General features: G+C 37.5%; 70 protein-coding genes (2 of these 70 only partly in view). 38 read left to right on the top strand and 32 right to left on the bottom strand.

Going from position 1 to position 54,165, the window contains the following annotated elements:
• On the bottom strand, positions 1–100 hold the 5' portion of the coding sequence (locus ACMAZA_RS04600) for a hypothetical protein (RefSeq protein WP_435187408.1). The gene continues 152 nt to the left of window position 1, outside the view; 100 of the gene's 252 nt are visible here — the first part of the coding sequence; its start codon is at positions 98–100; its stop codon lies off the left edge, out of view.
• A 316-nt stretch (positions 101–416) separates the two neighbouring features.
• Here ACMAZA_RS04600 and ACMAZA_RS04595 point away from each other — a divergent pair, with 316 nt between their 5' ends.
• The 5 genes from ACMAZA_RS04595 to ACMAZA_RS04575 all read left to right on the top strand — a co-directional run bounded on the left by ACMAZA_RS04595 (position 417) and on the right by ACMAZA_RS04575 (position 5,985).
• Positions 417–1,085: a response regulator gene (locus ACMAZA_RS04595; RefSeq protein ID WP_435187406.1), complete on the top strand. Its 669-nt coding sequence runs from the start codon at positions 417–419 to the stop codon at positions 1,083–1,085.
• The gene (locus ACMAZA_RS04590; RefSeq protein WP_435187404.1) at positions 1,082–2,536 is read left to right on the top strand and encodes an ATP-binding protein; all 1,455 of its coding nucleotides are present in this window, start codon (positions 1,082–1,084) and stop codon (positions 2,534–2,536) included. Before ACMAZA_RS04595 ends, ACMAZA_RS04590 begins: the two co-directional genes overlap by 4 nt.
• A gap of 130 nt (positions 2,537–2,666) precedes the next feature.
• On the top strand, positions 2,667–3,428 hold the full coding sequence (locus tag ACMAZA_RS04585) for an electron transfer flavoprotein subunit beta/FixA family protein (RefSeq protein ID WP_435187402.1): 762 nt from the start codon (positions 2,667–2,669) through the stop codon (positions 3,426–3,428).
• A complete protein-coding gene (locus ACMAZA_RS04580) occupies positions 3,428–4,354 on the top strand; it encodes an electron transfer flavoprotein subunit alpha/FixB family protein (RefSeq protein ID WP_435187400.1) in 927 nt (308 codons plus the stop codon). Before ACMAZA_RS04585 ends, ACMAZA_RS04580 begins: the two co-directional genes overlap by 1 nt.
• An 11-nt stretch (positions 4,355–4,365) precedes the next feature.
• Positions 4,366–5,985: an electron transfer flavoprotein-ubiquinone oxidoreductase gene (locus ACMAZA_RS04575; RefSeq protein ID WP_435187398.1), complete on the top strand. Its 1,620-nt coding sequence runs from the start codon at positions 4,366–4,368 to the stop codon at positions 5,983–5,985.
• Positions 5,986–5,987: 2 nt separating this feature from the next.
• Here the strand turns inward: ACMAZA_RS04575 and pta are convergent, their stop codons facing one another.
• From pta to ACMAZA_RS04550, 5 genes are all read right to left on the bottom strand, one after another.
• Positions 5,988–6,950, bottom strand: a complete 963-nt coding sequence (gene pta / locus ACMAZA_RS04570; RefSeq protein ID WP_435187396.1) for a phosphate acetyltransferase — start codon at positions 6,948–6,950, stop codon at positions 5,988–5,990.
• Between the two features lie 79 nt (positions 6,951–7,029).
• A complete protein-coding gene (sauS, locus tag ACMAZA_RS04565; protein WP_435187394.1) occupies positions 7,030–9,933 on the bottom strand; it encodes an acylating sulfoacetaldehyde dehydrogenase in 2,904 nt (967 codons plus the stop codon).
• 76 nt (positions 9,934–10,009) lie between these two features.
• Positions 10,010–10,969, bottom strand: a complete 960-nt coding sequence (locus ACMAZA_RS04560; RefSeq protein ID WP_435187392.1) for a tripartite tricarboxylate transporter substrate binding protein — start codon at positions 10,967–10,969, stop codon at positions 10,010–10,012.
• A 15-nt stretch (positions 10,970–10,984) separates the two neighbouring features.
• On the bottom strand, positions 10,985–11,416 hold the full coding sequence (locus ACMAZA_RS04555; RefSeq protein WP_435187390.1) for a tripartite tricarboxylate transporter TctB family protein: 432 nt from the start codon (positions 11,414–11,416) through the stop codon (positions 10,985–10,987).
• A 4-nt stretch (positions 11,417–11,420) separates the two neighbouring features.
• Positions 11,421–12,902, bottom strand: coding sequence for a tripartite tricarboxylate transporter permease (locus tag ACMAZA_RS04550; protein WP_435187388.1), 1,482 nt, complete (start codon positions 12,900–12,902; stop codon positions 11,421–11,423).
• Between the two features lie 219 nt (positions 12,903–13,121).
• Between ACMAZA_RS04550 and ACMAZA_RS04545 the strand changes: the two genes are divergently transcribed.
• The 3 genes from ACMAZA_RS04545 to ACMAZA_RS04535 are packed head-to-tail and all read left to right on the top strand — an operon-like array spanning position 13,122 to position 15,873.
• The gene (locus tag ACMAZA_RS04545) at positions 13,122–13,844 is read left to right on the top strand and encodes a GntR family transcriptional regulator (RefSeq protein WP_435187386.1); all 723 of its coding nucleotides are present in this window, start codon (positions 13,122–13,124) and stop codon (positions 13,842–13,844) included.
• Between the two features lie 49 nt (positions 13,845–13,893).
• On the top strand, positions 13,894–14,619 hold the full coding sequence (locus ACMAZA_RS04540; RefSeq protein WP_435187385.1) for a class II aldolase/adducin family protein: 726 nt from the start codon (positions 13,894–13,896) through the stop codon (positions 14,617–14,619).
• 18 nt (positions 14,620–14,637) lie between these two features.
• Complete coding sequence (locus tag ACMAZA_RS04535) at positions 14,638–15,873, top strand: aminotransferase class V-fold PLP-dependent enzyme (protein ID WP_435187383.1); 1,236 nt, start codon at positions 14,638–14,640, stop codon at positions 15,871–15,873.
• A 63-nt stretch (positions 15,874–15,936) separates the two neighbouring features.
• Here the strand turns inward: ACMAZA_RS04535 and ACMAZA_RS04530 are convergent, their stop codons facing one another.
• Complete coding sequence (locus tag ACMAZA_RS04530; protein WP_435187381.1) at positions 15,937–16,086, bottom strand: hypothetical protein; 150 nt, start codon at positions 16,084–16,086, stop codon at positions 15,937–15,939.
• 169 nt (positions 16,087–16,255) lie between these two features.
• Here ACMAZA_RS04530 and ACMAZA_RS04525 point away from each other — a divergent pair, with 169 nt between their 5' ends.
• Complete coding sequence (locus tag ACMAZA_RS04525) at positions 16,256–17,134, top strand: LysR family transcriptional regulator (protein ID WP_435187380.1); 879 nt, start codon at positions 16,256–16,258, stop codon at positions 17,132–17,134.
• 19 nt (positions 17,135–17,153) lie between these two features.
• Here the strand turns inward: ACMAZA_RS04525 and ACMAZA_RS04520 are convergent, their stop codons facing one another.
• The 3 genes from ACMAZA_RS04520 to ACMAZA_RS04510 are packed head-to-tail and all read right to left on the bottom strand — an operon-like array spanning position 17,154 to position 18,987.
• The gene (locus ACMAZA_RS04520; protein ID WP_435187378.1) at positions 17,154–17,945 is read right to left on the bottom strand and encodes a 3-methyl-2-oxobutanoate hydroxymethyltransferase; all 792 of its coding nucleotides are present in this window, start codon (positions 17,943–17,945) and stop codon (positions 17,154–17,156) included.
• Positions 17,946–17,947: 2 nt separating this feature from the next.
• Positions 17,948–18,781 carry a phytanoyl-CoA dioxygenase family protein gene (locus tag ACMAZA_RS04515; RefSeq protein ID WP_435187373.1) on the bottom strand — a complete coding sequence of 278 codons (834 nt, stop codon included), beginning with the start codon at positions 18,779–18,781 and terminating at the stop codon, positions 17,948–17,950.
• A gap of 14 nt (positions 18,782–18,795) precedes the next feature.
• A complete protein-coding gene (locus ACMAZA_RS04510; protein ID WP_435187371.1) occupies positions 18,796–18,987 on the bottom strand; it encodes a hypothetical protein in 192 nt (63 codons plus the stop codon).
• A gap of 113 nt (positions 18,988–19,100) precedes the next feature.
• Here ACMAZA_RS04510 and ACMAZA_RS04505 point away from each other — a divergent pair, with 113 nt between their 5' ends.
• The gene (locus ACMAZA_RS04505) at positions 19,101–19,511 is read left to right on the top strand and encodes a hypothetical protein (RefSeq protein ID WP_435190437.1); all 411 of its coding nucleotides are present in this window, start codon (positions 19,101–19,103) and stop codon (positions 19,509–19,511) included.
• On the opposite strand, the gene ACMAZA_RS04500 is transcribed toward ACMAZA_RS04505, so the two are convergent.
• Both ACMAZA_RS04500 and ACMAZA_RS04495 read right to left on the bottom strand, forming a co-directional pair.
• Entirely contained in the window at positions 19,512–20,432 is a 921-nt protein-coding gene (locus ACMAZA_RS04500) for a pseudouridine-5'-phosphate glycosidase (RefSeq protein WP_435190436.1), read from the bottom strand. It lies immediately after the preceding gene.
• A complete protein-coding gene (locus ACMAZA_RS04495) occupies positions 20,429–21,370 on the bottom strand; it encodes a carbohydrate kinase family protein (RefSeq protein WP_435190434.1) in 942 nt (313 codons plus the stop codon). The genes ACMAZA_RS04500 and ACMAZA_RS04495 overlap by 4 nt, the downstream gene beginning before the upstream one ends.
• 119 nt (positions 21,371–21,489) lie before the next feature.
• Between ACMAZA_RS04495 and ACMAZA_RS04490 the strand changes: the two genes are divergently transcribed.
• Positions 21,490–22,980 carry a cryptochrome/photolyase family protein gene (locus tag ACMAZA_RS04490; protein ID WP_435190432.1) on the top strand — a complete coding sequence of 497 codons (1,491 nt, stop codon included), beginning with the start codon at positions 21,490–21,492 and terminating at the stop codon, positions 22,978–22,980.
• Between the two features lie 51 nt (positions 22,981–23,031).
• On the opposite strand, the gene ACMAZA_RS04485 is transcribed toward ACMAZA_RS04490, so the two are convergent.
• Positions 23,032–24,672 (bottom strand): bifunctional metallophosphatase/5'-nucleotidase, encoded by a 1,641-nt coding sequence (locus ACMAZA_RS04485; protein ID WP_435190431.1) that lies wholly within the window; start codon positions 24,670–24,672, stop codon positions 23,032–23,034.
• 180 nt (positions 24,673–24,852) lie between these two features.
• Positions 24,853–27,897 (bottom strand): efflux RND transporter permease subunit, encoded by a 3,045-nt coding sequence (locus ACMAZA_RS04480; RefSeq protein WP_435190429.1) that lies wholly within the window; start codon positions 27,895–27,897, stop codon positions 24,853–24,855.
• 519 nt (positions 27,898–28,416) lie between these two features.
• On the opposite strand from ACMAZA_RS04480, the gene ACMAZA_RS04475 reads away from it, so the two are divergent.
• Entirely contained in the window at positions 28,417–29,346 is a 930-nt protein-coding gene (locus tag ACMAZA_RS04475; RefSeq protein WP_435190428.1) for a nucleoside phosphorylase, read from the top strand.
• Positions 29,333–29,749 carry a hypothetical protein gene (locus ACMAZA_RS04470; protein WP_435190426.1) on the top strand — a complete coding sequence of 139 codons (417 nt, stop codon included), beginning with the start codon at positions 29,333–29,335 and terminating at the stop codon, positions 29,747–29,749. The genes ACMAZA_RS04475 and ACMAZA_RS04470 overlap by 14 nt, the downstream gene beginning before the upstream one ends.
• A gap of 188 nt (positions 29,750–29,937) precedes the next feature.
• Here ACMAZA_RS04470 and ACMAZA_RS04465 read toward each other — a convergent pair whose 3' ends face one another.
• Together ACMAZA_RS04465 and ACMAZA_RS04460 are read right to left on the bottom strand one after the other, a co-directional pair.
• Positions 29,938–30,114 (bottom strand): hypothetical protein, encoded by a 177-nt coding sequence (locus ACMAZA_RS04465; protein ID WP_435190424.1) that lies wholly within the window; start codon positions 30,112–30,114, stop codon positions 29,938–29,940.
• A gap of 21 nt (positions 30,115–30,135) precedes the next feature.
• A complete protein-coding gene (locus ACMAZA_RS04460) occupies positions 30,136–30,324 on the bottom strand; it encodes a hypothetical protein (protein ID WP_435190422.1) in 189 nt (62 codons plus the stop codon).
• 149 nt (positions 30,325–30,473) lie between these two features.
• Between ACMAZA_RS04460 and ACMAZA_RS04455 the strand changes: the two genes are divergently transcribed.
• From ACMAZA_RS04455 to ACMAZA_RS04440, 4 genes are read left to right on the top strand one after another with little or no spacing between them, the layout of a single operon-like run.
• Positions 30,474–30,689: a TIGR02450 family Trp-rich protein gene (locus ACMAZA_RS04455; RefSeq protein ID WP_435190420.1), complete on the top strand. Its 216-nt coding sequence runs from the start codon at positions 30,474–30,476 to the stop codon at positions 30,687–30,689.
• Positions 30,690–30,736: 47 nt separating this feature from the next.
• Complete coding sequence (locus ACMAZA_RS04450) at positions 30,737–31,123, top strand: toxin-antitoxin system YwqK family antitoxin (protein ID WP_435190419.1); 387 nt, start codon at positions 30,737–30,739, stop codon at positions 31,121–31,123.
• Complete coding sequence (locus tag ACMAZA_RS04445) at positions 31,116–31,283, top strand: hypothetical protein (RefSeq protein ID WP_435190417.1); 168 nt, start codon at positions 31,116–31,118, stop codon at positions 31,281–31,283. The genes ACMAZA_RS04450 and ACMAZA_RS04445 overlap by 8 nt, the downstream gene beginning before the upstream one ends.
• A 6-nt stretch (positions 31,284–31,289) precedes the next feature.
• Complete coding sequence (locus ACMAZA_RS04440) at positions 31,290–31,730, top strand: gamma-glutamylcyclotransferase family protein (protein ID WP_435190415.1); 441 nt, start codon at positions 31,290–31,292, stop codon at positions 31,728–31,730.
• Here ACMAZA_RS04440 and ACMAZA_RS04435 read toward each other — a convergent pair.
• On the bottom strand, positions 31,727–32,344 hold the full coding sequence (locus ACMAZA_RS04435) for an aspartyl/asparaginyl beta-hydroxylase domain-containing protein (protein ID WP_435190413.1): 618 nt from the start codon (positions 32,342–32,344) through the stop codon (positions 31,727–31,729). The genes ACMAZA_RS04440 and ACMAZA_RS04435 overlap by 4 nt on opposite strands.
• Positions 32,345–32,426: 82 nt before the next feature.
• Here ACMAZA_RS04435 and ACMAZA_RS04430 point away from each other — a divergent pair, with 82 nt between their 5' ends.
• Positions 32,427–32,621 carry a hypothetical protein gene (locus ACMAZA_RS04430; protein WP_435190411.1) on the top strand — a complete coding sequence of 65 codons (195 nt, stop codon included), beginning with the start codon at positions 32,427–32,429 and terminating at the stop codon, positions 32,619–32,621.
• Between the two features lie 163 nt (positions 32,622–32,784).
• A complete protein-coding gene (gene djlA, locus ACMAZA_RS04425) occupies positions 32,785–33,561 on the top strand; it encodes a co-chaperone DjlA (protein WP_435190409.1) in 777 nt (258 codons plus the stop codon).
• A 13-nt stretch (positions 33,562–33,574) separates the two neighbouring features.
• On the opposite strand, the gene ACMAZA_RS04420 is transcribed toward djlA, so the two are convergent.
• From ACMAZA_RS04420 to ACMAZA_RS04405, 4 genes are all read right to left on the bottom strand, one after another.
• Positions 33,575–33,856, bottom strand: coding sequence for a hypothetical protein (locus ACMAZA_RS04420; RefSeq protein ID WP_435190407.1), 282 nt, complete (start codon positions 33,854–33,856; stop codon positions 33,575–33,577).
• A gap of 88 nt (positions 33,857–33,944) precedes the next feature.
• A complete protein-coding gene (locus ACMAZA_RS04415; protein ID WP_435190405.1) occupies positions 33,945–34,274 on the bottom strand; it encodes a hypothetical protein in 330 nt (109 codons plus the stop codon).
• An 18-nt stretch (positions 34,275–34,292) separates the two neighbouring features.
• A complete protein-coding gene (locus ACMAZA_RS04410) occupies positions 34,293–34,526 on the bottom strand; it encodes a helix-turn-helix transcriptional regulator (protein ID WP_435190404.1) in 234 nt (77 codons plus the stop codon).
• A gap of 26 nt (positions 34,527–34,552) precedes the next feature.
• Positions 34,553–35,557, bottom strand: coding sequence for a YeiH family protein (locus ACMAZA_RS04405; protein WP_435190402.1), 1,005 nt, complete (start codon positions 35,555–35,557; stop codon positions 34,553–34,555).
• Positions 35,558–35,634: 77 nt separating this feature from the next.
• On the opposite strand from ACMAZA_RS04405, the gene ACMAZA_RS04400 reads away from it, so the two are divergent.
• From ACMAZA_RS04400 to ACMAZA_RS04390, 3 genes are read left to right on the top strand one after another with little or no spacing between them, the layout of a single operon-like run.
• On the top strand, positions 35,635–35,892 hold the full coding sequence (locus ACMAZA_RS04400) for a hypothetical protein (RefSeq protein WP_435190400.1): 258 nt from the start codon (positions 35,635–35,637) through the stop codon (positions 35,890–35,892).
• On the top strand, positions 35,892–36,263 hold the full coding sequence (locus tag ACMAZA_RS04395) for an S-adenosylmethionine decarboxylase family protein (RefSeq protein WP_435190398.1): 372 nt from the start codon (positions 35,892–35,894) through the stop codon (positions 36,261–36,263). The genes ACMAZA_RS04400 and ACMAZA_RS04395 overlap by 1 nt, the downstream gene beginning before the upstream one ends.
• 27 nt (positions 36,264–36,290) lie before the next feature.
• Positions 36,291–37,358, top strand: coding sequence for an NADH:flavin oxidoreductase (locus ACMAZA_RS04390; RefSeq protein ID WP_435190396.1), 1,068 nt, complete (start codon positions 36,291–36,293; stop codon positions 37,356–37,358).
• A gap of 25 nt (positions 37,359–37,383) precedes the next feature.
• Here ACMAZA_RS04390 and ACMAZA_RS04385 read toward each other — a convergent pair whose 3' ends face one another.
• Complete coding sequence (locus tag ACMAZA_RS04385) at positions 37,384–37,644, bottom strand: hypothetical protein (protein WP_435190394.1); 261 nt, start codon at positions 37,642–37,644, stop codon at positions 37,384–37,386.
• A 110-nt stretch (positions 37,645–37,754) separates the two neighbouring features.
• Positions 37,755–38,306, bottom strand: coding sequence for a hypothetical protein (locus ACMAZA_RS04380; RefSeq protein WP_435190392.1), 552 nt, complete (start codon positions 38,304–38,306; stop codon positions 37,755–37,757).
• A gap of 154 nt (positions 38,307–38,460) precedes the next feature.
• On the opposite strand from ACMAZA_RS04380, the gene ACMAZA_RS04375 reads away from it, so the two are divergent.
• The gene (locus ACMAZA_RS04375; protein WP_435190390.1) at positions 38,461–38,706 is read left to right on the top strand and encodes a hypothetical protein; all 246 of its coding nucleotides are present in this window, start codon (positions 38,461–38,463) and stop codon (positions 38,704–38,706) included.
• Between the two features lie 55 nt (positions 38,707–38,761).
• On the opposite strand, the gene ACMAZA_RS04370 is transcribed toward ACMAZA_RS04375, so the two are convergent.
• On the bottom strand, positions 38,762–40,555 hold the full coding sequence (locus ACMAZA_RS04370; protein WP_435190388.1) for an ABCB family ABC transporter ATP-binding protein/permease: 1,794 nt from the start codon (positions 40,553–40,555) through the stop codon (positions 38,762–38,764).
• Between the two features lie 217 nt (positions 40,556–40,772).
• Between ACMAZA_RS04370 and ACMAZA_RS04365 the strand changes: the two genes are divergently transcribed.
• Both ACMAZA_RS04365 and ACMAZA_RS04360 read left to right on the top strand, forming a co-directional pair.
• The gene (locus ACMAZA_RS04365) at positions 40,773–41,402 is read left to right on the top strand and encodes a class I SAM-dependent DNA methyltransferase (RefSeq protein ID WP_435190386.1); all 630 of its coding nucleotides are present in this window, start codon (positions 40,773–40,775) and stop codon (positions 41,400–41,402) included.
• A 26-nt stretch (positions 41,403–41,428) separates the two neighbouring features.
• Positions 41,429–42,286: a phytanoyl-CoA dioxygenase family protein gene (locus tag ACMAZA_RS04360; protein ID WP_435190385.1), complete on the top strand. Its 858-nt coding sequence runs from the start codon at positions 41,429–41,431 to the stop codon at positions 42,284–42,286.
• A gap of 25 nt (positions 42,287–42,311) precedes the next feature.
• Here ACMAZA_RS04360 and ACMAZA_RS04355 read toward each other — a convergent pair whose 3' ends face one another.
• Both ACMAZA_RS04355 and ACMAZA_RS04350 read right to left on the bottom strand, forming a co-directional pair.
• Positions 42,312–43,136 (bottom strand): hypothetical protein, encoded by an 825-nt coding sequence (locus tag ACMAZA_RS04355; protein ID WP_435190383.1) that lies wholly within the window; start codon positions 43,134–43,136, stop codon positions 42,312–42,314.
• Entirely contained in the window at positions 43,133–43,366 is a 234-nt protein-coding gene (locus ACMAZA_RS04350) for a hypothetical protein (protein WP_435190382.1), read from the bottom strand. The genes ACMAZA_RS04355 and ACMAZA_RS04350 overlap by 4 nt, the downstream gene beginning before the upstream one ends.
• Before the next feature lie 310 nt (positions 43,367–43,676).
• Here ACMAZA_RS04350 and ACMAZA_RS04345 point away from each other — a divergent pair, with 310 nt between their 5' ends.
• Genes ACMAZA_RS04345 through ACMAZA_RS04320 form a run of 6 tightly spaced genes read left to right on the top strand, consistent with a single transcriptional unit; the run spans position 43,677 to position 46,382 of the window.
• The gene (locus ACMAZA_RS04345; RefSeq protein WP_435190380.1) at positions 43,677–44,357 is read left to right on the top strand and encodes a hypothetical protein; all 681 of its coding nucleotides are present in this window, start codon (positions 43,677–43,679) and stop codon (positions 44,355–44,357) included.
• Between the two features lie 28 nt (positions 44,358–44,385).
• Entirely contained in the window at positions 44,386–44,757 is a 372-nt protein-coding gene (locus ACMAZA_RS04340) for a hypothetical protein (RefSeq protein ID WP_435190379.1), read from the top strand.
• The gene (locus tag ACMAZA_RS04335; protein ID WP_435190377.1) at positions 44,754–45,266 is read left to right on the top strand and encodes a hypothetical protein; all 513 of its coding nucleotides are present in this window, start codon (positions 44,754–44,756) and stop codon (positions 45,264–45,266) included. The genes ACMAZA_RS04340 and ACMAZA_RS04335 overlap by 4 nt, the downstream gene beginning before the upstream one ends.
• Before the next feature lie 38 nt (positions 45,267–45,304).
• Positions 45,305–45,589, top strand: a complete 285-nt coding sequence (locus ACMAZA_RS04330) for a hypothetical protein (protein WP_435190376.1) — start codon at positions 45,305–45,307, stop codon at positions 45,587–45,589.
• Positions 45,586–45,969 carry a surface-adhesin E family protein gene (locus ACMAZA_RS04325; RefSeq protein WP_435190374.1) on the top strand — a complete coding sequence of 128 codons (384 nt, stop codon included), beginning with the start codon at positions 45,586–45,588 and terminating at the stop codon, positions 45,967–45,969. Before ACMAZA_RS04330 ends, ACMAZA_RS04325 begins: the two co-directional genes overlap by 4 nt.
• Before the next feature lie 8 nt (positions 45,970–45,977).
• Positions 45,978–46,382: a hypothetical protein gene (locus ACMAZA_RS04320; protein ID WP_435190372.1), complete on the top strand. Its 405-nt coding sequence runs from the start codon at positions 45,978–45,980 to the stop codon at positions 46,380–46,382.
• A 13-nt stretch (positions 46,383–46,395) separates the two neighbouring features.
• Here ACMAZA_RS04320 and ACMAZA_RS04315 read toward each other — a convergent pair whose 3' ends face one another.
• The 5 genes from ACMAZA_RS04315 to ACMAZA_RS04295 all read right to left on the bottom strand — a co-directional run bounded on the left by ACMAZA_RS04315 (position 46,396) and on the right by ACMAZA_RS04295 (position 49,239).
• Complete coding sequence (locus tag ACMAZA_RS04315) at positions 46,396–46,980, bottom strand: hypothetical protein (protein ID WP_435190370.1); 585 nt, start codon at positions 46,978–46,980, stop codon at positions 46,396–46,398.
• Complete coding sequence (locus tag ACMAZA_RS04310; protein ID WP_435190368.1) at positions 46,980–47,270, bottom strand: hypothetical protein; 291 nt, start codon at positions 47,268–47,270, stop codon at positions 46,980–46,982. The genes ACMAZA_RS04315 and ACMAZA_RS04310 overlap by 1 nt, the downstream gene beginning before the upstream one ends.
• 34 nt (positions 47,271–47,304) lie before the next feature.
• Positions 47,305–47,583: a hypothetical protein gene (locus ACMAZA_RS04305; RefSeq protein WP_435190366.1), complete on the bottom strand. Its 279-nt coding sequence runs from the start codon at positions 47,581–47,583 to the stop codon at positions 47,305–47,307.
• Positions 47,584–47,724: 141 nt separating this feature from the next.
• Entirely contained in the window at positions 47,725–48,597 is an 873-nt protein-coding gene (locus tag ACMAZA_RS04300) for a hypothetical protein (protein ID WP_435190364.1), read from the bottom strand.
• A 147-nt stretch (positions 48,598–48,744) separates the two neighbouring features.
• Positions 48,745–49,239: a hypothetical protein gene (locus ACMAZA_RS04295; protein WP_435190362.1), complete on the bottom strand. Its 495-nt coding sequence runs from the start codon at positions 49,237–49,239 to the stop codon at positions 48,745–48,747.
• A 294-nt stretch (positions 49,240–49,533) separates the two neighbouring features.
• Here ACMAZA_RS04295 and ACMAZA_RS04290 point away from each other — a divergent pair, with 294 nt between their 5' ends.
• From ACMAZA_RS04290 to ACMAZA_RS04260, 7 genes are all read left to right on the top strand, one after another.
• Positions 49,534–49,791 (top strand): hypothetical protein, encoded by a 258-nt coding sequence (locus ACMAZA_RS04290; RefSeq protein ID WP_435190361.1) that lies wholly within the window; start codon positions 49,534–49,536, stop codon positions 49,789–49,791.
• A 38-nt stretch (positions 49,792–49,829) separates the two neighbouring features.
• Positions 49,830–49,997, top strand: a complete 168-nt coding sequence (locus ACMAZA_RS04285) for a hypothetical protein (RefSeq protein ID WP_435190359.1) — start codon at positions 49,830–49,832, stop codon at positions 49,995–49,997.
• Positions 49,998–50,192, top strand: coding sequence for a hypothetical protein (locus tag ACMAZA_RS04280; protein WP_435190358.1), 195 nt, complete (start codon positions 49,998–50,000; stop codon positions 50,190–50,192).
• Positions 50,192–50,476 carry a hypothetical protein gene (locus tag ACMAZA_RS04275; protein WP_435190357.1) on the top strand — a complete coding sequence of 95 codons (285 nt, stop codon included), beginning with the start codon at positions 50,192–50,194 and terminating at the stop codon, positions 50,474–50,476. The genes ACMAZA_RS04280 and ACMAZA_RS04275 overlap by 1 nt, the downstream gene beginning before the upstream one ends.
• Positions 50,476–50,982, top strand: a complete 507-nt coding sequence (locus ACMAZA_RS04270; protein WP_435190355.1) for a hypothetical protein — start codon at positions 50,476–50,478, stop codon at positions 50,980–50,982. The genes ACMAZA_RS04275 and ACMAZA_RS04270 overlap by 1 nt, the downstream gene beginning before the upstream one ends.
• Before the next feature lie 252 nt (positions 50,983–51,234).
• Entirely contained in the window at positions 51,235–51,420 is a 186-nt protein-coding gene (locus ACMAZA_RS04265) for a hypothetical protein (RefSeq protein ID WP_435190353.1), read from the top strand.
• A gap of 8 nt (positions 51,421–51,428) precedes the next feature.
• Entirely contained in the window at positions 51,429–51,947 is a 519-nt protein-coding gene (locus ACMAZA_RS04260; RefSeq protein WP_435190351.1) for a hypothetical protein, read from the top strand.
• A gap of 59 nt (positions 51,948–52,006) precedes the next feature.
• On the opposite strand, the gene ACMAZA_RS04255 is transcribed toward ACMAZA_RS04260, so the two are convergent.
• Positions 52,007–54,165, bottom strand: partial view of a hypothetical protein gene (locus tag ACMAZA_RS04255; RefSeq protein WP_435190349.1) — the 3' portion only. It continues 952 nt past the right edge of the window; the window shows 2,159 of its 3,111 coding nt (coding positions 953–3,111); the start codon falls outside the window, past its right edge; its stop codon occupies positions 52,007–52,009.

The following is a 54,165-nucleotide window of genomic DNA, read 5'->3' as shown; positions in this document are numbered from 1 at the left end:
TTTTTTTCATTTTTGTTGTTAAGTTGCCTTGGTTGGCCGGTAGGAGTAACCTGCCAACCAAAGCTAGTACCTCAAGAGCCAAACGGAGAGAGAATGGCATAGGTATTCGAGGTTCTTAAAAATCACACTTAAATAAACTAAATATTGTTTTAGGTATTAGAGACTCACAAAATGGTTATGTATAATCTAAGCTAATGCATAGAGAATGATAACGCTCTGTTTAATTAGTAACTTAAAGGGGTAGTAGTTACCAAATAAGTCTCTAATAAACTAAAACAATATGCACATAATAGGCTGCTAAATGAGTAGTCAAATGTTTTCTATATGGAGTTTTGATGAAGACTTAATGAAGATTCTTTCTTTTAGAATGTTTTGATTTACAATGCTCTTTTTTATAACACTTTTAAACGTTTATTATGCAAACAATTCTGATAGTAGAAGATGATAAAACTATAGCAGAGAGTATTTGCTTTATCCTCGAAAAAGATTCCTTTAATTGTCAGTGGTATGACAATGGTAAGGATGCACTTGAATTTCACAAAGACAATGAAGTCGATCTCATTCTTCTAGACGTAGGACTTCCAGATATGAGTGGCTTTGATTTGCTCAGAAAAGTTAGAGAAAAATCCAATATACCTGTCATCATTATCTCTGCAAGAGACGATGAATCAGACCAGGTTCTTGGGCTTGAAGGGCTAGGAGCAAATGCTTACGTAACAAAACCTCTAAGCCCGAGGCTCGTGGTCGCTCATGTTCGTGCTCAGCTCAGAATGGTCAAGCCTGAAGTTAAAAGTGGTGACTCTAAGTTCAGCATCAATCATGCTATGCAGCGAGTTGTCTTTTTAAACCAAGACTTAATTCTCACCCCTGCAGAGTACAAAATACTATCGCATCTTGTCAAGAACCCAAATAGAGTTCATTCGAGAGAGTATCTAATGAGTATTATTTGGGATAGGCCTCATGGCTCAGATATTAAGACCATAAATACTCACATCAAATCCATACGTAAACGCCTTCACGAGTTAGACGAAAACAATGAATACATTGAAACTCATAGAGGTATAGGATACAGCCTTATTGAATGAAGCGCTTTAGGCTCAATATTGGTACAAAACTATTTCTTCTCTACTTTATTGTAACTTCTAGCCTCCTATGGGTTTTTGCCCAGAGAACCACCTTTGAGTCTGCAAAATCGGTAGTGATTGAGGTCTCTAGTCTTATGAGTCGAGTTGCCTCGCAGAACAACAAAGATGGCGAGATTGATTTAGAAACTTTTGAAACTCTGATTGTGAACTATCTTCGTTCTCAGCGAAACACAATTGATAAAAATAACCCTCAAAAATTAGAAAATCTTGCGATTTATGTGACTAACAAGGACGGCCTTTTAGTCCTCGACTCAAGAGGGCTGACCCTGGGTACAGATATGAGAGATATTAATGAGGTAGAGTCTGCACTCAGTGGCGTTTCAGATACAACCAATATCATTATTGAGGAGACTCGAGGTAGCCGAAAAGCTAGAGGCGCCGTGATAGAGTATTTCATTAAATCTAGATATTTAAATGCCTCCAATCCAATTTATGGTGACAAAGGTGAAATTTTAGGCGCTGTTGTCGTTGTTGCACCCCTAATCGACCTAATGGGCGAGAACTATCTTTTGAGGTTTATTTTCTATATATTCGTTATTGCCTTGCTTTTTGGTTTTTTAGGTAGCTATCGAATATCAAGAAATATTAATAGAGTTCAAAAATATACATCAAACCTTTTTAGTGGCGAAGATGTTCTAATGCCTGACCTTAATAATCAGTTCAATAAGCTTGCCAGATCTATAAGAGATGCTCGAGCTGATGTTGAGCTTAAGGACGATGTAGAGCAATACATTGACACCCTTGCACACGAGCTAAGAACCCCAATAACAGGTATACAACTTACCGCTGAAAACCTCTTAAGCCCAATGTCGGATGAACAAAGAAAGCGCTTTGTTGAAAACATTCTAGAATCAAATAAGCATATGGATTTATTAGTAAATAGGCTCTTAGACCTGTCAAGGATTGAGCGTCGAGAGGCACTCAAAAACGTTGAAACATTAAATATCAGGGAAGTTGTTAATACTGTTTTAAAAGCGCCAAGTCGCAAAAAAACTATCGATGATAAAGAGCTAAAGATCGATATTCAAATTAATTCAAGTGCGTCACTCAAGGCCGAAAAAATTCTTCTTGAGCAAGCAATTGGAAACATTGTAAATAATGCTCTGGACTTTAGCCCCTCTTCTGGAACGATTACCATTAAAGCATCTCAAACAAACGCTGCTATTTCAATCATTTTTTTAGATGATGGGCCAGGAATTCCACCTCAAGTCATCAACAAACTATTTACAAGGTTCTTCTCAGTTTCAAGACCAGATACTGGAGTTAGAGGTAATGGCCTAGGACTCAGATTTGTTCGCAAGATAATGAAGCTTCATGGCGGCGAAGTAAGTCTCCAAAACCGCTTTATACAGCAAGGCGCAGAGGCCAAACTAAGATTTCCTTTAAAATGAAAATACTCAATAATAATCAAACCATTAGGCTATGAATAATTTGCACTTAAAAATAGTGTTTTCAACTTATAGACAAAAGTTTTTAATATGGTATTATTCGCGGGTTTTGTAATGAATTTTATAATCTAATATGAAAATAATCATCCCAGTTAAAAGAGTTCTTGACCCTTACACTCAAGCCAGAGTTAACAACCAAACTCAACAAGTCGACTTAACCAATGCCAAAATGGCGATGAATCCGTTTTGTGAAATTGCTGTCGAAGAGGCCCTAACATTAAAAGAAAGCGGCTCAGCATCAGAGACAATTGCAGTGAGCATTGGAACTGACAAGACAGTGGATACTCTAAGAACCGCACTAGCGATGGGTGTTGACCGCGCTATATTTGTGAAGACTGACTCGGAACTAGACTTGCAGCCGCTTCATGTTGCTAAGATTTTGGCAAATATTATTAAACGAGAAGAAGCACAACTCGTCATCATGGGCAAGCAAGCTGTTGACAATGATAACAATCAAACTGGGCAAATGTTATCTGGATTGATTGACTATTCTCTAGGCACTTTCATTTCAAAGTTTGATTTGAGCGCTGATGCTAGCAGCGTTGAAGTGTGTCGCGAAATAGATTCAGGTATTGAAACAAGAAAACTAAATCTACCTGCCATTGTGACTGTTGATCTTCGACTAAACGAGCCTAGGTATGCTTCACTACCCAACATCATGAAAGCCAGATCCAAACCTCTAGAAACAATTGAGCTATCAAGTCTTGAAATAGATACAGCTCCTCGAATTAAAGTGGTTAGCGTTGAGGAGTCTGGTACTAAGGACAGAGCTTCAAAGCAGATTAGTTCTGCTGAAGAGCTATTTAATGAATTAAATCAAATGGGAGTTCTTTAATGTCAGCACTCATATTAATTGAGCTTAATGGCTCAGAAGTTAGCGCAAATAGTAGAGCAGCTATCACGGCCGCCTCTCAACTGTCGGACACAATTGATGCAATAGTTCTTACGAATGACGCTTCGAATTCTTCGTCTGTTTCATCACTCGCTGGAATCAATACAGTAAAGATGATTGTGGATGATTCGCTTGAGAATGCTAACGTTGAAGTGGCTAGCAAACTTATCGCGGATGTCATGAGTGGCTATAGCTTCTTGATTTCAGGTTCTTCAACATACAGTAAAAATATTTTGCCTCGTGTAGGCGCCCTTTTGGATGTTCAACCAATTTCAGACGTCTGTGAAATTAAATCGAATAATACATTTGTTCGTCCTCTTTATGCTGGAAACGTTATGGCAACGGTTGAGTCATCTGACGAAACAATTGTAATGACTGTCAGAGCAACTGCTTTTGAGCATTCTGGAGATGGTGGTTCAGCATCTGTTGAAACAATTTCTGCCTCAATGCCAGGATCTAATTCAGAGTTTATTTCTTTACAAGAGTCTGAGTCTGAGCGACCTGAGTTAACCACAGCAGAGCGAATAGTATCTGGTGGAAGAGGCCTTGGCTCTAAAGAAAACTTTGCCCTGATTGAACAGCTAGCTGACAAACTAGATGCAGCAGTTGGTGCTTCCAGAGCTGCAGTAGATGCTGGTTTTATCTCGAATGATTATCAGGTTGGTCAAACAGGTAAAGTTGTTGCTCCAAAACTCTATCTGGCAGTTGGTATTTCCGGGGCTATACAGCACCTTGCAGGCATGAAAGACTCCCAAGTTATCGTGGTGATTAATAATGACCCTGATGCTCCAATGTCTAGAATGGCAGATTTAGTTTGGCAAGTGGATTTATTTGATGCTCTCAATGAGCTGAACGCTTATCAGGTATAAAATAATAGTTAATGGAAAGAGAATCTATTGAATATGATGTAGTGATAGTTGGAGGTGGACCCTCTGGTCTTGCTTCTGCTTGCAAACTCAAACAACTCAACCCCAACCTTTCAGTTTGTCTTCTTGAAAAAGGATCTGAAATTGGTTCTCATATTCTTTCAGGTGCAGTCTTTGAGCCTAAAACACTTTTTGATCTCTTTCCTGATGACGCTAAAGATTGCCCCACACTTAAAACTCCGGTTGCAAAAGATGATCTCTTTTGGTTAACAGGAGAAAATAAAAGCATCAAAGTGCCTTCATGGCTCATGCCTAAAAGCCTTCACAACAAAGGAAACTATATTATTTCTTTAGGCGAGCTTTGCCAATGGATTTCAGAGAAAGCAATGGAGTTAGGCGTTGATATCTTTCCAGGATTTCCTGCACAAAGCTACTTAAAAGATGAAAGTGGCAGAGTTATTGGAATATCCACAGGCGACATGGGAATTGATAAAGAAGGTAATCAAAAAGGAACTTACACGCCTGGAATGGACATTCTTGCTAAGCAGACCATTTTTGCTGAAGGTGCAAGAGGTCATCTTGGAAAACAATTAATCAGAGAGTTTAATCTTGATGAAGGCAAAACGCCACAACACTTTGCTATTGGCTTTAAAGAAGTCTGGGAAGTAGATAATGATAATCACAGCCCAGGAGATGTCGTTCATACAATGGGTTGGCCATTAAATGAAGGGACGACTGGTGGTGGCTTTCTATATCATTTTGATAATAAGAGAGTGGCAGTAGGCTTGATTATTGATTTAAACTATACAAATCCAAGTCACAGCCCATTCCAAGAATTTCAACAATTTAAGAAGCATCCAAAGATTAAACAGTTTTTAGATTCAGGTAAGCGGGTTTCATATGGAGCTAGAGCTATCACTAAGGGTGGAATCAATTCTCTTGTTAAGATGGACTTTAATGGAGGGATGATTATTGGGTGTGACGCTGGAACACTCAATCCTAGCAAAATAAAGGGTAGTCATTGCGCTCTTCAGTCAGGAATTCTTGCTGCAGAATATATCCATAAGATTCTCAACGAAGAAATCTGTGATTTTGATGATTTGTTCAAAGGCAGCTCTCTTTATCAGGAGCTCTATAAATCTAGAAACTTTAGTGCCGCAATGCATAAGTTTGGTTTTTATGTGGGTGCTGCATACAATTTTATCGAGTCTAATATCTTTAGAAACGCATTGCCTTTTACGATTAAAGATGAGCAAAGAGATTGTGATTCTTTGAACCTAAACAATCCTCTTTATGCGAAAGAGTACCCTGCTCCTGACAACGTTCTTAGTTTTGATATAACTTCATCTTTGTTCCTATCCGGAACAAATCACGAAGAAGATCAACCTGTTCACCTTAAGCTGACTGACCCGTCGATTCCTCTCACTCGAAACAAAGAGCTCTTTGATGAACCAGCTCAGAGGTATTGCCCTGCAGGCGTTTATGAGATCATTGATAAGGAAGGTGAAGACTATTTTCAAATTAATGCTCAAAACTGTCTTCACTGTAAGACTTGTGACATCAAAGACCCCTCTCAAAACATCAACTGGACGCCACCCGAAGGTGGAGGTGGACCAAACTATATTGGAATGTAAGCCTACTTAACCTGGTTCGCTGTTACAACAACTGTATTCACAATTTCATCAACGCTGCAACCTCTAGATAAATCATTCACGGGCTTGGATAGCCCTTGAAGAATAGGGCCAATTGCTTTGGCTCCAGAGAATCGCTGAACGAGTTTGTAACCAATGTTGCCTGCATCTAGATTGGGAAAGACAAAGACATTGGCAGGTGTTGGAAAAGAGGAATCAGAGTCTTTAATCTTTAGCACCTCTGAATCAAGCGCTGCATCCAACTGCACATTTCCAATGATTTGGGCACTTGGAAGCCTAGATCTTACAATTTCAGTGGCCTGCCTAACTTTGTCTACCTCACTATGCTTAGCGCTCTGATTAGTAGAAAAAGAGAGCATTGCGAGCTTCGGATCTTCATCCAGAAAAGATTGGGCCGTCTCATATGCGTTACAAGCAATCTCAGCAAGTTCATCAGAGCTTGGCGAAATATTCATGGCGCAATCTGTAAAAATTAAGTTTTCGCCGTATCTTTTGTGGTCTTTATCAAAAACCATTAAAAACAAACTTGAAACAAGACTGCTACTCTCAGAGACTCCAATGATTCTGAGAGCGCTACTCAAAACTTCCTGGCTCGGAGTGATCGCACCGGTGACAACGCCATCAACCTCAGATCTATGCAATGCAACCATAGCACAAACACTGGGGCTTGAAAGCATTTCTAATGCGGATTCAAGAGTGACGCCTTTATGCTTTCTAAGCTCAAACAATGTTTGAGCATATTCGAGCCTCAAATCTTCGTTTTTTAGGTTGATTGAACTTACACCTAAAGAAGATGCTGTCTCTTCATCAAAAAGTACGATTTGAGCTAAATTTTTTTCCGAAATCAGATGGGCAGCTTCTAAGACTCTTGGATCAGAGCATTCTGGTAATAAAATTCGAGAATTTTTAATTTTAGCCTTGCGAGCTAAATCATCAAGTAGTGCCATCAACGTACCTCATTTCGATAAGCATAGTTTACCCGAAAATGTAAATTCTTTGATCTCTTGAGTGAACTAGATTGTTAGCCTAAGCGCTTCTGTATTGACTTGCAATCTTAAGTCTTTGAATTTTTCCAGAGGGACCTTTTGGTAAAGGCTCATCAACAAAAATAATTTGTCTGGGCGTCTTGTATTCTCCGAGATCTGCTTTACATAAATCTAAAAGCTCTGCTTCATTGGCAACAAGATCGTCCTTCAAGTAAACACAGGCCGATATTTCTTCGCCATAGTTGTCATCTTCAATACCGAATGTGCATGCTTCTAGGACTGCATTATGTTTATAAAGCGTGTCATCAATCTCTCTAGGAGAAATATTTTCGCCACCTTTAATTATGAGTTCTTTTTTTCTACCGGTAATAAAAAAGAAACCTTCATCATCTTCGACACCGAGATCTCCAGTTAAAAAATAGCCATCTTCGCTAAAAGCACCAGTTGTAGCTTCCTCATTTTTGAAATACTCTAAGAGCACATTATCACCCTTAATGACCAACTCTCCTGTTGTGCCAGCGGATAGATAATTCCCCTGATCATCAATGATTCTGACTTCGTTTCCATAAGCCTTCCCTGCAGATCCATGCTTGCCTCCACTAGGTGGGTTGGAAAGAATTTGAGCAGCTGTTTCAGTAAGACCCATTGTCTCAATAATCTTTATGTTAAAGGTTTTTTCAAATTTTTTGTGAACCTCTGGAGACAAAGGTGCTGATGCTGATCGCCCAAAGCGGAGATTCTTCAAATTCAAAGTCTTAACATCAAAGTCGTCATTTAAAAGATAGTTAATAATGGTCGGAACTACGCTGAACCACGTGCACTGATATTTTTCAATAATTTGCCAGAAATTACTGACACTAAACTTTCCAACTGTGACCACGCAGCTGTTGCTTACAAGAGCGCTTGCAATCGATACCATCTCAGCGTTAATGTGGTACAAAGGAAGAACACAAAAAGAGATATCAGTTGAAACAACCTCATGCGCAAGTGCAGTATTTCTTCCTCCTGAAAGCACATTTTTGTGAGATAAAAGAGCGCCCTTAGGGACCCCTGTTGTTCCTGAAGTATAAATCAAAACTGCTGGTGAATTAGGCTGAGTAGGAGTCAAATGGACACTTGTTTGCTTTGCAAAAGTAAGGCTCTCAATCCCGCTATACTGAACAACTCTTGCATTTGATGATTCTAAAATAGTTTTGAATTTTGAAATATAGAAATTTGATGAAAAGATAAGCTTACATTCAGAGTGATCAATTGTGTAATTAATCTGCTTTGAGCCAGCTAAAACATTTAATGGAACAATGACAACACCATGATACATGGCACCTATAAACAATAAAGTTGAGGCGTAACCGTTATCAAGCATAAAACCAACCTTGTCGTTTGCTTTGATGTTGTTTTCTTCAAAATAAGCACCTAGATTCGAAATATCTTTTTGTAATTGGCTATACGTAACATATAGATCGAGGTCTGCATCAATCAAATAGTTTTTGTTCGGTGTTTCATTTGCAAATTGATCGACCAATTCGGTGATTGTTGAGTGCTCAAGAGAATATTTTTTCCAGTAACTAGAAAAAATATCCTTTTCTGAGGGCTCATTATTTTTTATAGTTTTAACTATCTTGGTAGTATTCAGGTAGTGCTTATAATTTAAGTTTTCATCGGTAACATTGTTGCCCCAGGTTCCACAACCCATCGACAACGAGAATGGCAGTCCATTATCGAAGTTGCCTCCGGTTGCAAAGCAATGCGCTTGATTGACGATGATTCTGCAGACTGGGAGCTCTTGGCCCAGTTTAAAGATGTTATCTTCATTTTGACTGTGGATACTGCAGGAGTGTCCTCTGCCTTGATTATTCAGAATGTCCTTTGCGATGTTGACAGCATGATCAAAGTCTTTGGCTTTGTAAACAGTCAAAACTGGTGATAATTTTTCCATTGAGAATGGGTAGCTTGAGCCAATATATTGCTCCTCAACCATTAAAAATTTTGAATCAAGATGATTGCTACTAAGGCCACTTAGCTTAGCAATTTCAGCAGCTCTTTTTGCAATAACATCACGATTAATCACCCCTCTATCATTCCACATGGTGCCTTGAAGTTTTAGTTTCTCATCACCATTCAAAAGTGAGCCTCCCTCTTCAATGAGACGACTAATCATAGAGTCATAGACCTTTTCATGGACAACGATGCTATTCTCAGAAGAGCAGCTTGTTGCATTGTCAAATGTTTTAGAAGTCATAATTTTATGAGAAGCGTCATCCAGATTCGCGCTCTCATCTATGATTGATGGAACATTGCCAACCCCTACCCCGAGAGTTGGCGTTCCACTTTGAAGTGCTCGCTGTATATTGTTTTGTGATCCAGTAGCTACAATAAGATCAACTAAATTAGATAATTCGTTGGTGTCCTCTTTGCTAATCGGTTCAAGCAAAGATTGGACAATATTTTTTGGCGCTCCAATACGCACTAAGGCAATTTGTATTAATTCTACAACTCTTGAACAGACCTTGGCGCCTTTAGGGGATGGAGCTAGAATGATTGCGTTTCTACACTTTAGTGCATTAATCACTTTATTTAGTGGTGTTGCAATAGGGTTTGTTGACGGAACAATAGCCCCTATAACGCCAACTGGCCTAGCAATTTCAATAATCCCAGTTTGAACATTCTCGTCTATAATTCCGACCGTTTTGACATCCTTTAAATCTCTTAAAAGTCCAATAGTTTTGCGTCTATTTTTGCGCTTTTTATCCTCAACATTTCCAAGACCTGTTTGGCTTACCGCCATCTCAGAGAGCTCTTGGTTGTTTTCAGGCTGAATAACCTCCCAGGCAACTGCTAAAATTAATTCGTCAACCTGTTCTTGAGAGTAATGATTAATTATTTCTTGGGCGTCTCTCGCATCTGAAACGAGCTGCTCGATTAGTGTTTTATGTTGGATAGTCATGTTGAATCAATTTTTGAAAAAAAACTAGGGAGTTGAAAAACACTCCCTAGCTATATTTATTTTAAATATATAGACTTTACTGAAGACCAGCTAAAAGCTCAGTTAAATAAACCTGTCTTTCATTCCACATGCTTACAACTTCTCGTCTAGTCATTATCCTTGCAGGTGAATTAGTTGATTTCATCTTACCAACTGTCTTCTTTTCACCAAACATATCAGGCACCTTGCTAGCAAGGTAATCAATAACATCCTGAGGAGTTCCTGCTGGAACCATCAGTCCACGGAAGTTAACACTAGAGTCATCAACATCGACACCACTTTCCATTAATGTAGGAACATCAGGAAGGTACTCGTGTCTTGTAAGGTCAGCAACCGCTAGAATCTTTAGATCAGCTGCACTTCTTGCAGAGTCAGAAAGATTATTAAACCCGGCAACTGTCTCACCAGCTTTAACCATTCTAAGTGCGTCTACACCGCCTGAAGCAGGTATGTATGTTAAATTAGCACCTGATGCTTTTGCGAACTGCAAGAAAGCGATGTGATGACCCACAAACTTTCCAGCACCACTGATTGTTACAGCTCCTGGATTTGCTTCTGCATGAGCTAGCAATTCTCCAACTGTATTAAAGGGACTATCTTTTCCTACGATTAATACAGCAGGATCTGCACCCCAGTTACCTACGGGCTCAAGATTGTCAATATTATATTTTGTATCAAACACAATAGACTGAGCAATAAAGTGAGGCACGTTATAAGCGCCTAACATATATCCATCTTGTGAGGCTTCGCTAGCAAACCAGTTCCAACCCTTTCTTCCGCCAGCGCCTGGCTTATTAAGGATGTATATAGGTTGGCCAATAAGTCCTTCCTTTCCAGATGCGAGAGTTGCAATCCTAGCTTGGAAGTCAGTTGCTCCTCCTGGTCCATAAGCTACCATGACGCCAATTGGCTTATCAGGGTAGTCAGCCTGAGCTGGCATAAGCATCAAAGATGCAATTGCCAATAAGGCTACTTTTGTAATATTTACTATTTTCATTTCTTCTCCTTTTTATTAAAACAAACCTTCTGGTGTGCGAACCTTTAAAAGCAGAGTGAACAACGCATAAAGTGTGAGAGAGAACACAATGGTGACACCCAGTTTTATGAGTAGCACACGCCAAAAGTCTTTTGGTTCTGTAGGCTTGCTGTAATACATCACAAGAGTAAAGAACACGATCATAGAGGCCAAATAAAAGCCTAATATTTTAAGTGACAGGATAAATGCGGTTGCGATAGCAACACCTGGCATTAAGTCCTTGAAATTAGTTGATTTGTCTGCATCGCCCTTTTCAAACCAAAGCATTAGGGATAGCACAGCAATTGTTCCTGAGATAAGCCTTGGGAATAAGTAATCTTCACTATTTCCTAAGACAAAAGATGCATAAACTAAGAATGCACTGAAAAGAGTGATTAGAACTGTAGAAATTTTAAAAGGTCTATTCATAATTCTATTTAGATTTTCGACTAGAGTAGATGCCATAAGCAATTGAGGCAAAACATAATGTTATTAGAATAAGGTTAATTGTTCCTGAGGTAAAGTGTTGAAAGGAGCTACCCTTTGCGTTTCCTATCATATTACCTAGAAGGAATTTTTCTTCGGTCATTGTGCCCAAAATTAAGCCAAGTACAACAGGAACAGGACTGAAACCAGCCTTACCTCCAAAGTACATAATAGTTCCCAAAACAAACATAATGAGAACATCAGAATAGTCATTCTGTATGCTGTAGGTGCCAAATACCGCTAATAGTAAGATACCAACTGCCATATAGTTGTCTGGAACTTTCATGATCCACTTACTATGGCGACTTAAAAAAAGTCCAATAATTAACATCAAGATCTGTGCAATGATTAAAGAATCAATAAACGTCCAAACAACCTCTGTATTTTTTGTAAAGATGTCATGCCCTGGAAAGATTCCATGAATCAGCAAGCCACCAAGCAGGACCGCTGCAGTTGGACTTCCAGGAATACTTAAGGTTAAAAGTGGAATTAATGAAGGCCCTACCATGGAGTTATTAGCGCTCTCTGCAGCAATAATCGCCTCAGGCTCACCCTTTCCATAGTTCGATCTATTTGAGCTTACTTTTTTAGATTGGTCATAAGCAACAATACCTGCAATTTGACCTCCTGCACCAGGGATTATTCCAATTACAGATCCTATAATAGAGCCTATTGAAAGGGCTTTAATTTTTCCAGAAACTAGCCTAAAAGATTGTGCTAACGTTGAGTCACCAGTAGCAGAGAATACTTCATTTTTACGGCCATAAAAATTCTCTAAAAGATTCCAAACTTGGGGCATCGCAAATAAGCCAATAAGACCAACAACGATATGAACTCCACCTTCTAGGTGATCAGTAAAAACAAATCGCTCCATAGCGCTTGTAGGGTGCTCCCCAATAGTTGCAAGCATGAGCCCAAACAAACCAGATATCAACCCTTTAATTACTGACTTTGAATCCAAAGTAGCAATAATAGTGATTCCTAGAATAGCAACCCAGAATAACTCAGTTGACATAAACTTAAGAGACAATGCTGCGAGAGGAGGTGTAAAAAATATTAGAATGAACACACCGAAAATACCGCCAACAAAAGAACTCATAAAACAATAATGGAGAGCATCTTTGGCTTTACCACTCTGGGCCATTTTGTGACCATCCATTGCCGTAGCTATATTAGCAGGGGCTCCCGGAACGTTAACCAGTATGGCACTTATTGCACCACCAGCTACTGTTGCCGTATACATAGCGCCAAGTAGAATTAAACCACTTTCAGGCTTCATATGAAAAGTAAATGGGATTAGAAGAGCAACTGACATTGTAGGACTAAGCCCTGGGAGAGCGCCAAGAATGATGCCTGCAAATGTACCGCCAACTAAAAGTGCGATATGATAAACAGTAAAAACATTATCAAAATAATTTAAGAATTCCATTGTGTCCCCTCAATAACACATATTAATTCATATATATGACTATAAAAACTCATATACATGAGTAAAGCATGCTACACTTACGATATTTAATTGTCAATAAAAAAATTTAACTACACAGAAAAAAATAAATTCAAAGTGTAGAAATAACTGATTAAATCAATATAAATAGAGCCAAAATAATATTTAAAATATTCAACAAAAAATCACTACTTAATCATAATGACACAAAAACTTTATCAAAAAGTAATCGACTTTATTAACAATCAAATTAATAGTGGTGAGCTCATAATTGGTGACTTGATTCCTTCTGAATCTCAACTCTCAAATAAGCTAAATGTCAGTATAGGAACGGTAAGAAAAGCGATTGACAAACTAGAATATCAAAAAGTGCTTTACAGACATCATGGAAAAGGAACCTATGTCTCAGACCATGGATTTGACAATAGTATCTTTAATTTCTTTAGCTATGGAAAGCAAGACGGTTCATCAATACGTATCTTCAAAACAACTCCAGTCCGAGTTAAACAAAAAGCCTCCGCAGAAATAGCCTTTCAGCTTGGAATCAATCAGGGAGATGACGTGATTTATCTTGAGAGGCTTGGCTATATCGATAAAAAAAGTCCTATTATTGTTGAAAAGTCATGGTGGGTTGCTGAGGTTGTTGAAGGCTTGCAAGATCACTCAATTCACATTCCTGATCTCTTATATGCGGTTATTCTTAAGCAATTCGACACACAAATTACCTCATCACAGGAAGTTTTAACAGCGGGCATCTCTGATGACGAGATTGCTGAAATACTTCACATTAATAAAGGCGATCCAGTCGTTATTTTAAATCGACACTCCTATGCTAAGGACAAGGGCTTAGTAGAGTTTAGAATCACAACAGGCAGAGCTGATATGTTTAGCTACACAACAACCATCGGAAACCCTGACGCCTAATCTGCATTTGTTTTGCCTTCATTAATTTAAGAGGTTAAACTTAGCAAATATGAATCATGACTTAACTCAAGAACGAGAAGATCTTGCTGCTGCTTTTCGATGGGCCGCAAGGCTAAATATGCACGAAGCTGTAGCCAACCACTTTAGTTTAGCGGTTGATGAGAGCGGATCAAAATTTCTCTTAAATCCCTTAGGCATGCATTTCTCAGAAATATCAGCAAGTGACTTGATAATGATTGATGCCAACAACAAAGATACGATGAATCAGCCTAATGCTCCTGATCCTACGGCTTGGGCTATTCATAGTGCGCTTCATCGAAATAATCCTCAAGCGCGTTGTATTTTGCATGCTCACCCGAAGTATGCAACCATACTATCCTCGCTAGATGACAAAGAAATGAAGCCTATCGATCAAAACACAATGCGATTTTATGAAAGGGTCTCGATTGATAGAGACTTCAGTGGCATGGGTTTAGGCAAAGAGGCTGAGCGATTGAGCACGCTTCTTGGTGACAACCCTGTCCTTTTGATGGGTAATCATGGCGTTTTGACTGCTGCTAAAACAGTTGCTAGTGCTTTTGATGAATTATATTACTTTGAAAAATCTTGTCAAACACTTATTGGAGCTTATCAAACGGGTCAAAAGCTTCATATAGTTAGCCACAAAGTCGCCAAAAAAACTGCACAGCAGTGGCAAGATTATGATGCATCAGGACTGCATTTTGATGCTCTCAAGAGAATATTAGATAAAGAAGAGCCCGATTACAAAAATTAATTGATTTAAGGAGAAATCATGCCAAAACTTGACATTGATTATGTAAGAACACAATTCCCAGCTTTTAATGATCCATTAAGTGCCAAATGGTCCTTTTTTGAAAATGCTGGTGGAAGCTATGTCCCATCTACTGTAATCGAGCGCTTAAATCATTTTATGACCTCTACTAAAGTTCAGCCATACGCAGAGTTTGATACCTCGGCTATAGCTGGAGAAAATATGGATAAAGCAACTAATTATTTTGCTGAAATGATTAATGCTGGAAACGATGAAATCATTATTGGTAGCTCTACAACGATGAACATGTATGTCTTATCCAATGCTATAAGAAGCCTCTTGAAGCCTGGTGATGAGGTTATTGTTACGAACCAGGATCATGAGGCTAACATTGGCGCCTGGAGACGATTAGCCGAGCACGGCATGGTGGTCAAAGAATGGCAAACCAATAGCGATACTGCCGAGCTTGATGTGGATGACCTTAAAGAACTCCTATCTGAGAAAACAAGGATTGTTGCCGTTACTCATTGCTCTAACATCGTTGGCTCTATTAACGATCTAAAATCAATCGCTGAACTGGTCCATCAATACGATGCATTCATCGTTGGAGATGGTGTCTCTTATGCTCCCCATGGATTCCCAGATGTAAAGAGCCTAGACGTTGATTTTTATGCTTTTAGTCTTTATAAGACGTATGGGCCTCATTTAGGTCTTTTGTATGGAAAAAAAGAGATTCTTAATCAACTACCTAATCAAAATCATGAGTTTTTAGAGGGTGATGTGCCCTACACTCTTAATCCAGGTGGTCCAAATCATGAAGAGCTCTCATGTTTAGTTGGAGTTTATGAATACTTTATGAACCTCTTTGAGCACCACTTCCCTGGTGAAAACCCTCCTATTAGAGAGAAAATTCATAAGGTAAATGAATTAATTGCAGAACATGAAAAGGAGATTGCAAATCCACTTCTTGATTACTTGAGTAATAGAAGTGACATAAGACTCATCGGCAAGAAAACAATCACTGGCAAAGATAGAGCGCCAACAATTGCCTTTACCATGAAAAACAAGTCATCCAAAGATTTAAGTAGTGAGCTTGTAAAGCATGGGATTGCAACAAGGAATGATAATTTCTATGCCTGGAGATGTTTAATGGCTCTGAGTATAGACGTGGATGATGGTGTTGTAAGAACCAGCATGGTTCACTACAATAATCATGAAGATGTAAGCAAACTCATTAGTGCTTTAAAACAAATATAATTTATTCTTGTTGGTGTTAATGGTATGCAGCTCCGTGGTTAGGAGCTGCAATTTTTAACTATTCTAGCTTTCACTTTGCTCAAACACAGCCTCTTTATCAGCCTCAGTTTTTGATGCATATTCCTCTTCAGTTAACATATGCCAACCGATACAATCGCCAGTGGGTGACCTTCCGCATCCACAGGTTCCATTTTCTTTTTTTACATTAGCCATTATTCTTCCTTTAGTTTATTAAAAAAACGCCAGATTTTGACTTATAGTTCTGGCTGACTAAATATTGCTACGCCTCTGCAGATAAATAGCGATGAGTCATTGAAAACAAAATTATAATGATTTACAATATGCAATAAATATCGACTTTATTAATATACTATTGCATAATATGAAACAATATACTTTTACTGATTTAGAGACATTTAAGGCTGTGGTTGAAGCAGGAAGTTTTAATTTAGCTGCAGATAGACTAAGCACAAGTGCTGCAACAGTGAGTCGTCGTATTAATACCTTAGAATCTGCATTAGGAGTAAGACTACTTAACCGCACTACAAGGAATATAAACTTAACTGAGGCTGGCGAACAGTATCTTGATGATGTTAAAAATATCTTAACAAGTGTCGAATGCTCAGAAGATAGAATCAGAGAGGGCAAGGTCGAACCAAAAGGCGAACTCAGGATTGCAGCACCAATGAGTTTTGGATTAAATCATCTATCTCCAATTCTTCCAGAATTTATGAACAGTTATCCTGATATTAGTATTAACTTAAAGTTAGAGGATAGCCTAACCGACCTTCAGGCAGAAGGAATAGACATAGCTCTTCGAATTGGCAAAAATATCAAAGACTCATCATTAATTGCTACCGCATTATGCCCTATTCCCATAGTAATCTGTGCATCACCTGAATATTTGAAAACAAACGGTGAACCAAAAAATATTGATGAATTACAAGAGCATAGTTTTGTAGGTTACAGTTTGGCAACCAATAATCTTCAAATACCCTTAGATTTGAATGTTGACCCAAAAATTCGTTTCACAGCTAATAATGGTGATGTGATGAGAAATGCTGTGATAAATGGAATAGGTATCGCCGCTTTGCCTTTATTCTTTGTCAAGCAAGATATCAATGATGGAAAATTAATTAGCATTGTCAAGGACAATAAAATTGAACCCAACACGTTGTATGTTGTGAGGCTTTCACGACGATTTACACCATCAAAAGTGAGAGTAATGGTGGATTATCTAAAGCAGGCGTTTAAGAAGTAATCACTCAAAAGATCTTTTATTATTCAATACTTTTGATGAATTCCATAAATACACCATCATTGAGACTAACTGAGAATTCCTTGTTGGCAAATACATTGTTTTCAACGTCCTCGATATACTCTTTGTAGGCTTTTACTCTCTCATGATGTAATCTTTCATATTCGCTGGATAAGTCTCTATACTTCTTGGCATGCCTAGGAATAAAATCTTTATTTTCACCCAAAATATCTGCAGAAAATAAATATTGAGCGTCACAGTCAGCTCCAGAACCCAATGAGATAGTAAATAAAGAGGTTCTATCAGTAATCTCTTTTGCAAGACTATCCGGAACAACCTCTAGTTCAATTGCAAAAGCGCCTGCAGATTCATAGCTCTTAGCTAGTTTCCAGACAGCTTTTGCCTCCTCTAAAGATTTACCAACAGCCCTGTAACCACCAGTCAAAGTAATTTTTGGAGGTATAAGCCCAGCATGTGCAATAACAGGAACCCCTTCTCTCGCTAAAACTTCAATAACTTGAGGGCTCATAGGGCAATAAATAGACTGGGCACCGTGATTCATTGCTTGCATAGCACTTCTTAAAGCTTCATCTGCATTAGCATGCTCTCCCCACTGCAATCCAAACTGAAAATGAATTCCTTTGAGCGAGCTTGGATAGTGCGACTTGGATTCAGAATACCCGGTACCAATCATTTCTATGCCAGCCTCTTTAGCTGCAATTGCTTGATCTAACGTATCCACTTGAACAAACTTAACAGTTCTTTTTCCCTTGAGATTTTTTAAATCGAAAACAGTCAACCCTAAGTCATTCATCATCAAGTCCTTTGGTACAATGTTGGAAACATTTTTCCGGATAAATCGTCACCATTTCGATAACCATTTGACTCCATTATGGCTCTTTCAGCTTGGGCCCAATCCCCTCGATACTCAATTCTAGAGCCTTCTTTAGCCATTCTAAGTGTATACCTATGAATGTCATTCTTTGGCATTGATTGGCTTAGGCTTCCATGAAGTGTGCGAATGTCAAAAAAGACACAATCACCAATTTCTAGGTCCCAATGCAAAAACTCATAGTTATCCTTGTTTTCAAGAATATTAGGAGTAATGTCATAACTTTTACCGTTGACTATTCCAGCCACTCCATCATCAGGGTGGCCCTCTTGGAATCGAGTTCGAATATAAAGCTTATCCCAAAGATGTGACCCCTTAATCCATGCTATCGCTTCTTCTTTGGGGACAGGCTCAAGCGGGAGCCATAAAACACACATCGACCCCTCAAAGTCAAAGTATGAAATATCGTGATGGAATGGAGCTCCTGATTTAGATTCTGCCTCCCTTAGAAACCAGTTATCCATAACAAGATTGACTTGTTCAGCATTCATCAACTCTGAAGCCAGCTGGGATGTTGGCGAATTGAAGACAAAATCCTTAAACTCATTAAAAAGATCCCAGGTCCAAAAATCTTCATAGTAACCTGGCGCATTATCATCTTTGGTGTGCCTCACAAAACGTGGGCTAGGGTTTTTAATATCTTTAAAGATTCCTTTTTTGAGCTTTTCAATCCACTCTGAATCAAACTTACCTTTGATTAGGACAGCACCATCTCTTTTATACTGATCAATCTGATCAGAGTTAAGCAGCTTACTCATGGGATTCTTCTAGACTAGATAGCGCAGCTCATATCGTTCCCACAGCACATTGGTGATTTGATTTTACCGTGCCCATTAGGACATTTTGAAATTTGAACTGAATTCCCATCATCAAGCTTAAGTGAGTCATCAACCAAAGGTTCATCACACTTAGCACAGGTTGCATTTACAGACATTCCACAATTATCACATTCATATGTAGCCATCTCAATCTCCGGATTAATTAAATGAATACATATTATCAGAATCGAATAAATAAATATTACAAGAATTATTTTTTTATGATTGATAATTTAAAACGTATATCATTGGAGAGCATATGAAATATAAATTATTAGCCCTTATTTTTACTCTTTGTTTAGCCTCAACATCCTATTCTGGAGGCGATGACAGAGATCAGCAACTTCCTCTTAACTCTCTCAATACAGAACAAAACATTGATGAAGATGCAACCCCTCGCTTTTTACAAGAGAATGATGAAATTGTTCAAGATGAAGAGATACAGCAAGGGCAAAAAGAAATAGAGGCACTCATTCAAAAAAAGCTTGCTGAGCAAAAGAATTCAGAGCCTTCCACTGATGAACAAACAGATGAGGTCATTTCATCGAATAGCAATGCACAAACATTCATTGACCGCTACATTAAATCGGATCAAGGCATCCTAATTATGCTTTTTCTCTTTGTTGTTTCACTGATTTTAGTTTTTAATTTCTTTGTTCGAGAAAAATAACTAGTCCTGGTTTGAGTAATGGAGCGCAATCTTTGACGCTAAATTCGCGTTATTTTGAATTAGTTTAATGTTTGCATCCAAACTCTTGCCCTCAGTTAATTCGTTGACTTTAGACAACAAATAAGGAGTAATTTCCTTACCAGAAATGTTTTCATTGTTCGCCTCAATAATGGCCTCATTAATGGCCTCATTCATAATGCTGCTCTCAAGCTCAAAGGCTACAGGTATCGGATTTGTAACTAATACGCCGCCATCAATAGACAAGCTCCATTTGGTTTTTAGTATCTCCGCAATTTCAAGCGCTGAGTCGATCTTATAGTCGACATCAAAGCCAGATTCTGATGAGTAAAAAGCTGGAAGCTCTGATGTCTTGTAGCCAATCACTGGGACACCTTTTGTTTCAAGATACTCCAGTGTAAGCCCTATATCCAAGATTGCCTTAGCTCCTGCACAGACAACACAGACATTTGTGTTAGCAAGCTCTTCTAAATCGGCCGAAATATCTAGAGTATTTTCAGCGCCTCTATGAACCCCTCCAATGCCTCCAGTAGCAAATACGGCTATTTTGGCAAGACTTGCAATAATCATCGTTGACGCAACTGTCGTAGAACCTGAAAGCTTCTGAGCTACGGTTATAGGAAGATCTCTCCTAGAGACTTTTTTAACCTCCTCATTAGTCGCTAAAAACTCAATCTCTTCATTAGTTAGTCCAACCTTTAATCGCCCATTAATAATGGCAATAGTAGCTGGTACAGCTTTATTAGATCGGACAGTATCCTCAACCATCAGAGCAGTCTCAACGTTTTTAGGGTAAGGCATTCCATGTGAGATAATGGTCGACTCAAGTGCGACAACTGGCTCCTTATTTTTTATTGCTTTCTCGACATCAGGATGAATGTCTAAGTAGTCAGTATATTTCATGCTGTCTCTTCCTTTAATAATAATTTAACTCGCTCTTCTGACAAGTCATCACTAATAGTATTGGCGCTTCTGAGTGCAATCACTGCTGCTGCAGAGGCAAACTCAGCAGTCTCTTTAATGCCATTGAGCTTAAGAAATCCATATACAACACCAGCAGTAAAAGCATCTCCAGCGCCATTAGCGCTAATCATATTAACCCCTTTATGAAGGTATTGTCCAAAATTTTCACCGTCATAATAAAAGACCCCATCTTCCCCTAGGGTAATAAAAATCTGCTTGCAACCCATATCAAAAATTATTTTTGCTGCCTTGAGCATACTCTCGTTATCGGTAATCTTAACCCCAGAGATAAGTTCAGTCTCTAATCTATTTGGCTTGACGGTGTGGAATCTGCCAATTAGTTTGAGTATTTTAGATGTTTTAGCAAACGAGACAGGATCCAAAAACAAAGGGATATTACTGTATTTATCAGTCAAATATTCTATGACTGGTATGGGAATATTAGTATCAACCACGATTGCACTACTTTGCTCAATAGTTAGATTCCATTTATCAATGTCCTGGATCGTCATTTCTTCAATAATCCTCATGTCTGATATCGATACCAGCATATCGTTATTGTCATCTAGAACTGATAAATACTGACTTGTAGGCAGATGGCTATGCTTTTTGATGAATGAAGTATCAACACCAGATAAACTAGATTTATTGACGACAAAATCTCCTAGCGCGTCATTACCAACATACGACAATATCTTTGAATGTATGTTGAGTTTAGAAATATTCTCAGCAATATTCCTTCCAACTCCACCAGCTGACATGACTATCTCTCCAGGATTTGAATCATTAAAAACGAGCGGATTGACAGAAGAGCCTTGAAGGTCAATGTTTAAACCGCCAATCACTGAAACGAAGGGTTGTGCTGATCTGTATTGCATGGAGCAGAGGAATAAGAAATTAATAATATTATCTCACTTTTTTAAAGCATAAATTATCACAAAAAAGTTTTAAAAATTACCCTATAGATGATTAGTGAATTAACTAAAATTGTCTCTCAATGAATAATGTATATGTAGTCCTTGGTAACCAGCTTTTTGAGCCCAACCTATTGATAAATTTAGGCTGTGAACATGTTTTCATGTCAGAAGATTTTCAGCTCTGCCGATATGAAAAGCACCACAAGCTCAAACTCTACTTATTCCTAGCTGCAATGCGTGAATACAAAGATGAACTCGAAGACTCGGGTATTTCTGTTCACTACTCAAAACTTAACGACAGAGATGAAAGTGAGTCATACCTGAGTCACCTTGAAAGCTTCCTCATAAATAACAACATTAATCAGGTTAATCTCTTTGAAATTGAAGATAAGCCATTTGAGAAAGAGATATTAGAGGGCATTGCTAACCTCGACATCAAGACAAATGTCCATGCATCGCCAAACTTTTTATTCTCAAGAGATGAGTTTCACTCCATTACGAAAGATAATAAAGTCTTTAGAATGGCTAATTTCTATCAAAAAGGAAGAAAGAAGTTTGATATCTTGATTGATGATAATCAAAAGCCGATTGGTGGCAAGTGGTCGTTTGATCAAGACAATAGAAAAAAAATACCTTCCAAAACGCCTATCCCAGAGATGCCAAAGTTCAAGACGTCTCAACACCATGAAAGCATCTGCAGTCTTATTAATGAGCACTTTAGTGAACACCCTGGGCTTCTTATGAATCCCTGGTTTCCAGTAACAAGAAAGGATGCAGAGGATCAATTCAGTGACTTCATTAAAAACAGGATGGGTAATTTTGGTATTTATGAGGATGCAATGCTTGAGGGTAAAAACTTCCTATTTCATAGCTGCATTAGCTCCTCATTGAATATTGGACTCTTATCCCCCAAAAAAGTCATTCAAACATTATTAAATTGTGCTGATGAGTATCAAATTCCAATGAACTCTCTTGAGGGTTTTATCAGGCAGGTTTTGGGTTGGAGGGAATTTATTAGAGGCATCTATCAAGTCAAGGGTGACTACCAAATGAATCATAACTATTGGAATCATACTGGCAAGTTAACAGAAAGCTGGTATAACGCATCTACAGGAATACTGCCACTTGATGATTCAATTAAGACTGCGATTCAGGATGGCTACAACCACCACATCCCTAGACTCATGGTTATCAGCAACCTGATGAATCTTTGCGAAATTGATCCCAAAGAGATATATCGCTGGTTTATGGAGATGAACATCGACTCGTCAGAATGGGTCATGGTGCCTAACGTATTTGGCATGGCGACCTATTCAGACGGTGGTCTCATGTCAACAAAGCCATACACCTGTGGATCTAATTACTTCCTAAAAATGAGTAACTATAAGAAAGGTGAGTGGTGTGATATTGTGGATGGCCTCTATTGGCGTTTCATTGAAAAGAATAGGAGTTTTTATCAATCCAATCCTAGACTATCTCTTCAAGCTACATTTTTAGATAGACTCAAACCAGAGCGAAAAGAAATGATTTTTAGTAAAGCTGAAAACTTTATCAGAGAACATACTTCATAAAAAAAGGGCTAACGTTAGTTAGCCCTTAATCTTATCTTTTTAAAAATTTAACTATTTCTGCTTGATTCGGCCATCAGTGTATCCACTGTAGCCAGGGTTTGCACCAATATAGTCAGCAACAACCTCGGCTAAGTCTGGACCAAAGTCATAGATATCAGAGGCTGATCTAAAGACTTTATAGCCGTCACCACCACCCCGAATAAAGTTATTTGAAACCATACCGTAGGTCTTATTTAAATCAAGTGGCATCCAGCTTCCATCTTCATCGATCTCAATGGAAGTTACCCTTCCGCCGTTAGCGGGCTTAGAAGCATCAAAGGTAAATCTCATTCCAGAAACTTGCGGAAATCTGCCAGCAACATCTTCAACTTCACTTACGCCATTCTCAATGGCAGTCAACAGCTGCTTACCTGTAACTTTGAATGTTGAGAGCGTGTTTTGAAATGGAAGAATAGTCATTACCTCACCGAGGGTCACATCACCTGCATCAAGGGATGCCCTAATACCTCCAGAGTTTGCCAAAGCAATTGTATAACCCTTGTCGATGACCGCATCTCTCATAGCATCAGCAATCATATTTCCCATATCGCATTCTTGAACACGACATACCGCTCTATCACCATTGAGCGACACAGAAACATTCCCAACCTGAGTTTCTTTGAGCTTATTAATAGGCTTTTCTAAAATATCTAGGCGTGTAACGATTTGAGGGTCTTCTTCAACAGAAGAATCAATCAAGATTGGCTCACCCTCTGCAGAAATGACATTACCCGCATCATCAAACACTAGATTAAGTTCGCCGAGATATTTTCCGTAGGCATACGCCTGAATGATTTGAACGTCATTAACAACTGTGGGGTATGGACCAACTGCTCTCTTGTTTGTATTCGAAAGCAACGCATTGTCGTGACCACCCACAATCACATCGACTCCGTCAGTGTTAGCAGCAATCTCCTTATCTATGGCATAAGACGAGTGAGATAGAAGGATAATTTTATTAACCCCCTTTGCCTTTAAAACACGAACTTCAGACTGAACTGCATTGATTGCATCGGTGAAAATGATATTATCGCCAGGACTAGATAGATCTTTGACATCTTCAGTCACTACACCAATAAGTCCAATTTTTTCACCACCCTTCTCAACTATTGTCGACTTTTGAAGAATGTCTCTTAATGCTGGTTCAAGACTTATATGAGCATTAGCCATTAGCACTGGAAAATCAACTGCCTCCATGAAATCTCTCAAGGTCTCTGGACCATCGTCAAACTCATGGTTACCAACGGCCATGCCATCGTATTCAAGAGCATTCATCATGCCTGCTGCAACTTTACCTTTATAAAGATTATAAAAGAGTGTTCCTTGGAACTGGTCACCGCCATCTAATAGTATTGTGTTTTCATGTCTGCCGCGTGCCTCTTTAATAGCTGAAATTAACCTTGCTGTTCCTCCAAAGCACTTGCCTTCAGCATTGCTCTCAGCTGAGCAGTTATTGTCATACTTGCTGATAGGTCTAAACCTTGCATGAAAGTCATTAGTATGCAGAATTGTCAACTCAAAGCCTTTGTGTCCATCAGCTATAGTTGGCTGAGCAAACATACCAAAAGTTAAAAAACAACTCAAGCCGATAACAACCGGCATCGTTACTCTATCCTTCAATCTCAATGATTGAAATAAATCAAAACGCTTCATAGCTCTATTCTCCCTTTAATTAAATAGATCAAAATATTTCGAGTAATCAGTAAATTACAATTTTATTGTAGACCTTTTTATAGGGTTTGAAAAGGATTAATTTATTGAAAATAAATTCCATTGCGGACAAAGACTTATTGTTACTGGCAATGATGGACTTATTAAAATATAAATTCTTATTTAGAGGTATTTAGTTTTTAGATTAGAAAACCAGTTTGATACATCTAGATTAATTGAGTAAAGACAAGGGAGAAGAATTAGAGTGACAAAAGTACCGAACAACAAGCCATAGCCAAGAGCCATAACCATCGGCTGTAGGAATGCATCTTTACCCCCGAAACCATAGATTAGAGGCAAAACTCCCGCGAGAGTTGTAAGAGTTGTTAAAACAACAGCCCTTAAACGATCCTTAGCTCCTTTTGCAATCCATTCTTTCGAAATAGCGCTCTCTCCAGCTTCTTTCTTGATGTGATTCAAATGGCTGATCATAACTAGTGAGTCATTGACGACAACCCCTACCAACGCCAAGACCCCCAATAATACAAAAAAGCTAAATGTCTCAGAGTGAAAAAAGAAGGCCCAAACAACACCAATCAAGGCAAAGGGAATACTTAAGATCACTAACAACGGCTGAGAGTATGAATTAAACAGCAGTGATATAAGCATATAGATTCCGAATACAGCAAAGCCAAGCGCCAAAGAGAAGTCACTCAAGGCCTCTTTTGCCTCCAAGGAGCTACCTCCTTCTATAGCACGAACTTCAGGAAAATTATTGATCAAGTCAAGCTCATCAAGTGCTCTTTGTGATACAGATTGAGCCGTAGTTATAGCGTCCTCTACCGCTGCACTTACTTTAACAACTCTCTCACCATTTAGGTGTTTATAGTTTGGGTCACCCGGCGTCTCAACAACACTTGCAAATTGAGACATTGGGATCATTCTTCCTTGATTGTTTCTGATTGAAGTTTTCGTAATGTAGTCATCAGAATAATTACTATCACCAAGATACATTTTCACGTTTAGGCTAGTGTTGTCAAAATCTACGTCAGAAACGTCCATTCCAGAATAAATTGTCCTCAAATGACTGTAAACCTGTTGATATTGAATCCCTAGTCTTGCCATCGACTCATAATCCAACAACACCTCAATACGATTTTTACTTAAATCATCATCACGATCAATATCACTTACACCGTCGTAACTGTTAAGAATCTTTTCAAGTTGATCAACAGCTGCCTGTCGCTGAACGTCATTGCTTCCAATTAAACTGAGTTCAATATCCAGTGAACCGCTAGGGCCACCCCTATTTGTCCTAAAATTAATCCTGGAGACGCCTTCTATATCTTTTGTTTCTGCTTTTAGAATTTCAATAAACTCTTTGGCTGAGGTTTCACGATCATTAGCTGGAATCAAAGTGATTGCAATAGAGGCTCGATTAGACCCTCTTGATCCAATTGTGCTGGTAAAAAAATCTAAGTTTGATCCAAGCTTATCAATAATAATTTCATCAATTTTAATGATGGACTGCTCTGTCGTTTCAACGGGAGTTCCAAGAGGAGTTTGGACTCTTATGTTTATTGAATTTGTGCCACTCGATGGCCACTGAATATAACTAATTTCTTTTGTTCCTATATAGGCACTAAATGCAAGCAGCCCAAGAAACAAACTCAAGACGATAAATCGCCACCTCAAGATTACTAGTAATACCTTTTCAAACCATCTCTCGACTGGCTTAAACCACGTTTTTTGTTTTTTAGCCCTGCTCCCAGACATATGCGCAGGCAAAGCAATACTGACCTCAAGCAAGGAAAAGGCTAAGGCGCAGATAACAGTAATTGGCAGTATATATATAAATTTTCCGGTAGTACCACTGACCAATAGAACAGTTGATATAGCGAGAACTGTCGTTAAAATAGTCGTAATAACTGGCATGATGACTCTTTTAAGGCCATCCACTATATTTTGAAAGACATCGCCGCCCTTCTCTTTATAGTGATGAATACTCTCAGCTATGATGATACTGTCATCGACAACTAGCCCCAAAACCAGCACCATTCCAATCGTTGAAATTAGATTAATCGTTTCACCTGCAAATCCAAGAAAAGCAACGGTTCCCAAAAGCGTAACTGGAATGCTAATAGCAACCCAGAACGCAGTCTTTAAAGAGAGAAATAAGCCCAGAACAACCATAATCAGTGCGAGGCCTACCAGGGCATTATTCATGACAATGTTCAACCTGTTGGAAACTGACTTTGATCTGTCATTGGTGACTATTAAATTAAGCTCAGGAGGATACGTCTCTTTCAGTGTGTTTAAAGTCTCTCTTACTTTTTCAACCGTTCTAATCACATCAGCTTTTTCAGTTTTCGTAACCTTGAGAATATAGCCCTTAGTGCCGTTAATACGAGTGATCGTGTTGAAACCGATCTCACCCTCATCAATTGTTGCAATGTCTTTCAAAAGAATTGTTGGGCCATCAAAGCTTGATTTAACTACAACATTCTCCAAAGACTCCATCGTTTCATATTCAGAAATAATAACTATATTTTTTTGGTTTCTTCCTTGATTATTGTCACCAATAGCAGAACGAATATTTTGATCTGCTATGACACTTCTGACTTGATCAAAAGAGAGCTGATACTGTAACAGCTTTTCTGGATTAATTCTGATTTGCACCTCTCTCTCAGAGTCTCCGCTCACAGTCACACTTGAAACGCCATCAATCAAAGATAGATTTTTTTCAATATTATTTGCTATGGCTTTCGCGGTTTCAATATCAATATTGTCACCTCCAATAACTATGGTGAGAATTGGCCACTCCGTGCTCGTTCTGTCAACCACTCGAGGATCATTAGCATCTTCGGGCAGATCTTCAATTTCATTGACCGCCTCAGAAATACTATCCTTTACTGATTGAATATCATCCACATCCTCCTCAATTTCAATATTGATTCTAGATGACCCTTCAGACGAGGTTGACGTTAACTCTTTGATTCCATAAATTCCTTTTATTTTGTCTTCAATAACGTTCGTAATATTCTTCTCAACATCTCTTGGTGAGGCGCTTGGATAAGAAGTGTTTATAGAGAGTCGATCAAATTCAATAACTGGGTAAGTATCACGCTGAATTTTTTGAAGCGTCATAAAACCCAGTATCACTACTGATAGAGTGAAAAGCAGTGCTAGCTTTTTTTGTTTAGCAAAAAAAAGAAGAAAGGCATTCATAAGAGTAGTATTTTAATTCTCATTGTGTAAAGTTTAATTAATAAAGAATTACTTGAGGAATTTCTTATAACCCTGAAAATTTTTTAAAAAATACCATGTTATTCATAAATGCATTACAAAGAATGAAGATAGAGTGAATATTTAGTCAATTCATGATTTATTTTAATACCAATGAAAAATCAAGCAAGCAATCATATTAAGTGTGAGGATAATTGCTGACAAAAATTAATCAAATGTTTGGATAAAAGTAACAGATTTTTTTATAAGCAAAACTTTTGTAAAGTAAAACTTTATTTTTTAGAATTTCAAACTCAAATATAATGCAATTGTGAACAAGATCTTAATGCTTCTATTTATTGTCATTCTCTTAGTAACTAGCATCGTTTTTAGAGATATTTATTTGTCTCTGAAACTCGTTTTGTATTTTAGTTTTTGGTACTCAATCATTTGGCTGACAAAGTATTTATCTCGAGATTTTACGGATGGGAGAAAGAATGATTTTTTTGGAGAATAACGGTTTTGCTGAATAAAAAATCAGAAATTGTAATTGTTAATGACACACTGTATCACCTCGGCATAAAAAAATCAGACCTTGCTGAAAATATCTTTATTGTTGGCGATCCTGCCAGAGCCATTCGAGTCTCTCAAGAGTTTGACCGGATTGATTGTGAAATCACTAATCGTGAGTACCTAACTTTTACTGGGAGTTATCGCGGCATACCCGTTTCAGTTATTGGCACTGGAATAGGAACTGATAATGTTGAGATTGCTCTAGTGGAGGCATATATAGCTCATGAATTCGATCTTAAGAGCGCTGAGAAACAACAAAACTGTAATCCATTAACTATCATTCGTCTTGGTACTTCTGGCGGTGTTCAGTCAGATGTGACTCCAGGTTCACTTGCCATCTCTTCGTATGCATTAGGCCTTGATAGTACTGGAATTTATTACGAGCAGTCTGCAGAAGATAAGATTGTAAAAAAAATTGAAGCAGAAGCATCAAAAATTCTTAATAACGCTATTGATGAAAAGTCTAGATTTAAAGGAAAAATAACCCCATATGCTTCAAAGGCTTCAAGCGAAGTGACCAAGGCACTGATGAATCAAGCTGCGGCTCATGGCGTCGAATTTGAAACTGGAATAACTGTCTCCTCGCCAGGCTTTTATGGACCCTCGTCTCGATATATCGAAGGATTAAACAATACACTTCCAGATATTAAAGGCAGTCTCTCATCACTTAATATTGATGGATTAAAGGTTCATAATATGGAGATGGAATCTAGCCTTTTCTTTCATTTATGCTCTCAGCTTGGTTACCGTGCTGGAACAATCTGTACAGTCATTAGTGGACCAAATGATAGTGACTCAATCATTGATTATGAAGCAGCGATAGGGAACACCATCAAAATAGGATTGAACGCCCTTATGGAGCTCAATGATGCTCAATAGAGGATTGCTAAAGCAAGCACTGTTCATTGTTTTGCTATTCCTTGGAGTCTCCATTTACGCTGATGAAGTTAACAAAATGACTATCATCGATGATTCAGGTAATCAAATCAGTGTTGAGGGTTTTAAATTTGAGCGTCTAGATACAAAAGACTCAACAACAATTAAAGTTGGGACAAAAAAAATAACCAAAGTGAGCTGCTCTATTTTTGATAAAAATAACAGGCCAGTGACCACCATAGAGGAAACCATTAAACCGCCTTTATCTGAGATTAAGGCCCTATCTAAAAACGTAATGGTGACCTCAGTGAGATGCCTTGAAGTAGAACGGACCTTTTTACAACCAGAAGCTGAGCTGATGGATATGTATTACAAAATGCCAACGTTTCTCTTAGACAAAATTTAAGAGAGTTAACAAAAAAAATCACTTGTGTTAAAGGACCGCAGAAATTAGACTATAACTACGGTCTTAAATTAGTGAGTGCTATTTCTGATTTTCAATATTTTTGAATTCTCTGACAGTTAAAACTGCACCAATAATGGCGAGAACAAAACAAAATAGCCCAGTAAGAAATATTAATGAATTATCCATAATCAGTCCTTCCTAGCTATTATCTTAAAGTAAATAGCAAATGTTAAAATTGACGGTATCCAAGTAGAGGTAAACAAAGCTTCTTGCCTTGTATCAACCCCTTGAAACCACAGATATGCTGTGGTCACAAATGCGACACCAACAGAAACCAAAATACATATATCTGACGTTTTAATCATAATTACATCCTTGTTATAAAATTAGTCTTCATTCCAAAAAGCCCAAGAAGCAATCAGTAAAAAGAGCACTGCAAAGGAAGCATGGGCCCTGATACTTGTTTCCTGGGGTAACACTATTAAAAATGGGACAATATTAGCCATACCTAATAAAAGCCAAACTACACCCAACGATGCTAATGAAAGCGCTAATACCCCTATTTTTTTTCTCATACCCACTTTGTAGTTTAACTTTAGAGGCCAGTTTAGAGAATGCAAGTCAACGATATATGTGGAATTCATGAATATTAAGTGGAGATTAGAGCAATGAATTTACCAATATGAAATAATTAACAAGTCAAATTTAGACAACCACTCCAATAATGAATGTAATTAATCCAAAAAAGCTCATCCACAGTAAATGGACTAAACTGAATCCATTGAATTCAGAAAGACACTTTATTGTTACCAAGGTTGAGTTTGATGAAAATTCAACTATTACTTGTTGCTTAATTGAGGCTGTAATCAACAAAAGAGTGGAAGAGATTGAATGGAGTGAACTGAAGGATAATAATAATTGGAAGCATGGCTGGAAATAAATTCGAAGGAGCGCTTTCATTTCTGAAATAAATTATATAATGCCTTTATGAGCAAAAAAAATGGATTAAATACTGAACTATTAGATAACGGAATGACTCTTCAAACCAACTATTTAAATGGCTTGAAAAGTGGCTCTGAAACCTATTATTACGCGAACGGACAAAAAGCATCACAGGGCTTTTATAAAGACGACAACCTGGAAGGCTCTTTAACCTACTGGTATGACAATGGGCAAAAAGCATCTGAGGGCTTTTATATTAATGGTAAAGCTGAAGGCATCCAAACTGCGTGGGATGAAAATGGACAAATTGAATCAGAGCAAGAGTACAAAAACGGTGAACTCAATGGGAAATCAGTTTTTTATGAAAACGGCATCAAAGCTTCAGAGTTTGAATTAAAAAATGGTGACGTTGTCAGAGAGCTTAATGGATAACAGAGTTGTTGATTGTCACTCAGAACTTAAACGTCTCAGAGACTTACAGTATGAATCCGACTTTAATGATGATCACAAGCAGTCTGACTTGTATAGAAAAAAAGCTGATCATATACAAAGTTTAATCAATCAAGGTGTTGAGTCCATACCCAACTTTTAAATAATGATGACTGAACAAACTCTATACTATTTTGGATATGGGTCAAACCTCTCAAAGGAGCAGATGGCGATTCGCTGTCCGGAATCAAAGTATTACGCCTCAGGAACCCTGTCTGGCTACTCATGGCTGATCAATGCAAGAGGATATGCAAGCATCAAGCCCTCTGAAAGTGATTTTGTCCTTGGAGAAATATTTACTTTGAGTCAGCAAGATGTTGACTATTTGGATATCTATGAAAGCGTCGAAGAAGGCATGTACTTAAAGACTAATTTGAGTGTTGAAACCTCAAAAGGCACTATCGATTGCCTGGTATATATTGCCTCTGATAGCACTCCAGGGATTCCTCAAGAGGAGTACATTGAAAGAATCAACATTGGGATAAAGAGTGCAAATTTACCGGATGACTATGTTCAACAAACAATTAGGCCCTTTATTCCAGAGAGCTAGAGAATCGCTTTTAATTCTTCATTTACATAGCAGTCGACAACGAGATGGTAACGATCTATAGTGCTGTTATTGCTGACCGAGTGTGGCTTAGTGACATCTAAATAATAGAAATGCCCTGTTTTTAGATTAAGTTTTTCTCCATCATCATCGTCATCGTTTTCATACATTGTAAAAACTACATCTTTATTCGTACGAAGTGGAATGTGGATTCTGACTATTTTTTTGTTTTCGATATCTGGATCAATATTGTCATTGTGTTTACGGAGTGACTTACCTGCTGCAAGCTTCATAAATCGTATCCTCTCAAACTTACATGGTAATTTAAAAATAATTTCTCGGATAGACTTCATTACCGGATCATTGCACAAAGTCGTCCACTGCAATTCATGATCAATCTGTATATCTTCGTTAACAAATCCGGGCTTAAAAATATCTGAAGGCTCCTGGCCAAAGCCATGGAGTGATAGGGCAGTCCAAATGTTATTATTTTTGTAAGGTGCAATCTGCGTTAATGTCTGAAATTTAAAGCCATCAAGGTAATCTGAAACAATGCTAAGATCTCCGATGTATGGTTCGATTGAAATTTCAAAATTACGCTCTTCTAAATTCTTCACAGGCAATACAAAAACAACACAAATAGATTCAAAATGTATTTTATACTCACACTCATATTTATAAATTGATTATCATCTAAATATGTACTGCATTAAAGCCGAGATTCCCCAAGAGATTTGTGACATTGATGATGAACTAAAGGCTATCTATCATAGTAACGACACTGTATGCATTTGGGTATTTAAAACCAGAGAAGATAGAAACCGATTTATGGATGAAACTGCAGGGATGCTTAAGCTTGACAGAGAGCAGCACTATGAATCTAATTACATTTAGATGAAATTGCTCTTTTTGCAGCTGAATTAGAAAGAACTAGCCACTAAGAATGATTAGTGGCTTATTTAAGTATAGATAAAATTATAGCCTTCCCTTGAAGAGTTAAAGTCTCACCCTATCTAGTAGAGATATAATATGTATTTTAGATATTAAGTAAATTGATATGAGCTGGTGGTCAACAGTTATTGGTGGTGCATTAGGCTTCATGATTGGAGGTCCTTTGGGGGCAATGCTGGGCGTTGCTTTTGCAGGTAATTTTTCTAAAAGAAGGTCAAACTCCGGCTTTAATGCCAACTTTAGTCCAGGCAATCAGCAGCGAGTCCAGGCAGCTTTCTTTAGCGGTGTATTCTCGGTTATGGGCTATATCTCCAAAGTGGATGGCAAGGTTTCGAAATCTGAGATTGTATTAGCTCAGCAAGTCATGCAGCATATGCAATTGTCTGAAGAGATGATTCAAGTTGCTAAAGACCTCTTTAATCAAGGAAAGCAAGCCGACTTTAAATTAGACGAAGTGCTGGAGCAGTTTCGTGTTGAAACGCACAGAAGAACGCACTTAATTCGTATGTTTTTAGAAATTCAGATCCAAGCAGCTTATGCCGATGGAATTTTTGATAATAGTGAGCACAATGCGCTCAAAGCTATCGCTCAAAAACTGCACTTCCCTATTCACGAGTTAGAAAATTTGATTCAACAGTTTGCTGCCTCAAAAAGCGGCTCCAAGCAGACCTCTGTTGAGGATGCCTACAAGATATTAGGGGCAGAAGAATCTCTCGATGATAAAGAGATTAAGCGAGCCTACAGGCGCTTATTGGCTCAGCATCACCCTGATAAACTCGTTGCCAAGGGACTGCCTGAAGAGATGCAGAAGCTAGCCAACGAAAAAACGCAAGAAATCATTAGTGCTTATGAAGTCATCAAAAAGCACCGAGGCATGCGCTAAGGTAATATCTAGCTCATTGGGTATGATTTATTTCTACAGAGCCGACCATGGTATCCACTGAAAGCACGTCTTTATTTGCATCTAAGACTTTTTTTCTTGAAGCTGAAGCCCTTTCCATTGCCTCTTGGTCTGCATACAAAGTCACTGCCACGAGCTTATTTCCCTCTGCTTTAACGCCCAAAAGCTGCTGAGCCTCTGGAAAATCGCTTGGTGAATTCTCTACATAAGAAGCAGACGCAACTTCTGCTGCCTCTTGAGAGTTAAAAGTCACCGTTGTAATTCTTGCTACTGACATAAAATTCCCCTTTAGTTATAAATGAAATTTAATTATAGCTCAAATATCTCGACTTTCAATTAAGGAAATAAATTAGATAAAGCTTAAGTTATTTATTCTGACGTAAGTATTCCCAGTAACCTTCCAAGTCTTTTTCAAAAGAAATCACTTCATCACCTTTTCTGAAGAGCCTCTTTTCCTTTTTTTTAGTATTCCATTTAAGGTCTTGATTGAGGCTGTTATAGGCCATAATGAGTTCTCTTTTAGTATCATCTTTAATACTGTCAACCCAATCATCTTGCTGAACATTAACCTCAACCCAGCCATCATGAATACATACATCCCGCCATAATTCGTATGACAAGTCATCTGAACTACTTTCTTCTATCTCTTTGATCAAGTCTCGAAGTAATGGGGACACTTTAATGAAGTAACTCATTGATATTTATTGAGAGAATTAAGACAATAAATCATCAAAAAACTTTCCAATTTCAGAAAAAATACCATCATCCTTATGAAGCTCTTCTTTCTCTTTTTTCAACCAATCCTCAATATCACTTTCAAACCACCTATTCGCTCTTCCATATTTTTTGGGTGCTGGAAAGTCCCCCTTCTTAATCATCTGATACAGCTTTGTCCTTTTAAAGCCAACAATGTCAGCAACCTGTTTTTCGCTGAGTAACTTATCCATCCCTAAATTATATTCAAACTTGAGGTCTAAATGAATTCAGTTGACACTGCTAGAATTGCAATCACTAGTAAGGCTAAGGTTTGAAGCACAAGGAGAGCGATTGATCGTCCACCGAGCTCCATCATAGATTTGAGTGATGTTGTCACTCCCAAGCCAGCTATAGCAAAAACAAGTGACCATTGAGATACGTTTGCTAAAAACTGTGATAACAGCGCAGGTATATATCCGCTACTGTTGACAACCAAACAGACCGCGAACGCTAATGCAAACCACGGAAACGCTTTTGGGCTGATTGATTTGGACTCTCCCCTATTCAGGATAACTGCAATCATGATGACGATGATTGGCAGCATAGAAATCCTTAAAAGCTTGATAAAAGTTGCAATATCACCAGTCTCGTTTGAGACAGCGTAGCCAGCACCAACCACCTGAGCAACGTCATGGATTGTTGAACCTATAAGGATGCCAATCTCAGCATCATTGAACTCTGCAACTGAAAAAAGTATGGGATATGCAATCATGGCGATGGTTGACAAAGCAGTCACACATACAACAATAAACAGCGTGTCACGATGCCTTTCCTTCCAGTTAGGAAGTACTGAAGCTACCGCAAGAGCCGCAGCAGCACCGCAAATAGAAACTGCACAGGCTGTTAAGAGACTAAACAGATATCTTCTTCCCATCAGCTTAGCAATTAGAACGCTTGTTCCAATGGATAAAATAACCAAAATTGGAACAAACAGCAAGGTGTTAGTCCCAAGACCTGAAATTTGCTCTATCGTTACCCTAAAGCCTAACAGGGCAACTCCAAAACGAAGTATCTTCTTACTTGAAAACTCAATTCCAGGAGCGCATCTCTCGTCTGTTGAGAGAAAATTAAAGGCTATCCCTATAAGGAGCGCAAACAGCATCACTGGAGCTTTGTAATGAAGACTCAGAAACCCTGCAGCTGCAGCTATAGTGCCGACTACAATGAGGCCAGGAGAAAGGACAGAGAGTCGATTCTGTAAGTTAAGAAGTAGTGAATTCATAAACAACAATATTTTACTTTAATTGAAAAATATAAATCGTAGTATCATGATAGTTTTAATAAGAAGAGGAGTTATATATGAACGTATGCATTGTATCTACCTTTGAAGGTACGACTGAGGACTACATGGACATGTTTAATGCAACCAAAGAAAAGGGTCAGGGCTTTATGCAGGATTATGAGCTAGGCGTTATCAGAGAAGGCAAGGTCATGCTCATGATGCACATTACTGATATGACTAAAATGCAGGAAGTTATGGGCTCAGAGGAAATGCAAGCATGGGACGAAAAGTTTAATTGCGTGGACGAAATCTATGCTCTTGATCAAATGAATTAATGACAGTCCAGCATAAACACCTCATCGTCAGGGCTGAAGTAAATAAACCTCCTACTGATCAGAAATGGGCACACACCTGGCTGACAGACCTGGTCTCTAAAATTGGTATGCAAATATGTCAAGGCCCCATTACAACTTATCTGGATATGCCGGGGAACAGAGGCTTAACTGGGTTAGTTATTATTGAAACGTCACACATTGCGCTTCATTGCTGGGATGAATCAGATCCAGGGCTTATGCAGCTTGATGTTTACACCTGTGGCGACCTTAAGACTGAGGTTATCTTTGAGGAAATTAAGCAGTTTGGTCCTGTAAAAGTTGAGTATAAGTTTTTGGATAGAGAGCACGAGTTAACAGAAATCGAACTATAATTTCTATTTTTTAATTTAAGTGTTGCGATGAGTAGTCTACTATCCCCTTTAAACTTAACTAGAGGCCCATCCCTTAAGAATCGCTTCATGCTTGCACCTCTGACCAATACTCAGAGCTTTGAGGACGGAAAGCTCTCTGATGAAGAGTATAGATGGCTTACCATGCGCGCAGAAGGTGGCTTTGGACTGACCATGACCTGTGCGTCACATGTTCAGGATATTGGTAAAGGGTTTCCAGGGCAGCTAGGTGTTTACTCTGATGACCACCTCGAAGGCCTAAAGCGTCTATCTTCGGAAATTAATGCAAATGGCAGCGTTTCTATCTGTCAATTACATCACGCTGGCATGAGATCCCCTGAAGAACTGATTGGACAAAGACCTGTTTGCCCTTCTAACAATGAAAAATTTGGTGCTAGAGGACTTTCAATTGATGAGGTTGAGATTCTCAGAGATGACTTCATTAGAGCAGCGATCCGATCCGAAGAGGCAGGATTTGATGGCGTTGAGCTTCACGGTGCTCACGGATACATCTTGGCGCAATTTTTAAGCGCAGAAATTAATAGGCGCGATGACCAGTATGGGCAAACTTTGAGTAATCGATCCAGACTCCTCTATGAAATTATCGATGGCATCAGGGAAAAATGTCACAAAGACTTCATTGTTGGAGTTCGGCTTTCTCCAGAAAGATTTGGATTAAAGCTTGAAGAGATTACCTTGCTTGCTGAAGAGCTCATGACCTCAAACAAGATTGACTTTTTAGATATGTCTCTTTGGGACGTCTTTAAAGAGCCAGAGGAAGAGGAATTTAAGGGCAAGAAATTAATCTCTTATTTCACAGAACTTAAGAGAGGTAATACTCGCCTAGGCGTTGCTGGAGCCATAAAAACCCCTCAAGACGCTGAGAAAACTTTGGCGGAAGGTGTCGACTGGATTATGCTCGGAAGAGCTGCCATGTTAAACCATAACTTCCCAAAGTTATATGAAGCGAATCCAAGTTTCTTACCCGCTGAAATTCCTGTCACTGAGAACTATTTAAAAAGCGAAGGCCTTTCAGAAAAGTTTATTCAGTACATTGAAAAATGGGGCTTTACCTAAGAGTCAAGAAAGAATAAGTCTCGCTCTAACCCATTGCTTGAAGCTTATAAGGTGATCTGACAACGCCCATCTCTTCTGCCATTTTTTTAGCCGCGTCCGAGTTAAACATAGCCATCATGCCGGCTGGATCAAACACATCAACAACAACGATAGCGGTATGCTCATCTACTTTTCCTACCTTAGCATCTTTAGAGAATTGCAATCTCTGTTCCTCTAAGGCATCAAAGCCCTTCTTCCATTCATCGAACGTACCATTACTGATTTCAATCATAACCATAGTATTCATTATCTTCTCCTATTTATATATTAGAGTTTTTAGTACTTTGCAAACTCAGTATATACCCACACTCTAGGCAAGGTCAAGTTGAAACTATAATCGAAGTCGTGATGAATACTTTAACTAACTGTCCTTCTGATAGTGAATACCCCCATGATAACAAGCACTAAGCTATTGAGCATCCATAGAGGTGCGACAATGTTGTCGACACTGTTTTCTAGCTGCTCAGGACTTAGAATAGCAAGAAATGCGAACATAACAAAGGAGGCAACTATTAAGGCCCAAGATAGCCAGTTAGGGAAAAGATCTGTTCGTAAATACCCCAGCCCAGTTACAGAGAAACCAAGATACATAATTGACCAACCCGTCCACGCAATCGCACCACCAATCAGTGAAGATTCAGCACTGATCTCGGCGCTATTGATGGCGTCTGAAACCAGCCCCATACTGAGACCAACGACCATCATAAGTAGTCCAGCATCTATATGAGCATTCCTAGAAACATTTCTAGTCATCATAAAAGCCAGCGGAATAGTCACTAATGTATAGGCTGCAATTTTTTCAGTATGAGCTTTACTTAAGAGGCCAGTTTCACCAATTAGCATATACACAACTAGTGAGCCAAGACCTGCAATAATAAATAGAATTCCATTTACTTGTTTATCTGACATTATTTTCCCCTCTAATAAATAGATTGTTATTCTACATAATATTTACATTCTTAGATAACTTCACCTAATCTTTGTCTAATTAACTTTTAAACTTCATCTTATGAAATGACCTTGATTGTAGAATTGCGTTTCTTTTAATGATTGAGGATAAGTTATGAAAAAATTATTACCCGTTGCTTTAATAAGTTTAATGTTTTCATCAATGGCCTTTGCAGGGTCATGCCCAATGCTCAAGTCAGAAGTTGAAAGTAAAATTGCGGCGCTAGATCAGACAGAACATGCAACATTAATCAGTATTGCACTCATGCTTCATGAGGAAGGCGTTAAAGCACATGACTCTGGAGATCACGGAATGTCTGAAGAGCTACTCAATGGAGCACTCAGACTATTGGATGTCTAAAACTTTATTGATTTAACACATGCGCCTTAGATTGCTAGGGCGCTTTTAATCATAATTACTTTTCAGGCGTCTTCTTGTTAGCCTGTATTTCCCAAAGTCTTGCATATTGACCGTTGAGTTTAAGTAGCTCCTGGTGTTTACCTTGCTCTGCAATGACTCCATTATCAAGCACAATAATTTGATCAGCATCAACAATGGTGGAAAGGCGATGAGCAATCACTAGAGTTGAGTGCTTATGAGCCAAACTCATTAGTGCCTTTTGAACCATTTTCTCAGAATAAGAATCAAGTGCTGATGTGGCCTCATCAAAAATCAGAATCTGCGGGTTTTTTAATAGAACTCTCGCAATCGCTAGTCGCTGTTTTTCTCCGCCTGAGAGCTTTAATCCTCTCTCACCGACTAGCGTTTCGTAACCTTGAGGTAAAGAGTCTATAAAACTGTCTATAAAACTAAGCTTGGCTGCCCTCTTCACTTCTGCTTCAGTAGCGCCAGCGCGTCCATAAGCTATGTTGTAGTATATGGTTTCATTAAACATAACTGGGTCCTGAGGAACCACACCCATAGCGCCTCTAACTGAGTCTTGTGTAAATAACTTGATGTCTTGCTGGTCAATGCTTATTTCACCACTTGAAAGATCATAAAACCGAAATAATAGTTTAGCGAGAGTTGATTTGCCAGCACCTGAGGCGCCAACAATCGCTATTTTTTGTCCAGGCTTAAGATCAAAGCTGATGTTTTTTAAAACCTCATTCTTTCCAGGGTAGGCGAAAGTGACGTTATTAAATTTAACCTCACCTTGAGTAACAATAAGATCTTTGGCATTCTCAATATCCGTGACCTTAGAAGATCGCTCTAGCAGGTCAAACATGTTGTTCATATCGATGAAGTTATGTTTGATCTGGCGATAAATAATGCCTAAACCGCCCAGCGGAATAAAGAGCTGAAGGAGGAGCGCCTGAATCATGATGAGATCACCCAGGCTTAGAACCTTATTTACGACACCTTGCGCCGCCATAATTAAGATAATAGTTACTCCAATAGCAATGACCGCGCCTTGAACAAAATTAAGAGCCGTCATTGAAGTAAAGCTTTTAGTGGCAAGGTTCTCCCAGCGCTGCATCGTTTCGCCATAACGATCGACTTCAAATTTTTCTTGATTAAAGTATTTGACCGTCTCGTAATTTATCAGGCTGTCCACTGCATTGGTATTGGCCTCAGACTGCATATCATTCATCTGGTAGCGATACTTCATACGCCAAGTAGTAATGGCAAATGTGAGTGCAACATAAAAGAGCACAGTCAACAGAGAGACGCCTGCAAAAAGAAGATTATAGTTCAGCCATAAAATGCCAATAACGAGACAAATCTCAAACAATGAAGGCAGAATATTAAAAACAAAAATAGACAGCAAGGTTGATACGCTCTGTGTCCCCCTGTCAATGTCACGAGTAATACCCCCGATACGACGATCTAAATGAAAGGATAGATCCAAAGTATGTAAATGCTTAAAGACGCCCAGAGCAATCAAATTCATGGCGTGGTAACGCACTTTAGCAAAGATCGCATCACGGAGTTCATTAAACAGAGAACTGGCAAGCCTTAAAAGGCCATAAGCAAGCAGCATGCCAAGCGGCAATATCAGGACTAAATTGGTCTGATCAAGGCTATCCACAATCTCTTTTAGCGCAAGAGGAACAGCCACATTCGCTAATTTTGCTAGCATTAAAAAACTAACCGCCCAAATAACGCGTGCTCGCATTTTTATAAGGTATGGCAAAAGCTTCTTTAAGACCTTTATGTCTCTGGTTTTAAAGTCGTAAGCTATAGTTTGATTGCTCTTTGATTTCATTAAGTTTTACTGAGGATTAATGAAGCTTTATTGAAAGTTGAAAAGTATAAAGTAACCCCTACTAACTTATGAAACTATATTTGTAATACTGAATTACTATAGTTTGATATTGAGATGCCAAAAGGAGACTCTTGCTGCTTGTCATACACTCATCAAGAACCTCTCTTAAAGATAAAGCTAATTTGGACTTTAGTTCAAGTTAATATACAATCTCAGTATGACTAAGAAAAAGAGTTTAAAAGACGCGTATTCACTGAAGACCCCTGAGGATTCTATAAATTTATATAAGACTTGGGCTTCAACCTATGATGATGATTTTGCCCAGCAAAATGACTACCGATCTCCAATAGAAATTGCGAAATATTTTGAAAAATATTCTAATGATGAAAACACACCTATCCTAGATGTTGGCGCAGGAACAGGACTCATTGGAGAATGTTTAAATCTAGATTCAAAAGAAATAGATGCTATTGATATTTCTCCAGAAATGCTCAAAATTGCTACTACAAAAAATTGTTATTCAAAGATAATCGAGGCAGACTTATCCAAAGGGCTATCAATAAATGACAACCACTACGGTGCCATTGTTAGTGCAGGAACTTTTACATATGGGCACGTTGGGCCTAATGTATTAGATGAGCTCATAAGGGTAACCCGTCCTGGTGGTCTGTTTGTTTTTACGGTTCACTCTAAGTTATTTAATAAAGCTGGTTTTGATAAGAAACTTTTAGAGATTAAAAAGAGTATTTCTGAGCCAATTTTCCATAAAGTAGATGCTTATGGGAACAATCCAGATATAGATCATGGGAGCGATCAAGTCATCATCACAGTATTTAGAAAAAGATAACTGATTTAATATGGAGAGTTTTAATTATGAATGAAAAAATGTTAAGACCGATCAGTCAAAATGAAATTGAACAATTTGACCATGACGGCGTCATTTTATTAAAAGAAATGTTCGACTCAGAATGGATTAGCACATTGAGTCAGGGGCTCGATAAGAATATTGATTTGCCTTCCAATCGCTCTAGAATCTGGGATCGAGATGAAAATGGTCGAACCATGTTTTATGACGCGCAAGCCTGGCAAAACATATCTGAATACCAAAATTTTATTTTTAATTCTCCAGCAGCAGCTATCGCTGGAAAACTAATGAATTCTAACCAAATTAATTTTTACTTTGATGCCGTGTTTGTTCGCTCACCAGGCTCCCAATTTGCAACCCCTTGGCACCAAGACGAGCCCTACTGGTCCGTTGAGGGTTACAACACTTGCACGATTTGGATGCCGCTTGTACCAGTAAAGCGAGAAAATGCGTTAGCTTTTGTTCCTGGCTCTCATAGATTTGACTCAACCTTCTACCAGTTCAATTTTGGCAGTCTAAACCCAGACAAAATAAAAGATGTGGATGAAACAAATTTTGATGGCATTACTGATGTCGAGTTCCCAGATATTGCAGCGGATCCAGAAAAGTATGGAGTAGTTAGTTGGGATATGAACCCTGGAGACTGCATTGCATTTAACAGTAGAATTATGCATGGCGGTTCTGGAAAGTTGGACGAAGATAGAGAATTAAGAGTTTTTACCTCTAAGTGGATTGGTGATGATGTTTTCATTAAGTTTCGAGAGTGCGGAATGGATCCAGATCATAGCGAGGTTATGACTAAACAAGGCCTTAAGCCTGGAGACCGCCCAGGAACAGAACTATATCCAGCTATTGACATCACTTAAACTATATCTGGCCTTACAGTTTTATTTAATTTACAGGTCCTGACCTAACCTCATCTAGAATTTCTCTGCCATCTACAACGTTATATACATTCATAGTGCAAGGTATATCGTTACCGTTTTCATCCCAAGATAAGTATTGAATCTTTTCAGTCAATTTAAACTTATAGTCTTGCATAGGGAAGTCACTATAGATTCTCTCATATAGCTCTTCCATAGAGCCACAATCTCCCCCTAAAGACATAACTCTAATTGTATTTTTATCCCAATCAAACTGGGTTGTTTGGTCTATATCACTATAGGGCTTAATGTTTGTTAAGTTAACGACATTAAAGTACTCTGTATCCTCTATTTCTTGAAGCAGATAGACCTTGTAAGCGTCATAAGATCGCTGCCCTCCTCGCTTTTCAGATATAACCAATTCTTTGATGCCATCAAAGTTCATATCACCAAAGGCGAAAGGTGGATTTGCAAAATGCCAGTACTTCATTTTCAAGACTTCTTTTTTGGTTATGTTCTCAGCATTTAATCGATAGTTCGGCAAGCTAAAGATTCTCTGAGCTATATGGAATAACTCTGATTTGATAGTGAATTTGATATTAGTGTCTTTAACTCTAAAGTTGATATTCGCTGGACCTGTTAATAGTGGCGCTAAGCCCCAGTCAGGAAACCACTCTACATCAACTAAATAGCGGCCCTGAATAACGTCTGTAAACTCAATATATATAGGCGTGTTACCACTCATATATTTGAACTGAATAGGCAAGCCATTGTCCATATATTCAGCTGAATCATCTTCAGCAAATACATTTAATGAAAAAAAGAGGAATAGAAGAAAGAGTAGTTTTTTCAATTAGTCTCTTCTTTTTCTTGCTGTTCAATATCATCAAGATTACTTTGATGAGTGTCTTTAAATGTGAGAAAAAGTGATTCCTTGTTGTCACGATAAAGATATACAAATCCTAGAAACATTCCAATTGCAATTAGAAAATCATAAGGATGAGATGCCAACTCTAGAATAGTATCGATAAAGAACAAGCCGATAAAGAAGAAGCTGCCATAGAATAGAAAGTTTTTAATCATACACCCATCCACCATAATTGGAAAAGTGTCGCTAAAAGAAACCCTGCTAGTGCTAATGTTAGAAATCTCATAAGCGAATTATATTCCAATCTGAATTTAAGTCCAATCTTGATGAACTATGTGTGGTGGAGGGAATGGGATTCAACAAACTTTATAAAACACTCTATATAACAGTATTTTATCAATAACTAATAAATTTCTACTCATAATTCTACTCACAAATAGTTTGTTATTTATTAAGGATACATTTAAATACTCTCCATCTTAGATCAGAGAGAACTTGAACTTCTATTTGAACTATAATTCATACATGAATTATCAAAAAATTGGACAATTTATAGCAGGAGTTCTTGTTTTTGCAGCAGGTGGAACTCTTTATAAGGGCAATCTTCCTCTTCAGACATCATTGATTGTTATTGCTATCCTTGTTCCAATTGCAATTTTCTTTTTATGGGCTGGAATGTCTCTTGAAGATAGAAAACAAAAAAACATAAATATTGCTAAAAACAAATTGCAAGAAGAGGCTATTAATGAAGAGCTTAAAGGTAACTCTATACCTGACTCAATGAAACAAATCATCATTAACTTCTCACTTGAAATGCCAAAAACCAGAGATGAGGGGGTGAAAAGTATCGCTGATTTTGTAATGAATGAAATTAGCAGGCGATCAATCAAAGTAGATTCGAAGACAGACAAAGATACTCTAATTGATAAAGGATATTTTTTCTTTAGCATTCATCAACACTTGTCCCAAAGATTTCGGACTATCGAAAAATATGACTATGATTTTTTTGAAGCCTTCTTAATTAATGAATCTTCCACACTAAGCCCAGTAATTTTTATATCTAACATAAATGGAATACAAGTTGATTTAGAAACATTGCATAACTTTAGTAAACACCTTGAAAATATTGTTGTCAGTCCAAATGAAAAATCAATAGATAATTTAGTTGAATTTTATAAATCTTTTAAAAGAGAGCTAAAATCTTAAATTATCTCAAACAAAATAGGAAATCTATATGGAAAAGATTCATCCAATAATTCGATGGATAGTTTTAATTCCATCCTCACTATTAGGAGGGTGGACAGTTTACTTTGTCTTTATGTTGGCATACTCCATTAAACCTTATGGGGGGCTTGCATACTTCTTTTCAGAATTAGCAGCTTCAGGGGCATCAGGTGCAGCAACAATCTATCTAGCTTTTTATATTGCACCTAATTATGAAAAAAGAGTAGTTATTACTGCAGTTTTGGTTTCATTATTGGCTATAGTTCTGACAATAACAACTACTCCTATCTTGGACGAAAGCCTCATAGAATTATTAAAGTACATTGCTCAGAATCTTGGTATTTTTGCTATGTCTTGGTACTTATATAATAAAAAATTATGATAAATGATTTAATTGATTTTCTGAAACTTCAGCCTAAGGATATAGAGCATTACAGTAAATATCCAACCGCATTGATGTTTGTCATTATGCTCGTGCTTTATATTCCATTTAACTTTTTATATGAGGTTGAAAAAACGAATAGCTCGATTAACATTCTGTCAAATGTTGCTAATGTTTTTTTAGTCACCATTCTTGAGGCGTATTTTTTAGTCTACTGGTTAGGTCGCAAAGATAAAAAATACTCATTTTCAATAGTATTAGACTTTATTTTAATACTTTCAATCAGCATTGTTATTCCACTAAATCTATTGGGATTATTATTATTAAACTTAAACTCTCAATCTTGGGCTTTCTTGATAATCCCATTCACAGCATTAATTTATGCCCTTTATTTAGCAATAGTTAATCTTGCTATAGCATCAGGGGTAACAAAAAAATATGCCCTTGGAGGTGTATTAATTATTGGACTTATTCAGTTAATAGTTGACATGACAATTTTTTCTATATGAGATTTGAACTTTAGTTCAAGGCGACTTATAATCGACTTATGAAAGATAAATTAACTTATTTACTGGGCGCATTTATAGGCTTATTATTAGTTTGTGCTTTTTATTATCTGGCGTGGATCATTTTTAAAAGAGTTACACCTGAGCAAGCATTCTTTGCTGCAAAATTATTCAATGAGAATATCCTTGTAATCATTTTTTTACTATTATTTGCTTATCCTATCGAATTAATGTGGAAATCTCACAAAGCCAGACATCAAAGTCATTTAAACAAACTAGCCGAGATTGAATGGATTAAGCTATTTGGTATTGATGGCACAAAATGAATAAATTTATTCTTATATTCTTTTTACTGCTCTCCTTAAACTCCTTTGGTGACTGGGTTGGCTTTGTTATGGACGCCAACGAGAACGTCCATTATGTTGACTTTGATGAAATGGAAAAAACCGATGGGTATGTTTACTACTGGGAAATGGTTAACTATGCGAAGCCAACTGATAGGCTTTTAAGCATCGCAACGTATCACAAGGCAGACTGTGACTTATATCGTTATAAAAATATAACGTTTAATGGGTACACCCAAGAGATGGCTCAAGGAGAACCAGAAACGATGGACCTTACAATACTGAATGAAGGCTGGATAGAACCTGTAAAGGGTTCAGTTGGCGACTATAGCCTAACCCTAGCTTGTCAGGCTGAGTTATAATCCTTTTTATGAATAAACTAGCAATATTCTCATTTATACTCTTTCTATCGGTATTTATCCCTTCTGTATTACTTGTTATTGGCTATGTCCTAGGAATAGGAGGTATTGGTGACCATCATGAAAGTTGGTTCAGTCATATCTGGTTTTTTCTGTCTCTTCTTATTGTAAACCTTGTTGTATTTTTCTTTCCAGTCTACTATCTTCAAACAATATCATATTTGAGAAAGAGTCAAAGAGATAATGAGCTCGAGTTTAACAAGGGTGAAGCCGAGCCATATTTCTTTGACATGTCAAAGTTAATTCATTCTCTGAAAAGATACTACATTTGGCACTATAAAGACACTATCCGGGATAATAAGTTAAGAGATAAGAAAAAACAGCTTAAAGAAGCCAAGATTATTAAAAACATTTAGTAGCTAAAACATTTCACTTGAAATCAAGTGCCCAATTACTAAACTCTTTGTTACGAATAACAAATGAAAGGCCTTCTAAAAAATTATTCTTAAGTCTATAAGTTTCTTCAAGGTTTATACAGTTAACATCAATAATTCTTTCCGAATTACCAATAGAGAAATTGTCCGTAATTCCAGTTTTATCTTCAGTTATTAATGAGCCAGTTTTTGAATCTGGGAAAAAATTGATTAAGATTTCTGAAATTTGATTTCTCTTTTTAATGCAAGCGTCAAAATCTTCTATGTAATATCTGTAGCCTCTAATACCGTAAATTTTATATTCCTTTGTTTTAGTATTTTTAATAAAAACTTCAGCTCCATCATATAAATCATTTTCTTGTTTAGGGACTGTGATTTCAAAAAATTTATCTGGCTCTCTGAGATGAGAATATCTATTTGAACCTTTATATTTTTCAATCCCATAAAGAATATCAACTTCAGGCATAAAGTCCATCAAACTATCACCAATACTCATACCTAATACTTCAAAATCAGATAGCTCATCAGCAGATGTTATTTGAGACATTGAAAGTAAAAAGATTAGTAGGAGTTTTTTCATTAATCTATCCACCTGCAAACATAATCATAAGTGTCATACAAGGATTGCTCTATATTTTCACAGAAGTCTAAATATTCAGTAACAGTGAAATCTTTACTCAGATAACCTCTTTCAATTAATTGCTCTATTTGCACATGATATTCAGGTGGCTCCATAAACCAATGGTGGACAACGTAGGCGAATACTGCCATTAGAGCAAACAATACTATGGGAATAATTGGTATTGCTATTAAAAGGGCTTTCTTTTGCCTTCTTACAGATTCCTTTGTTTGTTCTTCAGTCCAGGACAAATTTACTTTGACTTTTCTGAAACGTAAGCGGGCATTAAAAGATTAAATTTACTGAGTGTTTCTTAAGAATCTTCTCAATAGCATCTTCTATAAATTCCTTGCCCGTAACAAGTTTTTCCAGTGCCTGAGTTAAAATAATAGCCAGTATTATTGTTGCCATTATAATAATTGCCGTTGCTATCCCTACCATTGTAGCTTCCATTAGAATAGCTAGTTTGGTTCCAACTTGATCCAGTATTATAATTATTACCGTATAAGGTGGTACTATTAGAATTTGTACAAACCCGATAATTATTTCCAGTTTGCCAGTCATATTTGTAAACACATGAAGCAAAAGAGTTTAGTGAAAACAAAATGGAAAATAAAAACAGGGAAATTATTGAAATCTTTTTCATACTTACCTCCTAAATTATTATTATCGAATTCTACTACAAAATATATATCATGATGATCCTTATTTTACTGGGCCTGACTCAACCTCATTAAAGACCTTCTTACCATCGATAACGTCATAGACATATTTGTGGCAGCCAATGTTATTCCCCTTCTTGTCTTGGTAGTCATAGTCTTCACTCTTAATAAGTTTGAACTCATAGTTTTCCAATGTGTTCTCATGAAACACCCTCTCATAGAGCTCATATGAGGAAGAGCAGGCACCTCCCGAGTAGTACATGTATACGGTTTGATTCTCCCAATTAAACTCTGTGGTCTCATCAAAGTATTTGTATGGCTTAATCTTTGACATATCGACTATATTAAAATAGTCATCACCTTCCTGGATTAAATAAACAGAAAATGAGTCATAGAATCTCTGTCCTCCCATTTCCTCTCTAATGACGAGTTCGTTTACTCCATCAAAGTTCACGTCCCTAAATTCAAATGGTTTTTTAGGGAGATACCAAAAAGGCATCTTGATAGGCTCTTTGCTCTCGATGTATTCGATACTCAGCGGATACTTGGTATGAAAATAGGCGTTAGGGACGTGAAATAGCTCATTTCTGACAGTAAAGCTAATATCACTATCAATTGCCTTAAAATTGATATTTGCTGGCCCTGTTAGAAGAGGAGCCAAGCCGTAATCAGGGAACCACTCAACATTAACCCTGTATCTCCCCTCAATGACGTCTGTAAACTCGATATAGATTGGCGTCCTGCTATTCATTAATCTATAGAACTCAGGAAGCCCCATTTCAATATACTGGGTGTTGTAGTCCTCCTCATACATAGAGGGCTCCCAGTCTGAATCGGCAAAAGAAGGCTGAAATAAATGAATAGTTAGGAGAAAAAGGATTCTATAAATAATCTTTCCTCCTCTGAAATTGTACATCTAGTTCCCTGCAAAATTTCTTGAGGAACTATGAGCTCCCAATCTATTTCAGGTTGAGTTTGGGTCTCATTAGTCTCAGATGCTAAAGAATAGTGAGTAAAAGCCATTAAGCATAAACATTGAATTAAATGGTATTTTAAGATTGTTTTAATCATGTGCTGGCTTAGCCATCCCATAAATATAATGATAGTATTCTCTCCTTGACATCGAGACGCTGCCTCGCTCAGTGTTAATCGTATACATCGTGTTATTTCCATAGGCGCCAGTGGCACCCGCATAACTGACAAAGAAACTGATGGTGCCGTCATAGAAATTTGGGTTATCACCGACAACCTCTTGGACGTTATCAAGTGTCAGCTGAAGTAGGTCCTCTGATGCTGACTCATAGACCATGCCATCCATGATTTTATAAACTGGATCGTCTTTAATTGTAGTGTAGATATTACAGAGATACATCTCATTACAATCAAAACTAAAGACGTGTTTATCACCCTTATAGACCTCAACAAAGTCTCTATCATGGGCGAGAGCCTTACCTCCATGGACAGTAACAGTTAAGTTATTAATTGTTTTAGATTTGCTAGTGTCGGCTGATAAGCCAAAGGATAAGAATAATAAAGATAACAGTAGGAGTTGTTTCATTAAGTGCCAAATAGATAGCGAACAATCAAAGGAAAAAAGGAGAGTCACCTTTGATGTGAGAAGGAACGCTATTTAACTAATCTCACCTTAGCATTAGGAGAACAAATAAGTTCCATTCTAGGCCTTGAGTTTTTGACTTTTGTGTAGATTTAATGAATTTATGGTGTGGTTTGAACCATAGTCAAATAATGGGTATATACTAACCAAAGAAACACTCACATACTATTCACATATGGCTTAATAGCTCGCATTGGTTTTATTAATTAGGGATAAAAAATCGAAAACAAGATAAAGATGAAGTACTGGGTCACCTGGGGCATTAGCTCGGCGATAGGTCTTTTGATGCTCATGAGCTCTTTGGCAGGCCCTCATCTATGCTCACCTGTTGTTGGCTGTATGGTTGAAACTATCATGTTCATTGCCATTATCATTTCTATTCTGTTAATCGTTATTCGTTTGTTTAAAAAGAACAATCTCAAACTTATTACTCCACTAATACTGATAGTGTTCTTTACACCTAGCACTTACTTTTATCTATCAAATACTATATGAAAGTATTGCTAAAAATATTTTTAATAATAATTATTATTTTGGCAGTTATTATCACAATTACTGATTACATTGGAAATCAAGAAATTGAGGCATTAATTACACAAGGTGTTTTGAGTAGTGATTACTCACAGTATGACCTAGCAATGTTGTGTTCAAAAATGGAGGGCACTATTTTTTGGGGCTGCCTTTCAGAGGGAGTCTGGTAAATGCTCTCTTGGCTCGTCTCCATTGCTGACACTATCCTTGCTGCCGTCTTTACTTTTATTGGCTTTTTTGTATTGCTTTGGACCTTTACTATGGCTGGTATCTTGCAAGATGAGAATGGAAAAGTCCTCCATTGTGAAACCTCCAATACCGGAGTTGAGAGCTGTTATATGAAAGAATTTGGCATAGTCGACTAATGAATAATAACTGGACAGAGGAACAAACAAAGGAGTCCATCAAGAAGCAGCGCAAGGCTATTTATCTAGTCATCCCAATTACGATAATCTTAGTCTCATTGGCATTCTACGCTGGCGTTAAGATGATCTATAACGACAAGTACTATATGCAACTTGAACTGCTAGTTTCTGAGGGGCATCTTGATGCTGATTTCACACAATATGAGTACCATGATTTCTGCTCCAAAATTTGGGATACAGCTCTTGAAGAAAAATTTTCTCACATTTGTTTCTGGATAGACTAATGAAAATAACCTCACTAATAAATGATTTAATTGATTTAATGGGCGTTCAATCTCAAGAGATTGAGCATTATAGAAAATACCCCATAGTTCCAATCTTCATTATCAACATGCTGTTAGTTATCCCAAGTAGCATTCTATTGGAAGGCAATGAGCCTCTAGCTTTTGATCTTATATTTTCCTTTGTCTTTACTTTTATTAATGCAGCATTCTTAATGTATTGGTTTGGCAGAGTCAACATCAGGCACTCATATTTAACTTTCCTGAATTACGACATCATCATCTCTATCGCAGCAAACATTCCAGTTATTCTTATCCTGGTTGTCATGAGCTATTTTGACTCAATGCCCTTGATTGGATTTTTTGGCGGAATTGGTGCTATCTTATACGTTATCTATATGGTCTCACTGAACTATGCTCACTCTACTAAATCATTGGAAATGTATGCCTTTATAGGCATCTTAATACTTATTGCACTTCAAGTTATTGCAGAACTTTTATTGATATAAAAAGGAGTTAATCGCATGTTACTCATCATTTTTTTACTACTCTGGGCGTTTAGTCTCTTTTATGGAATTAGCCTCATACGCACTGAAAGACGAAGGTTAGCAGTCTTGTTCCTCTTTATATTTTCTATACCTATATTTCTTTTTCTAATTGCCGATTGGTTTATTGATTTTTCGTATCTTAATTGTATGTTTAGAGGCACTTCAGAAATTGGAGCAGAAAAAATGATGGAATACTGCAAGTCACTTTAAATTATGGGAATCATTACGACAGCTTTTGTGTGGTTAGTCTCTATAGCAGATTCAATTATTTACGCAGTCGTTATGTTCTTTGGAGTCATCGTAGTAATAATCGCTTTTGCACTCTCTGATGGTGATGATTACTGGGCAGAAGGTGGTATGCCTCTGCCAGAAAATACAAAAATTGAATCAACAGAATAAGATCTAATATGAAAAAAATACTCACTCTTATACTGCTTTTTGTTGGTCTTAGCTCTAACTCTATCGCAGAAGAAAATTGGAATCTAATTGACGACACCAGACTCATTACTCATGGGGAGATTGTTTGGGGTCATCAGTTTGGTTTTATGAAAAATTTGAGGTTCTGTGACTCTGACATCTTGCTTGTGAGCTGGTCCTCTGGAATCTCCGATGGCGAGATGAAGAAGTTTGAGGGTGAGGACGTCTATTTCAAGATAAAAATTGATAGCGAGGAGCTGGATGAAGAGCTTCAGTTCACTTTAATGTTTGCTGGTGAAATGTTTCTTCTAGAAGTTGGCTACTTTGGTGCAATCATTAAATCTGAAGCCTTTGTTGAAAAACTAAAGGAATCATCCAGAGTTGAATTAACAGTTACTGGGCCGAAAAAACTAATTGATATTTTAGATATTACGACTGACTCATTTAAAACAAAGGGCTTAGACAAATCATATTTAACACTAGATAATTCTTGTCCAGTAATCATGTAATATATTTAACTAATGGAAAAACTATAAAGTAAATAGTTTATTAATTTTTCCAAAATCCTTTAAAGTTTTTTAAGAAAATCCTTTTCTGATTGAATAAGGGTCTCTATAAACTTATCATTTCTATCAATATCAGCCGCAATACAGACTTGCCCTTTCCAGTATGATAAGTACTTGATTTTATCTTTGCCTGACACCATTAATTGATGCTGCAAAATAGCATATATTTCATCAGATGGCTGCATGCCTATTTGGGCCAGTAAGTATGCTTCCTCATTACAAATTACACTAGAAAGATTATTAAGCTCTTCATCAGAAGAATATATCGACGCGACAAATAAAGGATTCTCTTTACTCTGAATTATTTTTTTCTGAAGCTTAAAGTCAATATTCTCAGAATAGCTCTTAATTGCCTTTTTCTCTAGACCTATTAACTCTTTCGATAAAAGATTTTGATTAATATTATTCTTAAGTTTTTCTTTAACTAATCCCTCATATAAATCTGAGGTCATTAATCCTAAGATAGTTGGGGCATCTATGGACTCAACACCACTGGATACTAGTTTTGAATATTTATCTGAGAATTGATCAAAGTTTAGTATAGTAAATTTTTCTGAGTCACTTTCTTTATTTTTTTGCGCCTTCTTAGTAGATTGATTTTTAGTTTCTACCTTAGGTTCTACTTTTGGCTTAACCTTAGGCTCTACTTTTGAATTAACCTTAGGCTCTACTTTTGGCTGTTTATCTGACCAAATTAAATTAAGAGACTTAGGTTCAGTAATTAATTTCTTATCATCAACTGATTGATAAGTTAATTTAATTTCAATTGTTTCAGCCTTATCACCACTTCCTGTTACTGTAGGAGTTCCATCTCTCCAGTATTCAATTTTTCCGATACCGAGAAATTTGAAATTGACATTACTACTGTCCCATCTTGCAAAAAAGTAAGGGGTTAATTCGCCAGAAATTAATTTACCGATTGTTGGCTGAAAAGAATGCGAGTTTGGTTTTCCATACCACATAATTGTTTTACTTCTCTCGTTGACGCTATTGTTGAAATCGTGTTCAGTGCGTCCCGGAACGCCAATATTCATAAATATAATGAGATTATTTTTAACCCTAACATAGCCAGTATCCCACATACCACCTTTGGGCCTTCCAGTTTTAGGAAGACAAATTAATCCAATATCTTTTCTCGAGTAAAGTTTATTTTGTTCAAAGCTGAGCTTGTCTTCTGACAGCAATTTATTGAAATTTAATACATATTTAAGGTGTAAATGGGCATAGTCATAGGTGCCATCATGTGCATTATTAATGATATATAAGACATTATCAATAACTTTAAATACTAGTAAGTCTTTTGGCTCAACGAACTTATTAATGCCCGAAATCGACAACCTAGGAAACGGCTTTTTATTGTTTGGCCTATATAAAGTTATAGAAGTTGAGAAAATACCTTTCTCTGTAACTAATTGAACTGGAATTCGCTTCTTTTCTCCAAAAGGATAATTCTCATAATCATGAATATTATTTTCAAATAAAAATTCTCTCAATTCTTTTGTTGCATCAAAAATTCCCTTTGTGAGTCCTGTTTTTGTGGGGATTAGATAACCTACACTACTGTTATTAATTTTTGATATGCCATCAAGCGTATTCTTCCAATTAATTTTTTTCTTTTGAGTTTCTATATCTCCTAGAGATAGGCTGTTTTTAGCATAGAACTTTTGTGGCGCTCGTGATTTAGTTTTGGCAGTCTTATTTTCTTTTTTTAGTTTAGGTTCTTTTACAACAAAGCTCCTAGGTTTTTCAGTCGTTGCAGTCTTAGGTTTTTCTGTCTTATTTTCTTTTTTTAGTTTAGGTTCTTTTACAACAAAGCTCCTAGGTTTTTCAGTCGTTGCAGTCTTAGGTTTTTCTGTCTTATTTTCTTTTTTTAGTTTAGGTTCTTTTACAACAAAGCTCCTAGGTTTTTCAGTCGTTGCAGTCTTAGGTTTTTCTGTCTTATTTTCTTTTTTTAGTTTAGGTTCTTTTACAACAAAGCTCCTAGGTTTTTCTGTCGTTGCAGTCTTAGGTTTTTCTGTCTTAGGCGCCTTAGGCTTTGATGATGATGGTGGAGCTTTCTTGGTAAAAATTTTCAAAAGAAAATAAACTAGCATAATGGCTGCAGCAATTTCTATAAATACATTGACAGACTCATTTTCATTTACCGACTCTTTTTCAGAAG

It is taken from the genome of Pseudothioglobus sp. nBUS_23, assembly GCF_051201565.1.
Lineage (GTDB): Bacteria > Pseudomonadota > Gammaproteobacteria > PS1 > Pseudothioglobaceae > Pseudothioglobus.
This window is presented reverse-complemented; position numbering and strand designations above follow the sequence as displayed.

Coding starts and splice junctions, on each gene's coding strand:
- ACMAZA_RS04515 (WP_435187373.1), bottom strand. CDS start 18,781: ATGAGTAAGCTGCTTAACTCTGATCAGATTGATCAGTATAAAAGAGAT.
- ACMAZA_RS04550 (WP_435187388.1), bottom strand. CDS start 12,902: ATGGAATTCTTAAATTATTTTGATAATGTTTTTACTGTTTATCATATC.
- ACMAZA_RS04265 (WP_435190353.1), top strand. CDS start 51,235: ATGGGAATCATTACGACAGCTTTTGTGTGGTTAGTCTCTATAGCAGAT.
- ACMAZA_RS04585 (WP_435187402.1), top strand. CDS start 2,667: ATGAAAATAATCATCCCAGTTAAAAGAGTTCTTGACCCTTACACTCAA.
- ACMAZA_RS04300 (WP_435190364.1), bottom strand. CDS start 48,597: ATGTACAATTTCAGAGGAGGAAAGATTATTTATAGAATCCTTTTTCTC.
- ACMAZA_RS04420 (WP_435190407.1), bottom strand. CDS start 33,856: ATGTCAGTAGCAAGAATTACAACGGTGACTTTTAACTCTCAAGAGGCA.
- ACMAZA_RS04545 (WP_435187386.1), top strand. CDS start 13,122: ATGACACAAAAACTTTATCAAAAAGTAATCGACTTTATTAACAATCAA.
- ACMAZA_RS04330 (WP_435190376.1), top strand. CDS start 45,305: ATGAAAGATAAATTAACTTATTTACTGGGCGCATTTATAGGCTTATTA.
- ACMAZA_RS04360 (WP_435190385.1), top strand. CDS start 41,429: ATGAATGAAAAAATGTTAAGACCGATCAGTCAAAATGAAATTGAACAA.
- ACMAZA_RS04385 (WP_435190394.1), bottom strand. CDS start 37,644: ATGAATACTATGGTTATGATTGAAATCAGTAATGGTACGTTCGATGAA.
- ACMAZA_RS04325 (WP_435190374.1), top strand. CDS start 45,586: ATGAATAAATTTATTCTTATATTCTTTTTACTGCTCTCCTTAAACTCC.
- ACMAZA_RS04590 (WP_435187404.1), top strand. CDS start 1,082: ATGAAGCGCTTTAGGCTCAATATTGGTACAAAACTATTTCTTCTCTAC.
- ACMAZA_RS04375 (WP_435190390.1), top strand. CDS start 38,461: ATGAAAAAATTATTACCCGTTGCTTTAATAAGTTTAATGTTTTCATCA.
- ACMAZA_RS04280 (WP_435190358.1), top strand. CDS start 49,998: ATGCTCTCTTGGCTCGTCTCCATTGCTGACACTATCCTTGCTGCCGTC.
- ACMAZA_RS04455 (WP_435190420.1), top strand. CDS start 30,474: ATGAATGTAATTAATCCAAAAAAGCTCATCCACAGTAAATGGACTAAA.
- ACMAZA_RS04350 (WP_435190382.1), bottom strand. CDS start 43,366: ATGATTAAAAACTTTCTATTCTATGGCAGCTTCTTCTTTATCGGCTTG.
- ACMAZA_RS04445 (WP_435190417.1), top strand. CDS start 31,116: ATGGATAACAGAGTTGTTGATTGTCACTCAGAACTTAAACGTCTCAGA.
- ACMAZA_RS04575 (WP_435187398.1), top strand. CDS start 4,366: ATGGAAAGAGAATCTATTGAATATGATGTAGTGATAGTTGGAGGTGGA.
- ACMAZA_RS04335 (WP_435190377.1), top strand. CDS start 44,754: ATGATAAATGATTTAATTGATTTTCTGAAACTTCAGCCTAAGGATATA.
- ACMAZA_RS04560 (WP_435187392.1), bottom strand. CDS start 10,969: ATGAAAATAGTAAATATTACAAAAGTAGCCTTATTGGCAATTGCATCT.
- ACMAZA_RS04525 (WP_435187380.1), top strand. CDS start 16,256: ATGAAACAATATACTTTTACTGATTTAGAGACATTTAAGGCTGTGGTT.
- ACMAZA_RS04465 (WP_435190424.1), bottom strand. CDS start 30,114: ATGATTAAAACGTCAGATATATGTATTTTGGTTTCTGTTGGTGTCGCA.
- ACMAZA_RS04595 (WP_435187406.1), top strand. CDS start 417: ATGCAAACAATTCTGATAGTAGAAGATGATAAAACTATAGCAGAGAGT.
- ACMAZA_RS04535 (WP_435187383.1), top strand. CDS start 14,638: ATGCCAAAACTTGACATTGATTATGTAAGAACACAATTCCCAGCTTTT.
- ACMAZA_RS04365 (WP_435190386.1), top strand. CDS start 40,773: ATGACTAAGAAAAAGAGTTTAAAAGACGCGTATTCACTGAAGACCCCT.
- ACMAZA_RS04260 (WP_435190351.1), top strand. CDS start 51,429: ATGAAAAAAATACTCACTCTTATACTGCTTTTTGTTGGTCTTAGCTCT.
- ACMAZA_RS04555 (WP_435187390.1), bottom strand. CDS start 11,416: ATGAATAGACCTTTTAAAATTTCTACAGTTCTAATCACTCTTTTCAGT.
- ACMAZA_RS04275 (WP_435190357.1), top strand. CDS start 50,192: ATGAATAATAACTGGACAGAGGAACAAACAAAGGAGTCCATCAAGAAG.
- ACMAZA_RS04500 (WP_435190436.1), bottom strand. CDS start 20,432: ATGAAATATACTGACTACTTAGACATTCATCCTGATGTCGAGAAAGCA.
- ACMAZA_RS04530 (WP_435187381.1), bottom strand. CDS start 16,086: ATGGCTAATGTAAAAAAAGAAAATGGAACCTGTGGATGCGGAAGGTCA.
- ACMAZA_RS04520 (WP_435187378.1), bottom strand. CDS start 17,945: ATGAATGACTTAGGGTTGACTGTTTTCGATTTAAAAAATCTCAAGGGA.
- ACMAZA_RS04580 (WP_435187400.1), top strand. CDS start 3,428: ATGTCAGCACTCATATTAATTGAGCTTAATGGCTCAGAAGTTAGCGCA.
- ACMAZA_RS04290 (WP_435190361.1), top strand. CDS start 49,534: ATGAAGTACTGGGTCACCTGGGGCATTAGCTCGGCGATAGGTCTTTTG.
- ACMAZA_RS04405 (WP_435190402.1), bottom strand. CDS start 35,557: ATGAATTCACTACTTCTTAACTTACAGAATCGACTCTCTGTCCTTTCT.
- ACMAZA_RS04315 (WP_435190370.1), bottom strand. CDS start 46,980: ATGAAAAAACTCCTACTAATCTTTTTACTTTCAATGTCTCAAATAACA.
- ACMAZA_RS04305 (WP_435190366.1), bottom strand. CDS start 47,583: ATGACTGGCAAACTGGAAATAATTATCGGGTTTGTACAAATTCTAATA.
- ACMAZA_RS04495 (WP_435190434.1), bottom strand. CDS start 21,370: ATGCAATACAGATCAGCACAACCCTTCGTTTCAGTGATTGGCGGTTTA.
- ACMAZA_RS04370 (WP_435190388.1), bottom strand. CDS start 40,555: ATGAAATCAAAGAGCAATCAAACTATAGCTTACGACTTTAAAACCAGA.
- ACMAZA_RS04380 (WP_435190392.1), bottom strand. CDS start 38,306: ATGTCAGATAAACAAGTAAATGGAATTCTATTTATTATTGCAGGTCTT.
- ACMAZA_RS04485 (WP_435190431.1), bottom strand. CDS start 24,672: ATGAAGCGTTTTGATTTATTTCAATCATTGAGATTGAAGGATAGAGTA.
- ACMAZA_RS04270 (WP_435190355.1), top strand. CDS start 50,476: ATGAAAATAACCTCACTAATAAATGATTTAATTGATTTAATGGGCGTT.
- ACMAZA_RS04390 (WP_435190396.1), top strand. CDS start 36,291: ATGAGTAGTCTACTATCCCCTTTAAACTTAACTAGAGGCCCATCCCTT.
- ACMAZA_RS04415 (WP_435190405.1), bottom strand. CDS start 34,274: ATGAGTTACTTCATTAAAGTGTCCCCATTACTTCGAGACTTGATCAAA.
- pta (WP_435187396.1), bottom strand. CDS start 6,950: ATGGCACTACTTGATGATTTAGCTCGCAAGGCTAAAATTAAAAATTCT.
- ACMAZA_RS04510 (WP_435187371.1), bottom strand. CDS start 18,987: ATGGCTACATATGAATGTGATAATTGTGGAATGTCTGTAAATGCAACC.
- ACMAZA_RS04450 (WP_435190419.1), top strand. CDS start 30,737: ATGAGCAAAAAAAATGGATTAAATACTGAACTATTAGATAACGGAATG.
- sauS (WP_435187394.1), bottom strand. CDS start 9,933: ATGACTATCCAACATAAAACACTAATCGAGCAGCTCGTTTCAGATGCG.
- ACMAZA_RS04430 (WP_435190411.1), top strand. CDS start 32,427: ATGTACTGCATTAAAGCCGAGATTCCCCAAGAGATTTGTGACATTGAT.
- ACMAZA_RS04340 (WP_435190379.1), top strand. CDS start 44,386: ATGGAAAAGATTCATCCAATAATTCGATGGATAGTTTTAATTCCATCC.
- ACMAZA_RS04490 (WP_435190432.1), top strand. CDS start 21,490: ATGAATAATGTATATGTAGTCCTTGGTAACCAGCTTTTTGAGCCCAAC.
- ACMAZA_RS04410 (WP_435190404.1), bottom strand. CDS start 34,526: ATGGATAAGTTACTCAGCGAAAAACAGGTTGCTGACATTGTTGGCTTT.
- ACMAZA_RS04470 (WP_435190426.1), top strand. CDS start 29,333: ATGATGCTCAATAGAGGATTGCTAAAGCAAGCACTGTTCATTGTTTTG.
- ACMAZA_RS04400 (WP_435190400.1), top strand. CDS start 35,635: ATGAACGTATGCATTGTATCTACCTTTGAAGGTACGACTGAGGACTAC.
- ACMAZA_RS04440 (WP_435190415.1), top strand. CDS start 31,290: ATGACTGAACAAACTCTATACTATTTTGGATATGGGTCAAACCTCTCA.
- ACMAZA_RS04480 (WP_435190429.1), bottom strand. CDS start 27,897: ATGAATGCCTTTCTTCTTTTTTTTGCTAAACAAAAAAAGCTAGCACTG.
- ACMAZA_RS04395 (WP_435190398.1), top strand. CDS start 35,892: ATGACAGTCCAGCATAAACACCTCATCGTCAGGGCTGAAGTAAATAAA.
- ACMAZA_RS04345 (WP_435190380.1), top strand. CDS start 43,677: ATGAATTATCAAAAAATTGGACAATTTATAGCAGGAGTTCTTGTTTTT.
- ACMAZA_RS04320 (WP_435190372.1), top strand. CDS start 45,978: ATGAATAAACTAGCAATATTCTCATTTATACTCTTTCTATCGGTATTT.
- ACMAZA_RS04460 (WP_435190422.1), bottom strand. CDS start 30,324: ATGAGAAAAAAAATAGGGGTATTAGCGCTTTCATTAGCATCGTTGGGT.
- ACMAZA_RS04295 (WP_435190362.1), bottom strand. CDS start 49,239: ATGAAACAACTCCTACTGTTATCTTTATTATTCTTATCCTTTGGCTTA.
- djlA (WP_435190409.1), top strand. CDS start 32,785: ATGAGCTGGTGGTCAACAGTTATTGGTGGTGCATTAGGCTTCATGATT.
- ACMAZA_RS04505 (WP_435190437.1), top strand. CDS start 19,101: ATGAAATATAAATTATTAGCCCTTATTTTTACTCTTTGTTTAGCCTCA.
- ACMAZA_RS04540 (WP_435187385.1), top strand. CDS start 13,894: ATGAATCATGACTTAACTCAAGAACGAGAAGATCTTGCTGCTGCTTTT.